General features: G+C 46.9%; 55 protein-coding genes and 2 tRNA genes (1 of these 57 running past the window's edge). 22 read left to right on the forward strand and 35 right to left on the reverse strand.

The window, feature by feature from the left end; translation table 11 throughout:
• The 6 genes from tnpB to BMX44_RS08330 form a co-directional block, all read right to left on the reverse strand.
• A partial coding sequence (tnpB, locus tag BMX44_RS08305) for an IS66 family insertion sequence element accessory protein TnpB (RefSeq protein WP_143056906.1) occupies window positions 1-226 on the reverse strand: 226 nt, incomplete at its 3' end.
• The gene (tnpA, locus tag BMX44_RS08310) at window positions 214-510 is read right to left on the reverse strand and encodes an IS66 family insertion sequence element accessory protein TnpA (protein ID WP_090631131.1); all 297 of its coding nucleotides are present in this window, start codon (window positions 508-510) and stop codon (window positions 214-216) included. The genes tnpB and tnpA, both read right to left, overlap by 13 nt.
• 608 nt (window positions 511-1,118) lie before the next feature.
• Complete coding sequence (locus BMX44_RS08315) at window positions 1,119-1,580, reverse strand: thiol-disulfide oxidoreductase DCC family protein (RefSeq protein WP_090631134.1); 462 nt, start codon at window positions 1,578-1,580, stop codon at window positions 1,119-1,121.
• Between the two features lie 21 nt (window positions 1,581-1,601).
• Window positions 1,602-2,507 carry a hypothetical protein gene (locus tag BMX44_RS08320; RefSeq protein ID WP_090631138.1) on the reverse strand — a complete coding sequence of 302 codons (906 nt, stop codon included), beginning with the start codon at window positions 2,505-2,507 and terminating at the stop codon, window positions 1,602-1,604.
• Window positions 2,482-3,000 (reverse strand): hypothetical protein, encoded by a 519-nt coding sequence (locus BMX44_RS08325; protein WP_090631141.1) that lies wholly within the window; start codon window positions 2,998-3,000, stop codon window positions 2,482-2,484. Before BMX44_RS08325 ends, BMX44_RS08320 begins: the two co-directional genes overlap by 26 nt.
• A 441-nt stretch (window positions 3,001-3,441) precedes the next feature.
• Window positions 3,442-5,085, reverse strand: coding sequence for a S10 family peptidase (locus BMX44_RS08330; protein ID WP_090631144.1), 1,644 nt, complete (start codon window positions 5,083-5,085; stop codon window positions 3,442-3,444).
• Window positions 5,086-5,327: 242 nt separating this feature from the next.
• On the opposite strand from BMX44_RS08330, the gene BMX44_RS16805 reads away from it, so the two are divergent.
• From BMX44_RS16805 to BMX44_RS08350, 5 genes are all read left to right on the forward strand, one after another.
• On the forward strand, window positions 5,328-5,477 hold the full coding sequence (locus BMX44_RS16805) for a hypothetical protein (protein WP_177167712.1): 150 nt from the start codon (window positions 5,328-5,330) through the stop codon (window positions 5,475-5,477).
• Between the two features lie 210 nt (window positions 5,478-5,687).
• Window positions 5,688-5,906, forward strand: a complete 219-nt coding sequence (locus BMX44_RS08335; protein ID WP_090631147.1) for a hypothetical protein — start codon at window positions 5,688-5,690, stop codon at window positions 5,904-5,906.
• 51 nt (window positions 5,907-5,957) lie between these two features.
• Window positions 5,958-6,365: a DUF4398 domain-containing protein gene (locus BMX44_RS08340; protein WP_090631150.1), complete on the forward strand. Its 408-nt coding sequence runs from the start codon at window positions 5,958-5,960 to the stop codon at window positions 6,363-6,365.
• 69 nt (window positions 6,366-6,434) lie between these two features.
• Window positions 6,435-7,238, forward strand: a complete 804-nt coding sequence (locus BMX44_RS08345; protein WP_177167713.1) for an OmpA family protein — start codon at window positions 6,435-6,437, stop codon at window positions 7,236-7,238.
• A 133-nt stretch (window positions 7,239-7,371) separates the two neighbouring features.
• Window positions 7,372-8,004 (forward strand): cell wall hydrolase, encoded by a 633-nt coding sequence (locus tag BMX44_RS08350; RefSeq protein ID WP_090631155.1) that lies wholly within the window; start codon window positions 7,372-7,374, stop codon window positions 8,002-8,004.
• A gap of 106 nt (window positions 8,005-8,110) precedes the next feature.
• Here BMX44_RS08350 and BMX44_RS08355 read toward each other — a convergent pair whose 3' ends face one another.
• Entirely contained in the window at window positions 8,111-10,324 is a 2,214-nt protein-coding gene (locus BMX44_RS08355) for a RelA/SpoT family protein (RefSeq protein ID WP_090631158.1), read from the reverse strand.
• A gap of 581 nt (window positions 10,325-10,905) precedes the next feature.
• On the opposite strand from BMX44_RS08355, the gene BMX44_RS08360 reads away from it, so the two are divergent.
• Window positions 10,906-11,640 (forward strand): RNA methyltransferase, encoded by a 735-nt coding sequence (locus BMX44_RS08360; RefSeq protein WP_090631452.1) that lies wholly within the window; start codon window positions 10,906-10,908, stop codon window positions 11,638-11,640.
• 51 nt (window positions 11,641-11,691) lie between these two features.
• Here the strand turns inward: BMX44_RS08360 and argB are convergent, their stop codons facing one another.
• The 8 genes from argB to rplU all read right to left on the reverse strand — a co-directional run bounded on the left by argB (window position 11,692) and on the right by rplU (window position 17,605).
• The gene (argB, locus tag BMX44_RS08365; RefSeq protein WP_090631161.1) at window positions 11,692-12,579 is read right to left on the reverse strand and encodes an acetylglutamate kinase; all 888 of its coding nucleotides are present in this window, start codon (window positions 12,577-12,579) and stop codon (window positions 11,692-11,694) included.
• A 76-nt stretch (window positions 12,580-12,655) separates the two neighbouring features.
• Complete coding sequence (locus BMX44_RS08370) at window positions 12,656-13,156, reverse strand: chemotaxis protein CheW (RefSeq protein WP_090631164.1); 501 nt, start codon at window positions 13,154-13,156, stop codon at window positions 12,656-12,658.
• Between the two features lie 8 nt (window positions 13,157-13,164).
• The gene (locus tag BMX44_RS08375) at window positions 13,165-13,530 is read right to left on the reverse strand and encodes a response regulator (protein ID WP_090631167.1); all 366 of its coding nucleotides are present in this window, start codon (window positions 13,528-13,530) and stop codon (window positions 13,165-13,167) included.
• Between the two features lie 48 nt (window positions 13,531-13,578).
• Window positions 13,579-14,691, reverse strand: coding sequence for an acetyltransferase domain-containing protein (locus tag BMX44_RS08380; protein WP_090631171.1), 1,113 nt, complete (start codon window positions 14,689-14,691; stop codon window positions 13,579-13,581).
• A gap of 38 nt (window positions 14,692-14,729) precedes the next feature.
• Window positions 14,730-15,839 (reverse strand): glutamate 5-kinase, encoded by a 1,110-nt coding sequence (gene proB, locus BMX44_RS08385; protein ID WP_090631174.1) that lies wholly within the window; start codon window positions 15,837-15,839, stop codon window positions 14,730-14,732.
• 35 nt (window positions 15,840-15,874) lie between these two features.
• A complete protein-coding gene (cgtA, locus tag BMX44_RS08390; protein ID WP_090631177.1) occupies window positions 15,875-16,903 on the reverse strand; it encodes an Obg family GTPase CgtA in 1,029 nt (342 codons plus the stop codon).
• A 109-nt stretch (window positions 16,904-17,012) separates the two neighbouring features.
• Window positions 17,013-17,270, reverse strand: a complete 258-nt coding sequence (rpmA, locus tag BMX44_RS08395; RefSeq protein ID WP_090631180.1) for a 50S ribosomal protein L27 — start codon at window positions 17,268-17,270, stop codon at window positions 17,013-17,015.
• Between the two features lie 23 nt (window positions 17,271-17,293).
• Window positions 17,294-17,605: a 50S ribosomal protein L21 gene (gene rplU / locus BMX44_RS08400; RefSeq protein ID WP_090631182.1), complete on the reverse strand. Its 312-nt coding sequence runs from the start codon at window positions 17,603-17,605 to the stop codon at window positions 17,294-17,296.
• Window positions 17,606-17,753: 148 nt separating this feature from the next.
• On the opposite strand from rplU, the gene ispB reads away from it, so the two are divergent.
• A complete protein-coding gene (gene ispB, locus BMX44_RS08405; RefSeq protein WP_090631185.1) occupies window positions 17,754-18,722 on the forward strand; it encodes an octaprenyl diphosphate synthase in 969 nt (322 codons plus the stop codon).
• Window positions 18,723-18,813: 91 nt separating this feature from the next.
• Here ispB and BMX44_RS08410 read toward each other — a convergent pair whose 3' ends face one another.
• The 9 genes from BMX44_RS08410 to BMX44_RS08450 form a co-directional block, all read right to left on the reverse strand.
• Window positions 18,814-20,694, reverse strand: coding sequence for a SurA N-terminal domain-containing protein (locus tag BMX44_RS08410; RefSeq protein WP_090631188.1), 1,881 nt, complete (start codon window positions 20,692-20,694; stop codon window positions 18,814-18,816).
• 196 nt (window positions 20,695-20,890) lie between these two features.
• Window positions 20,891-20,967, reverse strand: a tRNA-Asp gene (locus BMX44_RS08415).
• A gap of 44 nt (window positions 20,968-21,011) precedes the next feature.
• A tRNA-Val gene (locus tag BMX44_RS08420) sits at window positions 21,012-21,087 on the reverse strand.
• A 15-nt stretch (window positions 21,088-21,102) separates the two neighbouring features.
• Window positions 21,103-21,375, reverse strand: a complete 273-nt coding sequence (locus BMX44_RS08425) for an HU family DNA-binding protein (protein ID WP_090631190.1) — start codon at window positions 21,373-21,375, stop codon at window positions 21,103-21,105.
• A 243-nt stretch (window positions 21,376-21,618) separates the two neighbouring features.
• Entirely contained in the window at window positions 21,619-22,608 is a 990-nt protein-coding gene (locus BMX44_RS08430; RefSeq protein ID WP_090631193.1) for an NAD(P)H-dependent glycerol-3-phosphate dehydrogenase, read from the reverse strand.
• Window positions 22,605-22,985 carry an SH3 domain-containing protein gene (locus tag BMX44_RS08435; RefSeq protein WP_245738877.1) on the reverse strand — a complete coding sequence of 127 codons (381 nt, stop codon included), beginning with the start codon at window positions 22,983-22,985 and terminating at the stop codon, window positions 22,605-22,607. Before BMX44_RS08435 ends, BMX44_RS08430 begins: the two co-directional genes overlap by 4 nt.
• A gap of 134 nt (window positions 22,986-23,119) precedes the next feature.
• Window positions 23,120-23,575 (reverse strand): protein-export chaperone SecB, encoded by a 456-nt coding sequence (gene secB / locus BMX44_RS08440; protein WP_090631195.1) that lies wholly within the window; start codon window positions 23,573-23,575, stop codon window positions 23,120-23,122.
• A gap of 52 nt (window positions 23,576-23,627) precedes the next feature.
• Window positions 23,628-23,885, reverse strand: a complete 258-nt coding sequence (gene grxC, locus BMX44_RS08445) for a glutaredoxin 3 (RefSeq protein ID WP_090631198.1) — start codon at window positions 23,883-23,885, stop codon at window positions 23,628-23,630.
• Between the two features lie 3 nt (window positions 23,886-23,888).
• Window positions 23,889-24,326, reverse strand: coding sequence for a rhodanese-like domain-containing protein (locus BMX44_RS08450; RefSeq protein WP_090631201.1), 438 nt, complete (start codon window positions 24,324-24,326; stop codon window positions 23,889-23,891).
• A gap of 381 nt (window positions 24,327-24,707) precedes the next feature.
• On the opposite strand from BMX44_RS08450, the gene gpmA reads away from it, so the two are divergent.
• The 4 genes from gpmA (at window position 24,708) to BMX44_RS08470 (ending at window position 29,125) form a co-directional block, all read left to right on the forward strand.
• A complete protein-coding gene (gene gpmA, locus BMX44_RS08455; protein ID WP_090631204.1) occupies window positions 24,708-25,457 on the forward strand; it encodes a 2,3-diphosphoglycerate-dependent phosphoglycerate mutase in 750 nt (249 codons plus the stop codon).
• Window positions 25,458-25,548: 91 nt separating this feature from the next.
• Window positions 25,549-26,745, forward strand: a complete 1,197-nt coding sequence (locus BMX44_RS17230) for a murein hydrolase activator EnvC family protein (RefSeq protein WP_245738878.1) — start codon at window positions 25,549-25,551, stop codon at window positions 26,743-26,745.
• 187 nt (window positions 26,746-26,932) lie between these two features.
• Window positions 26,933-28,351: a S41 family peptidase gene (locus tag BMX44_RS08465; protein WP_090631207.1), complete on the forward strand. Its 1,419-nt coding sequence runs from the start codon at window positions 26,933-26,935 to the stop codon at window positions 28,349-28,351.
• A 24-nt stretch (window positions 28,352-28,375) separates the two neighbouring features.
• Window positions 28,376-29,125: a HesA/MoeB/ThiF family protein gene (locus BMX44_RS08470; protein WP_090631210.1), complete on the forward strand. Its 750-nt coding sequence runs from the start codon at window positions 28,376-28,378 to the stop codon at window positions 29,123-29,125.
• 166 nt (window positions 29,126-29,291) lie between these two features.
• On the opposite strand, the gene BMX44_RS08480 is transcribed toward BMX44_RS08470, so the two are convergent.
• Complete coding sequence (locus BMX44_RS08480; protein WP_090631216.1) at window positions 29,292-30,149, reverse strand: SAM-dependent methyltransferase; 858 nt, start codon at window positions 30,147-30,149, stop codon at window positions 29,292-29,294.
• Window position 30,150: 1 nt separating this feature from the next.
• Complete coding sequence (locus BMX44_RS08485; RefSeq protein ID WP_090631219.1) at window positions 30,151-30,969, reverse strand: glycine/sarcosine N-methyltransferase; 819 nt, start codon at window positions 30,967-30,969, stop codon at window positions 30,151-30,153.
• Between the two features lie 178 nt (window positions 30,970-31,147).
• On the opposite strand from BMX44_RS08485, the gene BMX44_RS08490 reads away from it, so the two are divergent.
• The 3 genes from BMX44_RS08490 to lspA all read left to right on the forward strand — a co-directional run bounded on the left by BMX44_RS08490 (window position 31,148) and on the right by lspA (window position 35,682).
• Window positions 31,148-32,104, forward strand: coding sequence for a bifunctional riboflavin kinase/FAD synthetase (locus BMX44_RS08490; RefSeq protein WP_090631222.1), 957 nt, complete (start codon window positions 31,148-31,150; stop codon window positions 32,102-32,104).
• A gap of 151 nt (window positions 32,105-32,255) precedes the next feature.
• A complete protein-coding gene (gene ileS / locus BMX44_RS08495) occupies window positions 32,256-35,087 on the forward strand; it encodes an isoleucine--tRNA ligase (protein ID WP_090631225.1) in 2,832 nt (943 codons plus the stop codon).
• A 76-nt stretch (window positions 35,088-35,163) separates the two neighbouring features.
• The gene (gene lspA, locus BMX44_RS08500) at window positions 35,164-35,682 is read left to right on the forward strand and encodes a signal peptidase II (protein WP_090631466.1); all 519 of its coding nucleotides are present in this window, start codon (window positions 35,164-35,166) and stop codon (window positions 35,680-35,682) included.
• A 14-nt stretch (window positions 35,683-35,696) separates the two neighbouring features.
• Here lspA and BMX44_RS08505 read toward each other — a convergent pair whose 3' ends face one another.
• On the reverse strand, window positions 35,697-35,882 hold the full coding sequence (locus tag BMX44_RS08505) for a hypothetical protein (protein WP_245738879.1): 186 nt from the start codon (window positions 35,880-35,882) through the stop codon (window positions 35,697-35,699).
• A gap of 121 nt (window positions 35,883-36,003) precedes the next feature.
• Window positions 36,004-36,399 (reverse strand): surface-adhesin E family protein, encoded by a 396-nt coding sequence (locus tag BMX44_RS08510; protein ID WP_090631228.1) that lies wholly within the window; start codon window positions 36,397-36,399, stop codon window positions 36,004-36,006.
• Between the two features lie 289 nt (window positions 36,400-36,688).
• Between BMX44_RS08510 and BMX44_RS08515 the strand changes: the two genes are divergently transcribed.
• From BMX44_RS08515 to BMX44_RS08525, 3 genes are all read left to right on the forward strand, one after another.
• Window positions 36,689-37,126 carry a secondary thiamine-phosphate synthase enzyme YjbQ gene (locus BMX44_RS08515; RefSeq protein ID WP_218143939.1) on the forward strand — a complete coding sequence of 146 codons (438 nt, stop codon included), beginning with the start codon at window positions 36,689-36,691 and terminating at the stop codon, window positions 37,124-37,126.
• A gap of 38 nt (window positions 37,127-37,164) precedes the next feature.
• Window positions 37,165-37,866 (forward strand): transaldolase family protein, encoded by a 702-nt coding sequence (locus BMX44_RS08520; protein ID WP_090631475.1) that lies wholly within the window; start codon window positions 37,165-37,167, stop codon window positions 37,864-37,866.
• A gap of 110 nt (window positions 37,867-37,976) precedes the next feature.
• A complete protein-coding gene (locus BMX44_RS08525) occupies window positions 37,977-38,387 on the forward strand; it encodes a hypothetical protein (protein ID WP_090631231.1) in 411 nt (136 codons plus the stop codon).
• 23 nt (window positions 38,388-38,410) lie between these two features.
• Here the strand turns inward: BMX44_RS08525 and BMX44_RS08530 are convergent, their stop codons facing one another.
• Both BMX44_RS08530 and BMX44_RS08535 read right to left on the reverse strand, forming a co-directional pair.
• Complete coding sequence (locus BMX44_RS08530) at window positions 38,411-42,025, reverse strand: hydantoinase B/oxoprolinase family protein (RefSeq protein WP_090631479.1); 3,615 nt, start codon at window positions 42,023-42,025, stop codon at window positions 38,411-38,413.
• Window positions 42,026-42,442: 417 nt separating this feature from the next.
• The gene (locus tag BMX44_RS08535; protein WP_090631482.1) at window positions 42,443-43,954 is read right to left on the reverse strand and encodes a bifunctional metallophosphatase/5'-nucleotidase; all 1,512 of its coding nucleotides are present in this window, start codon (window positions 43,952-43,954) and stop codon (window positions 42,443-42,445) included.
• 345 nt (window positions 43,955-44,299) lie between these two features.
• Between BMX44_RS08535 and BMX44_RS08540 the strand changes: the two genes are divergently transcribed.
• Both BMX44_RS08540 and BMX44_RS08545 read left to right on the forward strand, forming a co-directional pair.
• Entirely contained in the window at window positions 44,300-46,693 is a 2,394-nt protein-coding gene (locus BMX44_RS08540) for a penicillin acylase family protein (RefSeq protein ID WP_090631234.1), read from the forward strand.
• A 383-nt stretch (window positions 46,694-47,076) separates the two neighbouring features.
• Window positions 47,077-48,264, forward strand: a complete 1,188-nt coding sequence (locus tag BMX44_RS08545) for a type III PLP-dependent enzyme (protein ID WP_425433713.1) — start codon at window positions 47,077-47,079, stop codon at window positions 48,262-48,264.
• A gap of 149 nt (window positions 48,265-48,413) precedes the next feature.
• Here the strand turns inward: BMX44_RS08545 and BMX44_RS08550 are convergent, their stop codons facing one another.
• The gene (locus BMX44_RS08550) at window positions 48,414-48,965 is read right to left on the reverse strand and encodes a dihydrofolate reductase (protein ID WP_090631237.1); all 552 of its coding nucleotides are present in this window, start codon (window positions 48,963-48,965) and stop codon (window positions 48,414-48,416) included.
• Complete coding sequence (locus BMX44_RS08555) at window positions 48,962-49,756, reverse strand: thymidylate synthase (RefSeq protein ID WP_090631239.1); 795 nt, start codon at window positions 49,754-49,756, stop codon at window positions 48,962-48,964. The genes BMX44_RS08550 and BMX44_RS08555 overlap by 4 nt, the downstream gene beginning before the upstream one ends.
• A gap of 409 nt (window positions 49,757-50,165) precedes the next feature.
• On the opposite strand from BMX44_RS08555, the gene BMX44_RS08560 reads away from it, so the two are divergent.
• Window positions 50,166-51,626, forward strand: coding sequence for a M17 family metallopeptidase (locus BMX44_RS08560; RefSeq protein WP_090631242.1), 1,461 nt, complete (start codon window positions 50,166-50,168; stop codon window positions 51,624-51,626).
• A gap of 9 nt (window positions 51,627-51,635) precedes the next feature.
• Here the strand turns inward: BMX44_RS08560 and BMX44_RS08565 are convergent, their stop codons facing one another.
• Window positions 51,636-52,829 (reverse strand): cyclic di-GMP phosphodiesterase, encoded by a 1,194-nt coding sequence (locus BMX44_RS08565; protein ID WP_090631245.1) that lies wholly within the window; start codon window positions 52,827-52,829, stop codon window positions 51,636-51,638.
• Window positions 52,830-53,143: 314 nt separating this feature from the next.
• Here BMX44_RS08565 and acs point away from each other — a divergent pair, with 314 nt between their 5' ends.
• Window positions 53,144-55,111 (forward strand): acetate--CoA ligase, encoded by a 1,968-nt coding sequence (gene acs / locus BMX44_RS08570; RefSeq protein ID WP_090631248.1) that lies wholly within the window; start codon window positions 53,144-53,146, stop codon window positions 55,109-55,111.
• Window positions 55,112-55,150: 39 nt separating this feature from the next.
• Complete coding sequence (locus BMX44_RS08575; RefSeq protein WP_090631250.1) at window positions 55,151-56,107, forward strand: MBL fold metallo-hydrolase; 957 nt, start codon at window positions 55,151-55,153, stop codon at window positions 56,105-56,107.
• A 226-nt stretch (window positions 56,108-56,333) separates the two neighbouring features.
• Here BMX44_RS08575 and BMX44_RS16535 read toward each other — a convergent pair whose 3' ends face one another.
• On the reverse strand, window positions 56,334-56,531 hold the full coding sequence (locus BMX44_RS16535; protein WP_143056908.1) for a hypothetical protein: 198 nt from the start codon (window positions 56,529-56,531) through the stop codon (window positions 56,334-56,336).
• Window positions 56,532-56,699: 168 nt separating this feature from the next.
• Window positions 56,700-57,671, reverse strand: partial view of an alginate export family protein gene (locus tag BMX44_RS08580; RefSeq protein ID WP_245738880.1) — the 3' portion only. 813 nt of this gene lie beyond the right edge of the window; only the last 972 of its 1,785 coding nucleotides appear in the window; the start codon falls outside the window, past its right edge; it ends in the stop codon at window positions 56,700-56,702.

Below are 57,671 nucleotides of genomic sequence, written 5' to 3' on the forward strand. Positions count from 1 at the left end.
GGCCCTGATGTAAACGGCGATGACTCAGCCAGACGACCGTACCATCCCATAACAGTACCTTGATACGATTCCTGGCGCGATTACAAAAAACAAACGCAGAACCCGCACAGGGTGAATGGCCTAACGTCTGCTGTACAATCATCGATAAACCATCAATGCCCCGGCGCATATCCACCGGCTCAACGACCATCCAGATTTGTCCAACATGAGCAATCAGTCCAGACATTTCAACAATTCGCCCAGCCATTGCGGCGATACATTCGCCGGTACTTCGAGTGTATGACCGCCTGAACAACGCAGCCTCAAGTAATCTGTAACCGGCACAGCTGGTGTAATCGTCACCGGTACCATTGATCCCGGTTGACTACGCAATTGCGTTCTCCGGTAAGTACGCAGCCAGTTTCCAAAAGTCTTGCTGTTCAGGCCATGCTTGCGACAATAAGACGTCTGCGACAACCCGCTCGACTGCCACGCCCTGATATGACGTAACTGTTGTTCCTGTGTTGTCATCGCTCATCCTCCTTTGAAAATGCCCGAGGATAAACAGCATCTGATTCTAATTTATAGATGGCGGGGTCGGACGGTTACAATTGACGGATCTATTTGATCAGTGATTTTCTGAATATTCCATTGTGTTTATTCGGAGGTCACAAAGGATGATTATTATGGATTCAAAAGCCCAGCTCACTGTAGATGTGATTGCTAAAGTCTCACAAGGAAAAGTGAGTATTATTAACGCTGTCAAGCTGTTGAATGACGTGGTTTAATAAACCCGGAAAACCTGGTTAAGAGATAATAATCTTAACAGGAGGTTGAAGATGGCAATAAGAAAGCAGTATTCGAAGGAATCATTGATTAATAGATATTGGGTCAGAATTCAGGAGCAGGTGTTTCCCAAAATATATTATCGCTAATCCCATGTAATATCCGCTCCCATTCCTCAAATATGCGGCAAATTGATGCCACTTAGCATCTTATCCATTGCACATGCACGCAAGGCAAACATGGCGAGCGCAAGAAGTGTATTTGTTGTGCAAAGCTGGCCATCAATGTTTTAGGATATATTATATCAACACAAATTCTGGTAAAAATATTTTACCGGGATTTGTGTTGATAATTCATCGCAAATCCGTGTACTCCTGGGGCAGCTCGGTCAGAAAGTGCTGACTCATTTCTGCAGGTTGTGTCTCACAGTAATCATGTTGGCCGAACCAATTATAGCGATTCTGTCCGATTTTATTGTAGATATAATCGCGCAGGATTCGTGGAACTATAATAGTCAATGAAAATAACGGCCAAGGCATTTGCAGTTTCTTACTGATTTGGATAAAAGCGGTGCTTTTGATACAGGGGCGACCATTGTCAATGAACACGAAACTGTCACGGTAATTCGGCGGAAAACCGAAGTGGGCTAATAATGCCTTGCCAAGTGCCGATTGTAACGGGATAAAACGAAATACTTCATTCCGGTCACGTTTGATGATAAATCGTACGGTGTGATCACATAGATTACAGATACCATCAAACAATACCAGCGGGTGTTCGAATAATTGGGCGTTATTGGGGATTTTTACTGTCATATGAATGATTTGCCGGTATTTCTAATAAATCGGCATTACCATACGCCAGGGAATCTGATAAATAATCAGCAGTAGTATACACATCAGATACAAGCGGCCGTAGTTTTTCCAGTATGTCTGACTGACGGCATACCCCAGCACACTGAGTGTCCACCCGAAGCCATAGACAGGTGCAGGCACATAAGTGGTCACAATAAACAATAAAAGCGACCAATGCCCCAGCTTATCCATTAACGGCGTGCGGAACATGAAAAAAACTGCAATGACCAGTTCGATAATAACGACCCACCAACCAATTAACCACGCCAGGTTTTTCAGCAATGGCGGAGAATAGACTTCGATGGAACTCAAATCCTGGTCAAGGTAGGCCTGTTTCAGATTAAAAGCGGCCACGTGGTTACTGGCCAGTTGTTTCATGTCAAGGCCAAAAAAACCGAGGAATACATCAAAGCGTTCATCGGCGATGAAAGTATATTCAAAAAATGAACCGTCAAGGTAAGGGTCGCTGGAATAGAGCTTCCAAAAAACAGACATACCCATCAGCAATATAATCAGTAAACGTGCATTGCCCGATATGATCCTCAACTGGTTGGCTGGCGAGGCGGCGAATGCGCAAAACAGCATGATCGTGACATAACTCAAAAGAAATTTGTGGTTATCAACCGGATGCCAGTGATACAGTATGGAAAAACCGCTGATGCAGGCAAACGCAAACCAATAGCGGGGATCACGTAATAATTCACGGTAAAGTAATGCGGTTATGGCCAGAAACATGGTGGCAATCTTGGCGAACCAGGTGTTATAACCGTAAAACAGCAAGATGAATAAAACCAGCAACGGTATGATGTCCAAAGGTTGCATCGTGGTTAAACGATGCAGAAAAGCTTTTAAACTGATGGCCTCAGGATGGGTTGTTTGGGTAGGCATATTCGGTAAATTTGTATGTTTTAATAGTGTTGGTTTTACTGTTAAATCGGGTCTTCCATAACTCTAATACAACACCTTCGATGTTGACCGGCTCATCTGTATCTTCAATATGTGCTTTGTGAATGAAGACCAGAACCGGGCGATAATTATCTTGCTTATGTGGATCTGAAGTAAATGTTCCCGAATGAATCCAGTTAGCCTGATAAATCTGCCGCGCAAGATTTTCCAGGTTTTCCTCGGTAGGTTCAGCGCGCGCGACGGTGGCCGGTACGCCGAATGCATCTTTGAGTTGTACCGGAATGGTTTCAAGACCGACATTCAAATAAACCTTGAAGAAACGTGAATCAATCGTATCTACGGATGAAAACATTCCAAAACCGCCACCTTGCCAGGTGGACAAATCAAAGCTGTGCACACGATAAAACTGGTTGACGGCAACCAGAATAGCAATGAGTGGTGTCACCCATAGCAACACCTTATCAATTTTTTTCATAGTGCTGATAAACTAAAATTGGGAATAACCAGTTATTTGTAAAGAGGCAACTAAATACTGCATAAGAACTGTCCGGAGTGACCCATGTTTTTTGGGATGAGCCGCCAAAGAGGAAAGTAGCTAAACGGAAATGTTTTAAGTAAGATATTGGCTTATGAATTAACTGACGATTATTATTTGCGAATAATCAGGCAGCGTGTTATTCGAGAAACTGAATCGTTGATAGTGCAATCCAGATTGATTCCGTGATTTTAAAAGACTGTATCGATTATACCAATTTATATGGCAATTGTTTTGACGAAGTGGATAAACCTTTATCGGTCGAAAGGATGCGAACGGCAATACTTTCTGACTCAGAATCTCGCACAAAAGTCTCAGAACATATTTTAACTGGACCATTGCACAGTTTGATTGATCGTTTCACAATCAAAAAACTTATAACTACCGGCGATACAATCGTTGCGCATCCTTGAACATGGCTTCAAGGGAACGTTTGTGCAAATAAGGCATATGTCCACCATGGTAGACTCTGAGTTTTACATTATCAACCAGTTGTGTATCCAGCGCCATCTGATTAATTATTATTGCAGACGCGAAAAAAGGCGTTACCAGATCAAATACGCCATGCATAATCAATACCTGCATATCGGGATTCATACTCATTGCCAGCTTTAAATCCGAAACCGCTTCTGCAAAACCCTGCTGACCATGAATTCCAGAACGCCAGTTCCAGGATCTGGATACCTGCTTGTTCAGCAGCAGGTAGGGTACAGCAACCTTAAAATTTAAATTTTCACGAATATAGTGATTCATTGCAGATATCAGCGGTACATTGAGCTGATCCAGATAAAAATCCCGTCCGACATCAGACTGTACGTCCGGTCTTGGATCGAGCAGCGTAATTGATGCATCATACAAACTCAGCAACCGGCGTCTGTCAGCAAGTAATGCTTTAACAAAACGCCCGGATCGCACACGTCCGTGGTTTCGCAACAAGATATCCCGATCCAAACCCGCAAAATTGCCAGCCTGCTCAATCCAGGCCGGCCTGTTGACCCCACCTGCCAGACCGGCCAGATATTCAGTCATTGCAAAACGCTCTACATCTGCAAGAGAAGCGCGCGGATTGTCAGCCTGATAGTCGACCAGTTGTCCGTTTTGCTGATGGATGGCGGCAGCAGCAGCATAGCTTGGCAGCAGAGACACCCATGGCCAGAGACTGCGATCATTGCCCAGCAGAAAACCGAAATCCATTACTGGCGAAATCAGTATCACTCCGCTTGGCGCAATGCCGAATCCGGATTGCAGTTGCCTGGACAGGCGCGCAACCCTGAAACCACCATAACTCTCACCTACCAGATAAACAGGAGATAACCAGCGACTTTCCTCTGTCAGGTAGGTGCGTATAAACCGCGACAGTATATCTGAGTCTTCTTCAACTCCCCAGACTCGCTGACGTGAATGCGATTGGCCGGAAGAACCTGATTCTGTAGAACGTTTAGCAGAATTACGCCCATTGCTGCCAGCCTGTTTAGCCCTTCGGCTGTATCCTGTTCCAATAGGATCGACGAAAACAAGGTCTGTAAATGTCAGCCAGCTTTCCGGATTATCCGCTATGCGTGCTGGAGGGGGCGCAATCACACCGCCCTTGTCGAAAACAACGCGCTTGGGGCCCAGCGCACCTAGATGCAGATAAGCGGAAGCGGCACCCGGACCACCATTAAATACAAATGTTAATGGCCGTTCTTTTCCGTTCAGTTTTTCCTGCTTGTACGCCACATAAAAAATTTTTCCAGCTGGCCGGGACTGACGGTCATAAATTGTGAGTGAAGTTGCAGTGGCTGAATAAACAATTTCTGATGTTTCTGTTTTCAGGATATGCGAGGTCACTGAACGGATTGAATCATCAAATGCACGCGCTTTATCCTTGGATTCCGCCTGCGCCGAATCGTTTACAGTCGCATGCACTGTGACTGTTGCCAGAACAAAACAACCCCAGGCAATAGCTTTTTTCCCCATACACCACAACCGGTTAAGATACAACTCAGGCCCTTTTCTTTTCACATTGTCGCTTTTGTATGTCATGGCATCTTTCCGCGGTCATTTCCAAATGAAATGATAAATAAAGCCAATTGTATGAATTCCTACTTTAAAGCTTTCTATTACCCGCATTAAAACACGAATAAAACTTGTTTTGTCTGTGTTTTTGTTATATGAATGATCCGGTGTTGTGATTTCAGTCTTCAACAGATCACAGCTGACAGTCACTTTGGTTAGTCAATGATTATTTATATTACAATGAATTAAACACTTTTTGCGGAGAACATATGAAAGTTGAGGTTACAGTTGAATTAGATGTCAACCTGTCGAAGGCCAGTATTGCGGATGTAAAGAAAATACTGGATGAAATGATCAATGCCAAAAAAATCGACGCACTGGAATCGGTCCACATAAAAGACATCAAATTAGGCAAATGACCCGCCATAGTGCCAGAGCCAGCGATAATACCGGCTACAATGTTCTTTACAAATTCATGCAACCTGTTATAGGTTAATATAAAACGTAAGGATTGCTTGCTATGTAGCCAGAACATTAACAATCGTGGGCAATAGGAAACATATACCTGTTTTCAAACGATATTTAATCAGCTTTAACATGCAACTTTTGCTCATAAAGGAGAAAGCCCAATGAGTAATAAATTCGAACTAATGCTGATACTGATGACTCTCTGTACTACCACCGGCTGTGCTGTGCTGGTAGGTGCCGGCGCAGCCGGAGGCGCATACGAATATCAAAACAAGCGACAACTGGATGAACTGGAGAGGGAATTCAGCGACGGCATAATCAGCCGCGAGGAATACCTGAAACGCAAGAAACAAATCAATGAAGGATCAGTCATTTACTGAATCAATTTGCTGAGAAACCTTTTTTTGTTAATCATCTGAGGAGAAGCTGTGATGAAAATATTTCGCAATAATCAGAACGCAAATGACAACGGATCAAAACAATTTTCAGGCATGACAAGCTATATTCCGACAATCATGGTATGTCTCGTGCTAGCGGCCTGTGGTAGCACGCCTGTCAGCGAGAGCCGTTATGCCAGCGTGCAAAAACAAATTAAAGAAGCCGAAGATCTTCATGCTGGGAAAGTAGCAGGAGCAGAACTTTATGAAGCGCAAAAAAAGTTTGAAGATGCACGAAAAGCGGACAATGATGGTAAACGCAAAAAAGCACTTCGATTACTCAAAGAATCTGAGTTGCACGCTGAGTTAGCAGAAACAAAAGTATTTCGTTCACGTGCACAAGAAATGCTTGATGAAATTTACACGGGATTAAGAACGTTGGAAAAAGAAATGAATGAATAGCCATTGCGTCCCAGGTAATGCATTTTCAATGAAATGGTCTTGAAAAGCCAAAGACAGCGGGAGGATATTATGAATTTCAAGTTCGGTTTATTAACTTTACCCTTATCTGTATTTTTGATCTCATGCGCCAGCAATCCGCCAAGCCAATCTTTGATTGATGCTGAAAACAGATATAAATCAGCATTGATGATTGAAGGCATTCAGAATTCCGATGCGCAGCGTATGGGGAATGCAAAGGAGGCACTTGAAAAGGCAAGAAAACTACAGGATGAAAACGAATCACATACCTTAATTGACCATTATGCATTCGTTTCAATCAAAAATACTGAAATTGCCGAAGAACGGCATCGCTTGAAACAAATTGAACAGGAAACCGAACAGGCGAAAGAAAAACGCCAGCAACTCATGCTCGAGAATAAAACAAGCGAACTCAAAGACGCCAAAATCGAAGCACTGAAACTTGCTTCCCAGCTTCAAGCCCTAAAAGCAGAGCAAACTGAGCGCGGCATTATCATGACACTGGAAAACATCCTTTTTGAATTCAACAGTGCTGAACTTCAACCCGGTGGCGAAATGACTGTCACACGTATCGCCGATTACCTCAACAATTACCCGAATCGATTTGTGTTGATTGAAGGTTTTACTGACAGCGTTGGCAGCAATGAATACAATCAGAAACTGTCAAGGCAGCGTGCCGAATCGGTACAGCGTTCATTGGTAAGGCACGGTGTTAGCCCTCGCCGTATCAGCGTTGCCGGTCTCGGTGAAGCCTATCCTGTCGCGCCTAACACGACAGAATCCGGCAGACAACAAAACAGAAGAGTCGAAATCATTATAGCCAATGAAGACGGCAAACCGATTTTAAAACGCTGAACAATCGGCAACCGGAAAATCTCCAACGCCGCCAACAATCATTGACAGGCGGCACCAGAGATGCAGCAAAATCTTCTTGGCCGAATATCAAAAGACTGTCTGTGTTTCTGCTTGATACGTAAAAACATCAAATATGCCACACGAGTGCTTGGGTGTTTTGGTCGCAGTGTTTTTGGGGTTAAATCCGGCATTAGCCGCCGGTGATCGACCAGACACAATGGAAACTGCAGAGATCGCAGAAAGAGCCGAAAACAAGGCAGAAATTCTGGAACAGAAAGCTGCAACGGATGATCAGGCATCATCCCCTGCAACGCACAGAACTATTGCGAAACATGAAGCACAGGCAGTCGACCCGGATGGTGAAGAACCGCTGGATGACGCGATTACATGCCTTTCACGCACCATTTATTGGGAAGCCAGGGGGCAGCAGGCAACAGAAATGGAAGCGATAGCAAGCGTTGTTATGAATAGACTGAATCAAGGTGATTTTCCCGACACAATCTGCAAAGTTGTCAAGCAAGGTAACGAACAGGGATTGTGTCAGTTTTCATGGTGGTGCGATGGACGTCCCGATGAAGCCGACGAAGAAACCTATACAATTGCGAAGGAGATAGCTCGCAAAGCATTGAATCAGCAGTTAACAGATCATACGCACGGTGCAACATTTTTCCATCATCGGGATATTAAGCCAGAGTGGTCTATGGAATTTATCAAAACCTCCGAAATCGGAGAACATGTTTTTTACAAATCTGACAATACAAAATAGCCGATAAGGCAGTTGTTTGCTCACCAAAAAAGCATGGTAAAAGCCGTACCGCTTTGCGTTGTATTAATTGTAGAACAATTCATTTCGCCCTGCGCAAGCCGGGCTTTCACTGGTTTTTCCGTCGTGCCACTGTCACACCAGCAAGTTCCTGCACCAAAATCAGCACCCGGCTTAATTGTTTTATTTCCTTGACTTCGAGGGTTAGCTGAATGTTTGTCATTCCACGGCTGGTCTGGGTATTCATAGCGGTTGCGTTTACACTCTCTCGCGATAGAATTTCAGAAATATCGCGCAATAGCCATTGTCTATCATGCGCTCTGACTTCTACATCTACTGAAAAGGCCCTGTCATTGACAGCCCCCCAAACCGCATCAACCTTGCGGTCTGAATTTTTTTGCAATAACTGTGGCATATTCAGGCAATTCTGGCGATGTATGGAAATACCGCGTCCGTGTCGGGTTACAAATCCAACAATGGGATCGGGCGGGACGGGTTTACAGCATTTTGCCAATAACGTTAGCAACCCGCCGACACCATTGATGTAAATATCATTGCTTGCATGCTGCGACACCGAATGTTTCGTTGTTTTTTTTTCTACCCACGAATCTGATTGCGTCGTGGCGGTCAAATTTCGATCAGTCAGAGCCGCTTCAAGTAGGCGCTGACTGATTTCTCCCCTGGCGACAGCCACGAAAAAATCGTTCTGACGTGAAAAATCGAACTGAGCAGCAAGCTTGTCCAGGCTCATTGCTGTTGCACCGTAACGCTGCAGCAGTTTTTCCACCATTGAGCGCCCCTGCGCCAGAGTTGTTTTGAACGACTGATGATTGAACCATTGCCTGACTTTGTTTCGCGCACGCGTGCTTTTGAGATAACCCAGCGCATCATTCAACCAGTCGCGGCTGGGTCCACCCGATTTGGCTGGGAGAATTTCCACTTTCTGCGCGTTTTTCAACTGATAATTCAATGCCACCATGGTTCCATCGACTTTCGCACCACGGCACCGGTGTCCCAGATCGGTATGCACATGATAAGCAAAGTCCAGTGGTGTTGCACCCTTTGGCAAAGCGATTACATTACCCTGCGGAGTCAGTACATAAACTGAATCCTCGAATAACGCGGTCTTAAAATGTTCGGCCAATTCATCACCGCCTGAAACATCGTCTTTCCATTCAAGAATCTGCCTCAACCAGGCGATTTTTTCTTCATAGCGCGCGTCACGGGTTGATCCTTCCTTGTAACGCCAGTGTGCGGCAACACCCAGTTCTGAATAGCGGTGCATTTCGTGCGTACGGATCTGAATTTCCACCACTTTGCTCTCCAGGCCGGTGACAGCGGTATGCAGTGAACGGTATCCATTGCTCTTGGGTCTGGCAATGTAATCATCAAATTCTTTCGGAATGGGTGTCCACAGGCTGTGCACGATGCCCAATGCCGCATAGCAATCTGAAACATCCTCTACCAGAACACGCACCGCGCGTGCGTCGTAAATCTGGTTAAAATCCAGATTTTTGCGTTTCATTTTTTTATGAATACTGTAAATATGCTTGGGGCGACCGTTCACTACGGCACGGATACCGGCCTGCAACAACGCATTTTTCAGTTCCGCGACAAGTGACGAAATATACTGTTCTCGGCTGACGCGCGTTTCTTCAAGCAAACGGGCAATTTTTTTATATTGCGCCGGGTCGAGTATACGAAACGATAAATCCTCCAGTTCCCATTTGATTTGCCATAGACCAAGCCGGTTGGCCAGAGGTGCAAAAATATCCATTGTTTTCAGTGCAATATCCATACGGCCGGAAATGTCGGTTGAAACAACATAGCGCATGGTTTGTGCGCGGCTGGCTAACATAATAATGACTACACGGATATCTTCTGCCATCGCCAGCAACATTTTACGTAGCGCTTCGACCTGCGAAATCTGTTTGGCTGCATCACCCTTGACACCCAAAGTCTTGATATGGCCGATACGCCCCATTCGCGCAACACCTTCCACCAGGTGCCCGACCGTTGGATTAAAACCGTCTTTCAGTTGAATGACGCATTCATCCAGATAATCCGGCAGCGCATGCAATATCCCTGCGATCAAAGTATCCGTATCGACTTTCAACGCGACCAATATCGATGCCGTTCCTAACATATGCGGCATTACCGGTTCACCCGATGAAAGGCATTGCCCGTCATAGTATTGCGAAACAAAATCCAGTGCAGTCTTTATCATCGCCTGTTCATCGGATGAGAACTGTGCCGCAATCGATTCAAACCAGGAAGTGGTTTCAATCTCACTGACAGTGGAGATATGTGTTGAAGTAATCATTTCTATCGAATCGCGTGGTTAACGTGTTTATTAGTATCAGCAGACAGTATTGACATGTCAGATGTTCACTGATTTTGATCGTCTATATGTGCAGCCATCAAAAGGATAATGATCACTGCGAATGACAATGGTGTCGACAGTGTTGAAAACCAATTGGAAATTAATAATTCAAAATACACAAGTATTCCGAGACCATGTCGATTTTATAAGGCCACCTGATTTTAAAACTTTGTTTTTAACCCGGTCAGTGTCATAAGTAGCTGTAAACTTTCAGAACCAAGGCACCAGGCACTGTGCAGAACATTCCAATGGATCCAGTCACAAGCACCTACACCGAAACAATTGGTCCAGAAGAAACCTCGGCAACAGTCAAGGATGCAGCAGTCAGCGTAACTCTGAAATCCATATCGGCGTGTTCAATTTGTATCTCCGGTCCATTATAGCCAACTTGCCAGCCGACTTGTCACATGACTGAAAACACAAAGATCCCTTCCTGACATAGGGTAATTGTCTGACCAACGGTGCTGCAAAACGGATTTTGCTTGAACAATGCGCGGTCATTCCTTATCATCGGCAGCAAAATGAACGCATCTCCTCTAGACAATATCCGTATCGTGCTCAGCCATACAAGCCATGCTGGCAATATCGGCGCGGCGGCACGCGCAATGAAAACTATGGGTCTGCGCTCGCTGTATCTGGTTAACCCTGTGTCTTTTCCTGATAAAGAGGCCGACATCCGTGCGGTCAGCGCCCGCGATTTACTCGGTCAGGCCAGAGTCTGCAGCACTATCGACAAAGCGTTGGAAGATACAGTATTTGCGGCAGCATTAACGTCACGGTCACGCGAACTCGAGCATGAAACCTACGATGCGCGCGTCGGTGCGGAAATTTTGTTGGAAAATGCCAGGTACCATCCGGTAGCGCTCGTATTCGGGGCGGAAACATCGGGACTGACAGCTGTCGAAGTCAGTAAGTGTCCTGTGAAGATTGTTATCCCCACCAATCCGGATTACCCTTCACTCAATCTGGCCAGTGCAGTGCAAGTCATGGCGTATGAACTGCGCATGGCGCTGATGCAGGCCAAACCCGCCAAACCGAAGCAGACGGAACCGGTCACACTGAACGAAATCGAGTTATTCTACCATCACCTCGAACAGGTCATGATCCGAGTTGATTTTCTGAATCCGCAACAACCCAAGAAACTAATGCAACGCCTTCGCCGGTTGTACGCGCGATCCCGGCTGGAAAGAGAGGAACTCAATATACTGCGCGGGATTCTAAAAGCTGTTGAAAAGCACTTATCCAGCAAACCGTAACATCGCTGCAATTGTGATTCCGTGCCTGTATCTACTGTTGCGAGTAACCGGTCACAAATCTCGGATTAGGGTGCCGACACCCTGATCTGTCAGAATCTCGAGCAGGAGTGCGTGTTCTACGCGGCCGTCGATAATATGACATGATTTGACGCCTTTTTTGACCGCATCCAAAGCGGAACCAATTTTCGGCAGCATGCCGCCGGAAATGGTACCGTCGGCAAACAATTCGTCGACACGCTGTGCAGACAGCCCTGTCAGCAGTTGACCGTTTTTATCAAGGACGCCTGGCGTGTTAGTCAACAATATCAGTTTCTCGGCGCGCAGAATCTCAGCCAGCTTACCCGCCACGAGATCGGCATTGATGTTATACGATTCGCCGTTCTCGCCGACACCGATCGGAGCAATCACCGGAATAAAATCCTGACTGTCGAGCAAGGTAATCAGTGAAGGATCAACGGACTCAATTTCACCGACTTGGCCAATGCTGATCCACTCTCCAATTTTATCGCGGTCTTTTACGAGCATCTTTTTGGCACGAATAAAAGCACCGTCCTTCCCTGTCAAACCAACTGCTTTACCGCCATGGCGATTAATCAGATTGACGATATCCTTATTGACCGACCCACCCAGCACCATTTCCACCACATCCATGGTTTCCGCATCGGTAACCCGCATGCCCTGAATAAATTCTCCCTGCTTGCCCACGCGCTTGAGCATAAGATCGATTTGCGGACCGCCGCCGTGAATGATCACTGGATTCATGCCAACCAATTTCAGCAGCACGACATCGCGCGCAAAACCCTGCTTGAGGTTTTCTTCAACCATTGCATTGCCGCCGTATTTGATGACAATGGTTTTGCCGTGAAAACGCTGGATATACGGCAGTGCCTCTGCCAGTATTTTGGCCTTGTCTCTGGCGCTGGATTGTGAAATTGACATGCTTGACCTACCGATACATTGAATTAAAGTTAGCGATACACACACATTATTCGCGTTGTCCAGTCATTGGAAACACTTAGCGATCAATCTGCAGGAAGCGTTTTTCTCGAATAAGCGATCCCAGATCAAGTGCATACCACTGCCTGTCTTCCCTGTCCCGGTAAATATGCGTGACACCATTTCGCAGCTCTCCATCGCCAGCATGTTCCAGCTGGAATTCTGACAAATTACGAATGCCCAGCAGATTAGGCACCACAAATCCACAATTGATTTTTTGACTGGTTGCAATCAGTAAAATACGCGATTTCAAACCTAATGGCTCCGATTCACCGCTCAGATACGTACCCAGATCGGTGACGCCGTAAAGATTCCCGTGTGCATTGATTAAACCAAGGAACCAAAGCTGTGTATACGGCACAGAAACAACTTCAGGCACCTGAATCACCTCACCAATCTCTCTCATATGCACAAGATAGCGCGCCTCGCCGATTAACAAACCAAGCACCATTGCAGACAATTCGGCCGCATCAGTATTCGTCACATTTTTTCCACCGTGTTGATTATCTTTTACTGTCATTCAATCACCTAGCTCAGCCTGGATATTTTCTGCAACAGTTCCGATGCCACAACCGGTTTGGCGATATAATCTCTGGCACCCTGACGCAATCCCCAGATTTTATCGATTTCCTGTCCCTTTGTGCTGCAAATGATGACTGGAATATGTTGCAGCATCTGGTCTTTTATAAACATCCGTGTTGCTTGAAAACCGTTGATTCCGGGCATTACCACATCCATCAGCACAAGATCGGGATGCTCTGCTTTAGCTTTGACAATCGCCTGCTCGCCATCTTCCGCCATAATCACCTGATAACCTTGCCTGGTTAAAATGCCGGAGAGCAGATGTCGCTCCGTGGGAGAATCGTCGACGATCAGTATCTTGTTAATTGTCATGATGTTGATTTAAAAACACGATCACTCATCAGCAGTCTAAACCCGGAATCACATATAGCGCAATATACTTCTTGGGTTTTTCCATTTGATCTGGCGATAAGCTTTGCAAACTGGATAAAGCATTAGCAGAGCCAAAACCGTCATCAGATAGGTCGTTTCAAGACCACCACGATCAAAAACTAACCTGAGCAGCGCCAGAATAGCAAAATGTGCCAGGTAAAAAAACAGCGCTGTCTGTCCGAACACCTGAACAATACCGTTCTGGCGTGTGCCAAAAATGGGTTCGAACCATATTAAAATAGCCAGTATGATAGCCATCAGCCCCAGTTCCAGCAAGGTATAGGACAGGCTGGGCGGGTATTTGCTGACATGCAACCATTGTACGATGGAACCGCCTTCAAGCCACATAAACATGTTGCCATAACCGTCTAGTCCCCGGATTGCAAAAAATATCACTAAAGCACCCAGACCATATACCAGCAGCAAGCGTTTGACGGGTAATTGATCCAGCGGCTTCGACACCAGCCATACACCAAATGCCCAACCCAGCATCATCATGGCAAGCCAGGGTACGACGGGGTATAGAACAGAGTAGGCATCGGTAAAATCTGGCGCAAAAGTCAGTGCCAGCCAAAGCGGGACATCGCCGCCAGGTTCCCAAAGCATTCCCAGCAGCCATTCGCTGCCAGCCAGAATAACCATCGCCACAAATCCAACAATCCAGGCACGTATCCGGCTAATCCACACCATTAAAATCATGCTGATACCGATTGCATACAAAACCTGCAGCACAGGCTTTCCTGAAGCCAGCGACAAAACGAAAATATCGAGTAGCGCTATGAAAGCGCCGCGTATCAATAATTCACGGTCAATTTTAGCCTGCGACATTCTTTGCTGCAGGCGCTGCGCATGGCTGACAGCTACGGAAGTCCCTGTCAGAAAGACAAAAGTGGGCGCACAGATATGTGTAATCCAGCGAACCAGAAACTGATCGGTTGTCAAACTGTCCCCGCTTTCATACAGCAATACCGAATCAGTAAACAGCCGACCTTCGTTAAAAAAACTCGACGCATGATCCAACGCCATCAATATCATAACAAGACCGCGCATCCAGTCAATCGCAACGATCCGGTTCTGACTTTTATCCAATGATTTGATCATGACTTGCGTGTTTCAGACAATGTCTGAGATTATTTCAATTAAAGCAATGCCAGATTATTGCGATGAATCAGTTCAGCTTCATCCACATACCCCAGTATGGTTTCGATATGTGTACTGGCTTTGCCCATAATTTTCCGTGTTTCCACCGCATTATAATTAATCAATCCACGGGCCACTTCTCTGCCTTCAGGAGTTAGACATGCAACCGCTTCACCACGCTCAAAGTCGCCGGCAATATCTGTCACGCCGATTGGCAACAAGCTCTTTCCATCAATCACCAGTGCATTGACCGCACCGTGATCCAGTGTGACGGTACCACGTACCTGTAAATAATCGGCGAGCCACTGTTTTCTTGCCGCCAGTACCGGGATTGTCGCTTTCAGGCGGGTACCGATAGCCTCGCCATGTGCCATGCGTACCAGCACATCTTGTTCGTGTCCAGATGCAATAATTGTATGTGCCCCACTGCGCGCTGCACGCTTGGCCGCCATGACTTTGGTCAACATACCACCGCTGCCTATGCTGCTGCCTACACCACCGGCCATTTTCAAAAGTGCGGGATCGGTCACGCTTACTTCAGACAGCATTCTCGCATCATGATTTCTACGCGGATCACTGGTATACAAGCCAGCCTGGTCGGTCAGTATTACCAGGGTATCAGCCTCAATCAGATTAGTTACCAACGCTGCCAGTGTATCGTTATCGCCAAAACGGATTTCATCGGTGACTATTGTATCGTTTTCATTGATAACAGGAATAATATCCAGTTTCAGCAATGTCGTCAGTGTAGAGCGTGCATTCAGATAACGTTCACGATTTGACAGGTCGCCGTGCGTAAGCAAAATTTGCGCCGTCTTCAGTTCGTATTGATCAAAACAGGCTGCATACGCCTCAGCAAGCCCCATCTGACCGACGGCAGCCGCTGCCTGCAGCTCATATAATGCTGTTGGTCGCGCGTTCCAGCCTAAACGCTGCATGCCTTCGGCTATCGCGCCCGAAGAGACCAGCACGATTTCCTTACCCATATGTTTAAGCCGCGCAATCTGCTTAGCCCACCCCCTTAAAGCGGCTTGATCAAGTCCCTTTCCCTGGTTGGTTACCAGACTGCTGCCAACTTTGGTTACGATACGCCGTGCTGTATTCAACATGATCAGAATGTGTACGAATCCACCATGGCTGCCCGCTAGTCACTAACCGATGACTGTTGCTGTTCAAGATAATCCATGAGAGCGTAAGTCATTTGCCGGCATCCCTCTCCGGTCAGCGCTGACAACATAAAATATCGGCCTGTCCAGTTCAACTTTTGAACAAACGCCTTGCAGGCAGGATGACGCTGTTTTTCTGGCAACATATCGATTTTGTTCAGAATCAGCCAGCGCGGCTTGGCAAGCAATGCAGCATCATATTTATGTAATTCTTCGATCAGCGCATGTGCCTCATGTACACTATTCACAGTTTCATCCAATGGCGCCATATCGACTACGTGTAGCAACAGGCGGGTTCGTGACAAATGCCTCAGAAAACGATGCCCCAGACCTGCGCCCTCCGCTGCACCCTCAATCAAACCGGGTATATCAGCCATGACAAAGCTGCGGTTATGATCAATCCGTACTACGCCGAGATTGGGCTTCAGGGTGGTAAAGGGATAATCCGCCACCTTGGGACGCGCTGCCGACACGGCGCGAATCAATGTCGATTTGCCAGCATTCGGCATGCCCAGCAACCCCACATCAGCCAGAACTTTGAGTTCTAACTTTAATTCACATTCCTGTCCGGCTTCACCATATGTAAACTGGCGTGGCGTCCGGTTGGTGCTGGACTTAAAGTGCAGATTTCCCAGACCGCCCGCGCCGCCCTTGGCCAGCAGCACCTTTTGTTGATGCTGGGTAAGATCAGCAACCACTTCGTTAGTATGGATATTCTTAACAACTGTGCCTACAGGCATACGCAACACGATATCATCCGCACCTTTTCCGTAACAGTCTGAACCGCGTCCGTTCTGTCCGTTTTTTGCGCGATACACACGTGCAAATCGGTAATCAATCAAAGTATTGATATTGCGATCCGCCATGGCATAAACACTGCCGCCACTACCGCCATCTCCACCGTCGGGCCCACCCTTGGGAATAAATTTTTCCCGGCGGAAACTGGCTACGCCGTCCCCGCCCTTGCCGGCATGCACTTGTATCGTGGCTTCGTCTATAAATTTCATAAAACTGTTACTGCACCATCTAAAAGGCGGCCTGAAAAGTTACAAATAAAAAAAGCCCTATCACAAAGACAGGGCTTTAACAAAAATAATAATTCTAGTTTTTATTGACTTATACTGGAATGATGTCAACAACCTTGCGCTTCATTGCACCTCTGACACCAAAACTGACTTTTCCGTTTACTTTAGCGAATAAGGTATGATCCTTGCCCAAACCCACATTTACACCCGGATGAAATTTCGTGCCACGTTGTCTGACAATAATGGAACCGGCAGAGATCAATTCGCCACCAAATCGTTTTACACCCAGTCGTTTCGATTCAGAATCGCGCCCGTTTCTTGAACTGCCGCCCGCTTTCTTATGTGCCATTGTAAATTACTCCTGAATGAACTTTATCCTGTGATACCAGTAATCTGTATCTCCGTATAATTCTGCCGATGCCCTTGATGTTTTTGATAATGTTTGCGGCGACGCATTTTAAAAATACGAATTTTGTCATGCCTGCCCTGCCCCAGTACTGTTGCGTTCACTTTTGCTCCTTCTACCAGAGGCTTTCCCATTGAAACATTATCGCCATCGGCGATCATTAGTACCTGATCTATGACAAGCTCGCTACCTTCCTCAGCATCAAGCCGTTCAACTTTCAGTTTCTCTCCGACTTTGATACGATACTGCTTGCCACCGGTTTTTATAACCGCATACATAATATTAACTCCACGCGTCACTATATACAGAACACGAGATTATACCTAATTCACCCGCTTTTGTGGAGTAAATTTATATTGATTACACCTTTGAACTTGACACACAAGTATCTCATTTCTAACATAGCGTTTTCTTCAAGGTAACAACGTGTCAATAGAACATATCAGGAGCTTTATTGCCCAGGACATGGGCAAGGTGGATAATGTCATTCGGCAAAAACTACACTCTCATGTCGCACTCATACGTCAGGTCAGCGAATATATTATCAACAGTGGCGGCAAACGTCTGCGTCCAGCTTTAGTTATTTTATCCGCCGGTTCTTTTGGCTATACCGGAAATTTTCACTACAACCTGGCTGCGGTTGTCGAATTCATTCATACCGCAACATTATTGCACGATGATGTTGTCGACGAATCTGAAATGCGCCGTAACAAGGAAACCGCCAATGCGCTGTTTGGCAATGCTGCCAGCGTACTGGTAGGCGACTTTCTTTATTCACGTTCTTTTCAAATGATGGTCGAGGTCAACAATATGCATGTAATGCAGGTATTGGCTGATGCAACCAACACAATCGCCGAAGGCGAGGTTTTGCAGTTGTTGAATTGCCGCGATCCGAATGTAAATGAGGAAAACTATCTGCAGGTCATCCGTTTCAAGACAGCAAAACTGTTTGAAGCGGCCAGTCGGCTGGGTGCGATTCTGGGCAATGCCACACCGGAACAGGAAGAAGCCATGGCTGTTTATGGAATGCACTTGGGAACCGCATTTCAACTCATTGACGACGTGCTGGATTATTCAGGGGATAATCAGGATACGGGAAAAAACCTGGGCGATGATTTGTCTGAAGGAAAACCAACACTGCCGCTCATTTACGCAATGCGAGCTGGTACTCCAGAACAGGCGAGTCTGATTCGCGCAGCAATTGAGGCCGGCGGGACTGACGGTTTCGAGCACGTACTGGATGTAATCCGGCAAACTGCCGCGCTGGATTATGCCCGAAAGCGCGCATTGTCTGAAATCGAAACGGCCATCGAGGCCATTACCGGATTACCTGAATCTGACTATAAGGAATGCCTCATGCAGCTGGCCAGTTTTGCCGTTTCGCGAAATCACTGAGGCCAATGATTCACTGATTTCTATCTTTATAAAAACAGCTGATTCCTACCCATCGTGGTAAGAAAGTCAGCTGTGCTTGACGGTCTGTAAATCAGTAGCTGTCGCGTTTAATGGTAATGTCGTATCGTTGTCTGATTCCATCCAGATACGCCGACATCTCTTCCTGGGTTTTCATTTGCTGCAACTGGCTGCCAAAGTCTGTTCTTTTCTCTTTATCGATTGTTTCAGGCTCAATCACTTGACTGATACGTATCAGACTGTATCCACCCTGCATATTCTCAACGCCTGTATAAACCGGCAAATTATCGATATTCGCTTTAAATATTGCTCGCAACATCTCTTGGCTCAAACCGTCCGGCTGCATGTAAGACACCTGCTTTGGCTCACCCCAGTCTACGGTATCCTCCGCTCCAGTCTGTAAGTCTGCCAGCAATTCTCGACCTTCCTTAACAGCTTTTTCTTCCGCGAGCTGCCGTTTGAGTCGTTCAACAATCTCATCCCGAACAACCGATAAAGACTGCGCAGTTGCCTGACGATGCTCCAGTACACGCGCCGACACGAGCGTATCGGGCATTACTTCGATCGCCTCGGTATTGCGTTTATCTACTATAGCTTCATCAGAAAAAATGGCATTCATCATCGATTGATCCGCTAGCACTGACGGTTCATCTGAATTCCTATTAATCCAGTCGGACTCCTGTATGGTCAATTCAAACTTTTCAGCTGCAGGCAAAAGGCTGTCGCTTTGCTCGTAGACAGTATTACTAAATTCCTCTGCAGCTTCACCAAAAATGTTGCTGGCCATCTGCAATTTCAACCTTTCTTCAATCTGTTCTCTCACATCAGCCAATTCAGCTGTTTTTGCCTCCTTGATTTCAGTCAACAGAATAATGTGGAAACCAAAATCGGTCTCGACAAGACCACGCACCTCATTCGGCTGCATCTGAAAAATTTCATCTTCAAACTCTTTTACCATAACACCACGCCCGAAAAAACCAAGATCACCACCTAGACTGGACGATCCGGGATCATCGGAATGCTCTTCCGCGAGCTTGGCAAACTGCTCTGGATCCTGCAGCACCAGCTCAAGAATATCTTCTGCCTTTTCACGCGCCTCTCGCTTTTCTTCCTCCTCTGCGGTTGCTGCAACGGCAATCAGAATGTGACTGGCACGCCGCTCCTCCGGCTGACCGAATTCCTCACGATGCTCTTCATAGTACGCTTGAACCGCCTCGTCACTTACAGGCTCATTTTCTGCCAGCGACTCAAGCGATAAAACCAGATATTCAACGCGGACACGTTCGGGCAGAAAAAATTCTGATTGATGCGTATCATAGTAGGCATTTATTTCTTCTTCCGCCGGTTCAATCCGGGATATATAATCTTCCGGTTTAATCTGTGCCTGACTGACTACACGCTCAACTTCGCTCAAATAGGTAACCCGGTTAGTGACTGTATCCGAAACAAAGCCATATTCGCTATAGCCATCGAGCAGTTGTCTTAACAGCAATTCCTGTCGCACACGCGACTCAAATGTCACCGGACTCAAACCTTCATTTCGCAAAAAGCTTTCATATTGTTTTTTTGAAAACTTGTTGTCCATATGAAACTCGGGAATCTGGCCGATTTCACTCATCAATTGAGAATCAAGTACTGTAAAACCGTTACTGACGGCCTCACGGAACAACAGGCGCTGCTGAATCAAACGTTCAAGAACAGAATCCCTGACCTCGTAACTGTCCAGCATCGCGCTGTCAAAATTTCCACCAAACATGGCGCGCAATCTGGCCTGATGATCCCGCAGCGCCTGTTCAAATTCTCGGCGCTGTATTTCCTCTCCGTCAACAATCGCAACATAGCCTTCCTGACCGTCGCTGCGGTATGATTGAACACCCCAGAACATGAATGGCAATACAGCCAACAAAAGCACTATCTGAACAATTCGCTTTTTACGATTAACAAAATCAAACACAGCTATGAAAATCCGTTAGTTACGTGACAAAAAAAGGAAGCCAGCTAAAAAAATCATTATCCCAAGCAAAAATTGCAAAAGAGATGCGTTCTTTTATTATTGACATCGTCTATTGCTAAGCGACAAAACTAAAACGCCTCATTCAAACCGACGGTTAAATGAGGCGAGAATAACATTCTTTATGACAGACAGATATTGGCGGAGTGGACGGGACTCGAACCCGCGACCCCCGGCGTGACAGGCCGGTATTCTAACCAACTGAACTACCACTCCTACTAATACTACAGATACAGATATAAACACTAACACTATTTAACTGGTGGGTGCTGACGGGATCGAACCGCCGACATTCGCCTTGTAAGGGCGACGCTCTACCAGCTGAGCTAAGCACCCCGTCTGTAAAGGCCGCTAGTTTACTGCATCTTTAAGTGCTTTACCAGCACTAAATTTAGGAACCTTTGCAGCTTTGATTTTAATGGCTGCTCCAGTACGAGGGTTACGCCCGGTACGGGCGGCGCGTTTGCCCACCTTAAAAGTCCCAAATCCGACTAAAGTAACGGTGTCATTCTTTTTTAGTGCAGATGTTATTGCAGATAACGCACCATCCAATGCACTACCAGCCGTAGCTTTTGGAATATCAGCAGATTTTGCTATTGCTTCTATGAGTTCGGATTTGTTCATATAATTCCCCTATTAGGTTTGTTGGTCATTAATTCACAAGCAACTACTGCACAAACGCACTTATATCAAGCCATCTGCGCAAGGTCAAGAGATTACATCACACTTCAAAAAAATAAATTACCAGTTCTAAAGGCATTGTACCCAAAACGAACATCCTGTTTACTCGGTGTTTTCGAGTAAACAGATAGATAATTTTTTATCCGCAATATGCAATATGCAATTTCTGATATTTAATAGACATCATCAATAAATCTCAGCCTTGGGCTCACGATTCAACAACATGTCCACAGCAGCTCTAGCCGGCATACCCTCATGCAAAATATTGCAAACGGCTTCTGTAATTGGCATATCAACGTTGAACTTACGGCCTAATTGCAATACGGCACTTGCCGTATGCACCCCCTCCGCAACATGACCCAACTCACTTAAAATTTCTGAAAGAGACTTTCCCGCGGCCAGGAGCAGGCCAACACGACGGTTTCGCGACAAATCTCCCGTACAAGTCAGCAGCAAATCGCCTACACCTGCAAGTCCCATGAAAGTTTCCATTTTCCCACCCAACGCAAGCCCCAGACGTGTAATCTCCATCAACCCGCGTGTAATGAGTGCCGCACGCGCATTATGACCATACCCCATACCATCGGATATACCGACAGCTATGGTAATGACATTCTTGATAGCGCCACCTGTTTCCACACCGATTACATCCTGGCTGGTATAAATACGCAAGTTTTTGCTATGCAGCTGATTGGCCATTTCACGGGAAAATTTTTCATCCTCAGAAGCCAGCGTCAGAGCAGTCGGCAGCCCTTTCGCAACCTCTACGGCAAAACTTGGTCCCGAAATCACACCGCATGGCAGGTGGTCCGGCAATATATCTGCAACGATCTGATGAGGTAACTTGGCAGTTCCCGATTCGAATCCTTTGCAACCCCAGATAACAGGTGTTTTTTTGCATGTTTTCACCAAATCGTGAAGCGTCTCACCAAAGCCGGACACGGGAACAACAATTAAAATAAGTTCAGTATTCTCAAGCGCTTCGGCCAGTGATGCTGTCAGGTACAAATTATCCGGCAAGGGGAAATCCGGGAAGAAACTTAAATTGATACGTCTGGACAGCAATTCAGACAGATGATTCGAATCTTTCGTCCAGAGTGTTACCTGGTGACGTACTGACAAATTGATAGCTAGTGCTGTACCCCATGCACCTGCACCCAAAATAGCAAGTTTCATGATCCCCAGACCTGATCAGCTCTGACAAAGCCACTTTGCCCATCCTGATGACGCACTCTTACCCAGCCCGGTGTATTCGAATCCAGCCACTCCAAAACCACATTTTCCTGTGCCTGATAAACCATCTCCGCTCCTTCCTCGGCCTTGTGGTATATGTTTGCGACAGGCACCGTCACGATAACAAACCGCTGTTTACTCAATGCCTTTTTCTCAACCCAGGCCAAACTGCCGCTGCTGTCTCGCACTTTTACCCAGCCCTCGACATTCACTATTGCCTCTATCGGCAAGTTTGCGCCAGCAATATATAATTTGCCTGACTTCACAGACGGCGCATCATACATAACAGTCGCATTTTCTGCGATTGAATAAAAGTCCATGTCTGCTTTCACCAGAGCTGGTGCCAGGCATAACAGGCTCACCAAAAAAATATTTACGCATCCCGCGTAAATACCCGAGCGTAAAATATATGGAATGTGTCGTAGACGACACATTTTTGTCAGCCGGAACATCATTATTGCTTCGTTTCTGCAGACTCTGAGCCGGCACGCTGCTGGCTCTGATTATAAACCGCTTCAAAATTGACAGGATTGAGTATCACCGGTGGAAATCCTGCACGTGTCACAACATCAGAGACCGCTTCTCGAACGTAGGGAAACAAAATATTTGGACATCCGATACCCAGAACCGGCCCAATCTCATTTTCTGGCACATTGCTTATTCTGAAAATACCAGCTTGCTGCACTTCGACCAGAAACATAACCTGATCTTTCACTTTTGCTGTCACTGTAACCATCACCAGAACTTCGTAAAGCCCTTCTTTAACCACATTGTTTTGTGTATTGAGTTGCAGATTCACTTGTGGCGCCTCGCGCTCGAGAAAAATACCCGGTGCATTAGGGATTTCAAGCGACAGATCTTTTACATAAATTTTTTCGATATTGAATGCTGGTTGTTGTTGCTCGCTCATTTTATTATTTTAACCCTGAAATTTTAATTTATATTTACTTCCAAGTCTGGACTTAAGATGCCAGCAAAGGCACCAGTTCTCCGAGATGATCCAGTCGCGCAAGATCATCATATCCTCCGACATGTTTTTCTCCGATATAAATTTGCGGGACTGTTCTGCGTCCCGTTTTATTCATCATTTCACTGCGTTGCTCAGGGTCAAGATCAATCCGTATCTCCTTAATTTTTTCCACACCTTTGGAACGCAATAATTTTTCTGCCATTTTGCAATAAGGACAGAACCCGGTTGTATACATGATTACCTTGCTCATTGTTTATCTCTTGACTATCGGCAGGCTCGCGCGTTTCCAGGCATCGATTCCACCCATCAAATTATGCACTTTCCCAAATCCGTTTTTATACAATATATTACTCGCATGACTTGATCGTATACCACTTTTATAAATAACGACAATAGGTTTCTCCTTATGTTTCGTCAATTCAACCCATCGTTCTTCAATCTTCTCAGTCGGTATGTGCTTTGAGTTGGGCAAATGGCCCGCAGCAAATTCGCTGTCATCCCTCACATCAAGCACAATAGCATCTTCATAATTAATCAACTCTATCGCCTTACGCGTATCTATTTCTTTGGCGCCGCGTTTTGTAAATGCAGGCCATATCAGCAATGCAGCACTGACGATCGCAGCAATCACAAAAAAAATGTTCTCTATCCTAAGCAAAAAGTAATCCTGAAAAATTGATGATTCTTCCATAAAATGTTTAATCCTGTGTTTTATAATGTTTTCACGAAATTGATTCTATCAGAAACCACATCAAATCGCTTTGCTCAAAAGCATTCGTAGTTTACCTGCATGCCAGCTATTTATTTACCTGCGACGTTAATTTTTTACCAGACTTTCCGATGTATTAGTCTAATGCCACTGCACTTAACGCAATTGATTGAGCAAACAATAAAACCAGAAATTTCATTACTTCACACGTTGGTATGTTGTATGAATCATGAAACATTTAATAGCAGGTCAATTAATTCACTTCAAAAATCAGATAGATGCTGCGCAACACCTCAAAATCAAGTAAAATACGCTTCTGCACAGATCAAAAGAAAGAACGCAACACACAATCCCAAATAATACATGAAAAAAATCGTCCTTCTTCGTCATGGAGAAAGTATCTGGAATAAAGAAAATCGGTTTACAGGCTGGACAGATGTTGATTTAACACCCAAAGGTATCGAAGAAGCCCGGAATGCCGGCAGGCTTTTGAGTGAAGCTGGCTTTAATTTCGATATTGCATACACATCAGTACTTAAACGCGCCATTCGCACATTATGGCTAACGCTTGACGTCATGGATTTGATGTGGCTTCCTATTCATAATACCTGGCGCCTCAATGAACGACATTATGGCGCACTGCAAGGCTTGAACAAAGCAGAAACCGCCACCGAATTCGGTGATGAGCAGGTATTGATCTGGCGCCGCAGCTATGACATTAGGCCGCCCGAACTGTCAATTGACGATGAACGTTACCCTGGAACAGATATACGGTATAAAAACCTTGATCGCTCTGAACTGCCTCGAACAGAATGTCTCAAAGATACAGTAGCAAGGTTTCTTCCGTACTGGAAAAATATTATCGCACCCCAGGTTCAATCCGGAAAAAATATTATAATTACGGCACACGGCAACTCTCTTCGTGCTCTGGTTAAATATCTGGACAATATTACAGATCAGGATATACTTAATTGCAATATTCCAACTGGTATTCCGTTAATTTACGAACTGGATGACGAACTTATTCCGTTGCGCAGTTATTACCTAGGGGACCAGACACTGATACAGGATGCCATGCAACAAGTTGCCAATCAAGGAAGATCTGCAGGATAACCCGTCAGCTCATTACACAGTCTGTGGCAACCAGTCTGCGAGTACATGTTCACGAACTGCTTATCTATTACTTAATAGTATTTTCCCGGACGTGAAGCCAACACAATTCACAACCATTCAATTGGTAATCCTGTTAATTCTATCCAGCATACCGCTGCTGTATCACTCCACCGCTAGCGCTTCAGACAAGCAAAAGCAGCTGGACAAATTACGCAGCCGTATACAGGCGTTACAAACCGAACTGACTGTTCAGGAAAAAAACAAACAGGATGCTGCAGAAGCGCTGCGCGACACCGAACGTGCTATCAGCAACATTAAAAGAAAGCTGTATCAGCTAAACAAAGATAAAAACAAAATTGATGAAGCGTTAGAAAATATTCATGCACAGCATGAGCAACTTACCCTAGCAAGGGAAGCGGAACAAGCGCAATTGAGCGCTTTGCTGTTTCAACAATATCTGGGAAACGAACGACATTACCTGCGTACACTGTTCAATTCACAGGACCCCAACCAGATGGCGCGTGATATGTATTACTATAAGCAACTTTCCAATGCGCGTTCAGAGCATATCGACAGCCTTCTCAATGATCTAAATCAACTGCAGGTGCTTGCGCAATCTGCCAGTGAAAAACAAGCTCAGTTGTCTGCAATTGAAGCTGAATATGCAAGCCAAAACCTGATTCTCGAGGAAAAACAGGCAACACATAAGACTACGCTTTCACGTTTATCCCAAGAAATCAAACAACAACATAACGAAATTGACAAGCTTACCCGCGACGAGCAACGTATTGAAAAGCTGGTTGATGAAATCAACCAGCTTTTCAAACAGGAAAATCAGAAAAATGCCTTGAATAATACCCGTCTACCAGATTCCAGGCACCGGAATAGCGCTTTCAAATCACTCAAAGGTAAGCTCAATCTGCCTGTTCGAGGGAAACTTGTTAACCGTTTTGGTGGTCAACGTTCAGGTAGGCATGTCAGATGGAAAGGATTGTTTATCCGTTCACCAGAAGGTAGCGACGTCAAGGTTATTGCAACAGGACAGATTGTATTTGCCGACTGGTTACGCGGTTTTGGTAATCTTATCATTGTTGACCATTCACATGATTACATGAGTTTATATGGCAATAATGAAGTGCTTTTGAAACAAGTTGGCGACATTGTCCAGGGTGGCGACACTATCGCCACCGTAGGTAACAGCGGCGGCAATCTGGACTCAGGACTATACTTTGAAATGCGTCACAAAGGAAAAGCGTTTGATCCGTTGACATGGATAAAAATAGAATGAATGATATAAAAATACACAAAATAAGCTTTGCAAATGGTATGGAATGAGATACCAAGCCGTTATATAAGTCATATTTTGACTTGTTTTTATTGTATGATCATTTGCATAAAACAGTTTAAATTTATCATTCAGTTTTCGACCAAGTATAATTTAATCACTTAGAATTCATAAGTGCGGAGACAGCATCATGAGTAACATAGTTAAAAAAGCAGGTTTGGTTTTTGTTGGCGCAATCACGGGCGTGATGCTCAGTTTGAATTTTTCTGCTATCGCCAAAAGAGATTCAACGGAAATCATGCATCCGCTGCCAATCGAAGAACTACGCACTTTTGCACAGGTATTCGGACGCATTAAGAGTGATTACGTAGAATCAGTGGAAGACAAGCGCCTGATTACAGAAGCCATCAACGGTATGCTGGTTGGTCTTGATCCGCATTCTTCGTATCTGGACAAGGATGAATACAAGGAATTACAAATTGGTACCCATGGTGAATTTGGCGGATTGGGTATTCAAGTCACCATGGAAGATGGATTGGTCAAAGTCATTTCCCCAATAGAGGACACGCCTGCATTCCGGGCCGGCATTCAAACGGGTGACTTGATTGTCAAGCTGGATGATACGGCAGTCAAAGGAATGACTCTCACCGAGGCAATCAAACTGATGCGCGGCAAACCGAAAACCGCGATTAAAATTACCATTGTCCGGGAAGGCGAAAAAGAGCCGCTGGTATTTAACCTGGTTCGTGACATCATCAAGATCCAAAGTGTCAAGTCAAAACTACTCGAGCCAGGCTATGCATATATCCGTATCACACAGTTTCAGGAATATACTGGAGAAAGTCTGGCGAAAGCGATTAAAACACTGTTTTCAGAAAGTACCGAACCCATGCAGGGACTTATTCTCGATTTACGTAATGACCCTGGAGGCCTGTTAAATGGTGCAGTAGCCGTATCCGCTGCCTTTCTTCCTGAAAATGCACTGGTTGTTTACACGGAAGGTCGTACAGCAGATGCAAAAATGCGATTACACGCCAACCCTGAATATTATCTCCGCGGTCATGGCAGGGATTATCTGCAGGATTTACCCGGAGAAATCAAGACTGTACCAATGATCACTTTAGTCAATGGCGGATCTGCATCAGCCTCAGAAATTGTGGCGGGGGCACTGCAGGATCATAAACGATCCATCGTTATGGGATCACAAACATTCGGCAAAGGCTCTGTGCAAACAGTATTACCGTTGGGGAATGACACCGCAATCAAACTAACGACTGCACTCTACTATACGCCGAACGGTCATTCTATCCAGGCAACCGGGATTACCCCGGATATACTGGATGAATCAGCGGATGATGATCAACGCCTTCGCGAAGCGGACTTAAGCAGACATATTGCCAATGGTCAAAAAGGCGAGAAAAAGTCAACAGTTGAGAAAGTAACAGAAGAATCAGCAAACAAGCCCAAAAAAGAAGAAAGCAAAAGCAAGAAAACCAGTGGCCCGATTGAATTCGGATCCGAGGATGATCTTCTGCTTATTCAAGCCATGAATTACTTTAAAGGCATAACCACATCGCCTGAAAAAAAATCCGATAGTGCAGGCGGTTAGCAGTTATCCGGAGCAGCTTACGTTTTGAACGATCGCCAGTTGCTCCGGTATAGCCGGCATATTCTGCTACCCGAAATTGATATTTCAGGTCAGGAAGCATTACTTAAAGCGCACGTACTGATTATTGGAGCCGGTGGCTTAGGGTCGCCCGCAGCACTTTATCTTGCTGCCAGCGGTATTGGCAAATTGACAATTTGTGATGGTGATATTGTAGATTTAACCAATCTTCAACGCCAGATTGCACATCCATCATCCGCAGTGGGTCTTCTTAAAGCGCATTCAGCCCGAACCACCTTGTCTGGTCTTAACCCGGATATAAATATTGTTGCCTGTTCTGAGTACGCAAAGGAAGCGCATTTGCAACAGCTTGTTGCCGAATCCGATGCAGTCATTGACGCGAGTGATAATTTTGAAACGCGTCATAACATTAATAAAGCCTGCGTTGAAAATCAAAAGCCTCTGATTTCAGGAGCGGCGGTTCGTTTTGAAGCACAGGTCTGCGTTTTTGACTTGCGCTCAGAGCATAGCCCCTGTTATCACTGCCTCTATCCGCTTGATGGAGAAACCGAGGATATGCCGTGCGCAATCATGGGTGTCTTCTCCCCCCTGGTTGGTATTATAGGCAGTATTCAGGCAGCTGAAACGATCAAGACACTGCTGAAGATTGGCGAGACCCTGAATGGCAGGTTACAGTTACTGAACGGCCTCACCATGAACTGGCGCACAATCAAACTCAAGAAAGACCCATATTGCAGCATATGTCAGCATAAATGAAGACGAAAGCGCTTCAGCCTTTTCACTTATGGAATATAACCTGCCGGTTTTTCCAAGGTTTCATGGCTAAAGCCTGGATGCCCGGGGCGGAATCTTCAACAGACACAGGACTGAAAAAAACAGTTGTTTTTCTCAGTCTAGCGTTTTTTGCAATCGAAATTCTTGCTTATGGCTTACGCAGCAAAAAAATGCCCCAGGCCAGATAGCCGTTCTTACCGCCATCAATCCAATAATTCAACCCGGTCTTCATGCGTTCAATATAAGCCGGATCGATTTTTCCCGTTAGTTCTCCGGTATGTTTCTCTGTTTCATCAAGCACTCGTTGGTAGTGATTGATCAACTGCTGAGTCAGATCATCAAATCTGATTACATCAAAACCCAACCGAGCGGCAACCTGCCGATAATATCCAGGCGAACCCAATGAAGAAAGATGGATGCGGTCAAGTATCGGTTGCAAAACACCAGCAGGACAATCGTCAGCCTGCATTGGGTCGGTAAAAACAAAATGACCACCCGGTTTCAATACCCGGTAGGCCTCTGTCAATACCTGCTCTCGCTGTGCACTGTGCAAAATCGCGTCCTGTGACCAGACAACATCAAAACCGGTTGAGTCATCAGCGCTTGTAAATGGCAATGACTCAAAACTGCCATCTATTACCTGGATTTTCTCGGACAGGTGTGCGGCTGCATTTAACTCGCGCGCGCGCTGATTTTCAACTTCGCTTAAATTCACCGCCTTTACCTGCACGCCGTAAGTTTTTGCCAAATAACGAGCAGCGCCACAATAGCCAGAACCCAGATCAAGCAAGACAGAATCTGTTTTTAACTCAGGTAGATATTTGGCCATGGTCTGTACTGTTCGATGACTTGCCACGTTGATTGGCTCATCATTACTTTCATACAGACCGATGTGAATATCTTCTCCTCCCCATATAGTGCTATAAAAATGATCAGCATCTTCACTGTTATAATATTCACGCGCAGTTTCAACAGCGGCCGATTGAGTTTTATTTGAATTCGTCATACTATTCGTCTACTGTGTGATAGGCTTTCTCAGCGATATGGATAAAAAAATCCGGCTCGCTTTCTCGATAGGTTTCCTGAAAATCCCCAAACGTTTCAATATGCTGAAAGCCGACTTCCTGCATCAACCGTGTTGTATAATCTTTTCTGAGCGGAAACATATTCAGGAAATATTGATCGCCATCGGAAAAACTGTATTCAAAGCGGGCCAATCCCTTATCAACGTGCACCGGTTTTACCGAAACATCCGTACCACAATAATAAAAAGTATGTGTACTGTTAAAACCGAAGTCAATTAAGGCATCATAGTTACGCTGATCCAGTATCAACACACCATCGTGTCGCAGTGCGGCATAAAACTCAGCCAGTGCCTTACGGCGGTCATTTTCATTAAACAAATGGGTAAACGAGTTACCAAGACAGATAATCGCATCAAATTTCTGATGTACGTCACGGTTCAGCCAGCGCCAGTCGGCCTGCACGGTACGCAAAATATGACCGCGCGACCGTGCATTGGCAAACGCCTTTGACAGCATCTCAGCACTGCCATCAGCGCTGACTACTTCAAATCCGGCTTCCAGCAGACGGACCGAATGGAATCCGGTTCCAGTCGCCACATCCAATACTTGCCGGCAACCTCTTTCTTTAAGTTTATCGATAAAAAACGAGCCTTCAGATTGAATTCTCGCATTCCAGTCAATCAGTGAATCCCATTTTTGTACAAAAGCATGCACATATTCCGCACGATATTGATCCGTTTCACGGACCGATACCGGGTCGGAACCATAATCCTGTTTTGTCTGAATCGATGTAGTATTCATTTCGCTCTCCGTGGGTATAAGTGTACTAAAACTGCCGTAATGGTGTTCACCAAACAGCAACACATAACACCGGAAAAATTCCAGAGTCAATCGTTGTCTTTCGATCACAATCTGGCGCAAACCTAGACCAGTCTGGCAAAACCAAGCTAAAATTATTATTTTTAAGGTTATTACTTACATGCAAATCTGGCGAAGCAATCCTTCACCAAATCATAAGACACCGCTTGCACTGACAATCGGCAACTTTGACGGCGTTCATTTAGGTCACCAAGCCATTTTGTCCTGTTTGAAAGACACCGCCGACAAACTTGGGATTGCTGCTTGCGTCATGACCTTTGAGCCGCATCCGCGCGAATTTTTCGCGCCAGATCAAGCACCTACTCGCCTAACCAGCTTCAGGGAAAAACTGCAACAGCTGGCCAGATCGAAGATAGACTATGTACGAGTATACCGCTTCAACTATGATTTCGCAAAAATAAGCCCTGAAGCCTTTGTGGATAGAATACTAATCCAGGAACTCTCTGTTCGCTGGTTACTGGTTGGCGACGACTTTCGTTTTGGTGCGCGCCGGGCCGGCGATTTTGCTATGTTGAAGGCAATGTCCGGACAATACGGCTTCGAAGTGGAAGAAATGCCGGGCGTTTTAATTGATGGGCAGCGCGTGTCAAGCAGCCACATAAGAAAACTGTTAAATGCCGGTGATCTGCACACGGCCCGCCGCTTTCTGGGCAGACCCTTTAGTATCAGTGGTCGTGTCATTGACGGCGACAAGCTTGGAAAAAAACTCGGCTTCCCAACCGCCAACATTCACATCAGGCACAATCGTCCGCCCATTTCAGGTATTTTTGTCGTCAAAGTATACGGCGTCATCCAATCGGCACCATCTGTTGCGTTGCCGGGCGTTGCCAGTCTCGGCGTTCGGCCGACTGTCCATCAAAACGGCAAACCGGTGCTGGAAGTTCACTTGCTTAATTTTGATCAGTCGATTTACGGCTATCATTTGCGGGTCGATTTCCTGCATAAACTGCGCGATGAAGAAAAATACCACGATTTAACTCAGCTTGTGCAACAAATCAGCAAAGACATCGAACAGGCAAAACTTTTTTTCAATCAAATGACGGATTCCGTGGTTTAGCCAGTTAAGTCACGAATTAAACCATAATCACGTATAATTCATCACAATTACAACACAATGTCATAGAATAGCAACACTCAATACCGATTCGTATATGATTGCACAGTGCAGCCTATCGATTTCGACGTGAAACGATTTTTGAATTTTTTTCATGACTGATTATAAAAAAACGCTAAATTTACTCGATACGACTTTTCCCATGCGCGGCAATCTCGCCAAACGGGAACCGGCCATGCTCGAGTCCTGGCAACAAAAAAAACTATATCAAAAAATCCGTGCGGCAAGTAAAGGAAGACCGAAATTCACTTTGCACGATGGACCGCCGTATGCAAACGGGGACATCCATATCGGGCACGCCGTCAACAAAATTCTCAAAGATATCATTATAAAAAGCAAAACACTGGCCGGTTTTGATGCGCCCTATATACCGGGATGGGACTGCCACGGTTTACCCATCGAACATCAGATAGAAAAAAAACACGGCAAACAGCTGTCCGCCAATAAAGTACGCGAACTTTGTCGCGCATTTGCTGCAGAACAGGTCGCGCGTCAGCAAGCGGATTTTATTCGGTTGGGTGTTTTGGGTGACTGGGATCAGGCTTACCTGACCATGAATTACCAAACAGAGGCGGACATTATTCGCACACTGGGGAAAATCTATCAAAACGGTTATCTGTATCAGGGACAAAAGCCTGTCAACTGGTGTATTGATTGCGGCTCCGCCCTCGCCGAAGCAGAAGTTGAATATGAAGACAAAACTTCTCCGGCAATTGACGTTGGCTTTGATGTCATAGCAACAGGCGAGGACGATTCGGGAACGCAATTACGAACAGCCTTTAACCTCGATACCGGCGCTTTGCCAGATGGCAGAATCATGGCAATCATATGGACGACCACACCCTGGACACTGCCAGCCAACCAAGCTGTCTGTGTTCATCCAGACTTTGACTATGATCTGGTCGAGACACATCGGGGCATGCTCATACTGGCAACAGAGCTGAAACAAATATGCTTGGAACGCTATGATTTGGAAGGTAAAACAGTAGGTCAGTGCAAAGGCCAGGCGCTCGAACATCTGCCATTGCAACACCCGTTCGAAAACCGACGTGTCAAAATCATTTGCGGCAAACACGTAACATTGGAAGCCGGTACTGGTCTGGTACATACCGCACCCGCTCACGGTCTGGATGATTATTTTGTCGGCCAACAATATGGCCTTCCCAACGAGAGTCCGGTTGACGGCGATGGCAAATTTATTATGGATAAACCGCTGGTTGGCGGCTTATTTGTCTGGAAAGCTAACGACATCGTCATTGACACGCTGCAGAACAGCCACCACCTGTTCTCTTTGAAAAAAATAGAACACAGTTATCCGCACTGCTGGCGACATAAAACACCCATTATTTTTCGCTCGACACCGCAGTGGTTCATTGGTATGAATCTGGCACGAAATTCAGATACAAATTCCGATACCACCTACCAGGGAAAAACTTTACGTGATCTTGCCATGCAAGCAGTTGACAATACGCGGTTTTATCCTGCATGGGGACGGGCACGACTGGAGGCCATGATCAAGAACCGCCCAGACTGGTGCGTCTCCCGGCAACGTAACTGGGGTGTTCCGATGGCATTATTCGTCCACAAAAACACCCACTCACCGCATCCACGCACCATGGAACTGCTCGAACAGGTCGCGCAAAAAGTCGAAAAGCAAGGTGTTGAGGCCTGGTTTTCGCTGAATGAAGCCGAATTACTCGGTGAGGACACACAACATTATATTAAGCTGGCCGATACGCTTGATGTATGGTTCGATTCAGGAACAACGCATGATACTGTAGTCAAACCCAGTCCCCAGCTCGACCATCCGGCAGACTTATACCTGGAAGGTTCCGACCAGCATCGTGGCTGGTTTCAATCGTCCCTGCTGACCGGCTGCGCCATTGACGGCCACGCACCCTACCGCGCACTGCTTACACATGGTTTTGTCGTCGACGGTAACGGACACAAGATGAGCAAATCCAAAGGTAACGTGATCGCACCGCAAAAAATCATGGATACCTATGGCGCCGACATATTACGCCTGTGGGTTGCCTCCACCGATTACTCCGGCGAGCTTTCGATTTCCGAAGAAATCCTCAAACGTGTCGTTGAAAGTTACCGTCGCATTCGAAATACCCTGCGATTTCTGCTGGCAAACCTGACAGACTTTGACGCTCGAAATGACATGCTGGCAATTGAAGACTGGCTGGAAATCGATCGGTACATGCTGGCATACAGCGACACTTTCCAGGAGGAACTCGTACAAATCTATAACCGCTACGAGTTCCACCAGGTGGTGCACAAGCTGCATAATTTCTGCTCTGAAGATCTCGGCGGCTTTTATCTTGATATCCTGAAAGACAGGCTTTACACCGCTGCTGCCAACAGCCCGCCACGGCGCGCTGCACAAAGTGCGCTCTATCATATTACTCACAGCCTGATCCGCCTGTTTGCGCCCATTCTCAGCTTTACAGCCGATGAAGCCTGGGAGCACCTGACCGGGCAGTCAGATGACAGTGTGCTGCTGCATACCTGGCATCATTTTCCAAAGCAAGCGGATGCGCAACAACTATGCGACCGCTGGAGCAGAATTCGGGTGTTGCGCGCCCAGGTATTAAAAAAGCTTGAGGATGCCAGAGCACAGGGAAAGATCGGATCATCACTGGCGGCAGCTGTAAATATCCGCGCAGGTAATGATGACTTTACACTGTTACAATCACTTGAAAATGATTTACGATTTGTACTGATTACCTCAGAATCCAGTGTAGAAGCGGCAGAAACTACTCAAACAATTGAAGTCACGGTTACGCCGAGCAGCCATTTGAAATGTGAACGCTGCTGGCATTATCGCAGCGATGTTGGTCAGCATTCCGAACATCCCACGCTGTGCGGGCGCTGCATATCCAATCTCGATGGAACAGGTGAAGACAGACGATATGCCTGAGGTAAACCGCAGCCCATGCTCTTCAGCCTGAATGGCTTCTCATGTTTTGAACGCATATACGAACAAATCTGCTGACATGAAATTATACTACTCACTGAGCATCGCCCTGATTGTTTTAACACTGGATCTGGTCACCAAATACTGGATACAAACGTCAATGGTCTATGGCCAGCAAATTCCTGTGACAGATTTTTTCAATCTGGTGCTGACCTACAACACCGGCGCAGCCTTCAGTATCCTGAGCGAAGCTTCCGGATGGCAGCGCTGGTTTTTAAGCGCGATCGCCGCGGGTGCTTCTATTGTTATTATTTATATGCTGAACAAATACAAAACCGAGCAACTGTTTTGTTTATCGCTTAGCCTGATACTTGGCGGTGCTATCGGTAATTTATGGGATCGCATTACGCTTGGATACGTTGTCGATTTTCTTGATTTCTACATCGGCGAGTATCATTGGCCTGCATTCAACATTGCTGACTCGGCAATTTTTATAGGCGCGGCACTGCTCATCATTGACAGCTTTTATAATAAAGAAAACACGCCAGAAGAAGTAAACGGCAAATCCGATGGAAAAGAAAAAACCGAAAAACTCTGACAATGTGTCAGCAGCTATTCCTTGTCCTTATCAGATCGTTTGCCCTCTTTGGTAATGGGGCTTTGCACCGTATAGCCCTTTTCCTTCATTTTATAGCCGCCGTAGGCTCCCGCACCCGCTGCCACAGCCATCCAGCAACCCGATAATAGCGGCACCAGAATAACCAGCATGATTGCGTTTAGATTGCACTTTCGTGTCAAAATCAACCTCATTGAGTGATACAAAAACAGACCAGTATACCCGGCCGCTGCCACCCTGTTTTTAAAGTGGTACTTTTAATAAAAACGAGAGCGTTTCCAGTAACGCTGCGCCAAAGCCCGCTCATCGACTACAAACCGCAGTAGAGATCCGCTTAAAAAAAGAAGTCTCGGAATAATCAAACCACTCCTTCAATTCATCATGGTGTGCACCGATAGTGCTGCCCTGGGCCATAACACCTGGATAAAGCAGCATTGTGTAGGAGCGCGCCCGGTCACTTTCACAGTCAAACTCGTAAAATGTCTTCAGTGACTGATAACCTCCTTTTTGCCTTTCATCATAGCTGGACAGAATCCACACTTTTTTGTAGTGGTCGCCACTCTGCCGGACTGTGGTCGGATCAAAAAAATGCTTGGCCTGTTTGTCTGGGTCTGTATGGACAAGCGCCCATTTCGCAACTACAGGTGCGCAAAAAATTAATAAACCGACCAGCAATGTGGTAAAAAAAATTTTTTTCATTATTGCGTTAATATTTTTATACTTGAAAGCAAGACTTGCCTATTCTAGGATAAAAAGCCGTCTCAGTGAACATACTGGCTGGCAAAATCCTGGCAACAAACCGACAGGTCATCCGCACACTTTGGAAAACAAAAAAAATAGACTTTTAAAATCAAAATGATTGCAGCAGTCAGTATTCGTTTACAATAATGATTCTCGAAAACAAACCAACAAAGGTCAAAGGAAGGCTTGTTCACTAACAATGTCGAAACGCGTAATTTTATAGGACTACAGAAACAGGACGACACACGTGAGAATATTTCCTGCATATATCGAGCTTCAGACCGGGCAAGGAATTTCTTTGCACGATCTGATGCCGGAACTACGACAGTCGGTCACGCAATCCGGTATACAAAACGGGTTTATTACCGTCACTTCACAGCACACTACCACGGCCATTGCCATTAATGAGAACGAAGCTCGTCTGATCGAAGATATTAAAAGTTTTCTGACACGTCTCATCCCGCCTGGTGACCGTTATCTGCATAACGATATTGCGCTGCGCGACTGTCCGCCAGACGAACCTGAGAATGCACATTCGCACCTGGCCGCCATGCTGTTGGGCAGCTCTGAAGTGATTACCCTGGCAAATGGCGGACTGGTGCTGGGGCAGTATCAATCGGTGATGTTATACGAGCTCGACGGTCCGCGCATGCGAAAGGTCAGCGTTCAGATTTATGGAGAGTAACCACTTTCAGAAAACGGTGATTGTTCAAATTACTGGTTATGTTTGAATTATATCTCGACACCGCAGACATCGATCAGATCGCTTGTCATAGCAAGTACCTGCCATTACGCGGAATTACCACCAATCCATCGATTCTGGCAAATACAAACACAGGTTTGCAGGAATTGCTGCCGAAAGTGAGGGAAGTTATTGGAGAAAAAGCGCGAATTCATGTACAGGTCGTCAGCGCAAACGCCGATGCCATGCTCAATGAAGCAGTGAACCTGCACAAACTGCCCTACGATATTGTCGTCAAGGTCCCTGCAACTGAGACAGGCATTGCTGCGATCAGAATGATGAAAAGGCAACAGGTTCCCGTGTTGGCTACAGCCATCTACAGCGTACAGCAGGGATTTCTGGCCGCACTTTGCGGCGCCGATTATTTGGCACCTTACGTCAGCCGTATTGATTCCATCGTTACAAGCGGTGATGACAACATAGACGGCATCGGAGGTGTTGGTGTTGTGGCCGATCTGCAAGCACTGATCGACCAACATCAACTGCCAGTCAGGCTACTGCCCGCCAGTTTTAAAAATATGAGGCAAGTACTGGGCGTGCTGAATGCCGGTGTATCCGCGATCACCATTCCACCTGAAATCGCTGTCAAAATGCTTTCACATCCCGCTCTACAACCCGCTGTGGACCGATTCAATCTGGATTGGCAGACCGTTTTTGGCCAGACATTGCCTTTTGAAAGCTAATTGCGCCATCACGCCTGCACTTGGTACTTATACCTGCAAAAGAGATTAGAGAATCTACTCAGAATGTCGATAACACAAAAATTATTTTTTTTTCAGGCAAATCCCTAAAAATGACTTTTGTGATTAAACTCTTAATTCGGACAATTGCCATCCTACTTGCTGGCGATGCTGGCATAGTTTGCATCTCAGTTATTGTAAATTATTTCGAAAACTCAATATTTATAACAGATGATCTAAGATTTATCATAATGTTATCGGTATTGAGTGCATTTTTCTGGTATTCAGCTGGGTTAATAGGGAAATACGGTTCAGAAGCTGCTTTTAAAATTCTTATGGCCGCAAGTATTGTTGTTGGCATCATCGCTTTGGATGAGATATGGATTCCCTATTTTCTACAAATTAAACAGCCGTCATTTGACGACATTCTTCGCTCGCTTTTTCCGATTGCAATGTTCTTTTTTGCCAGAAAAGAGCTATCAAAATTATCAGTCAGTACAACTGATGACAAACAACAACTGTAGGAATTTACAAAAACATGATCAAATCATAAACTGCCAAATCCTCCGCCCCCCGGCGTCTCGATCACTACCGTATCCCCTGCTTCAAGCTGCACACTGGCTGTGGAGCCAAGTTCTTCGACCACACCATTACTACGCTCCACACAATTGCACCCCAATTTGCCCGGCTCGCCGCCTTTCAACCCGAATGGCGCAATACGTCGGTGATTGGACAGAATGGCGGCATGCATGGGTTTGTTGAAACGGACACGCCGAATGACGCCGTCACCACCTTTTTGCTTTCCATTACCGCCCGAGTATTTACGTATTAAAAAGCTTTCCACTGTGACGGGATAGCGGGACTCAAGTACCTCGGGATCGGTCAATCGCGAGTTGGTCATATGCGTGTGCACGGCGCTCTGGCCGTCGAAATCAGGTCCTGCACCAGCACCACCGCAAATAGTTTCGTAATACTGGTATTGATCGTTTCCGAAGGTGAAGTTGTTCATCGTACCCTGCGCGGCTGCCATAATGCCAAGCGCACCGTACAGCGCATCGGTCACACATTGACTGGTTTCTACGTTACCGGCGACTACGGCCGCAGGATATTGTGGATTGAGCATACACCCTTCGGGGGCGATGATTTCAATCGGCTTCAGGCAGCCTGCATTGAGCGGAATCTCATCATTCACCAGCGTACGAAACACGTATAGAACAGCCGCGCGACACACCGGCAGCGGTGCGTTGAAATTGTTGGGTCGTTGCGCGGAAGTGCCGTTAAAATCGACCACAGCTTTACGCGACCGCTTATCGATGCGAATAGCCACACAAATGACGGAACCATCATCCATTTCATAAACAAATTCGCCATCAACAAGCACATCCAGCACTCGGCGTACGATTTCTTCGGCATTGTCTTGCACATGCTGCATGTACGTTGCAACCACTTCGAGACCGAAATGTTCAACCATGCGTTTGAGTTCAAGCACCCCCTTCTCGTTGGCGGCGATCTGCGCGCCGAGGTCTGCAATATTCTGCACGGGATTACGTGCCGGATACGGTCCGGCTGTAAGTAGCCTATGAATCTCATTTTGTAACAGCTCGTGATCACGCACGATTTGAATGTTATCAAACAAAATGCCCTCTTCTTCAACCGTCTTACTGTCCGATGGCATTGAGCCCGGCGTGATGCCACCCAAATCGGCGTGATGACCGCGCGAAGCGACGAAGAAGATCACCTGGCTACGCCGCTTATCAAATACCGGGCTAACGACTGTGACATCCGGCAAATGTGTGCCGCCGTTATATGGCGCATTGATCGCGAACACATCGCCATGTCGCATGGTCGGGTGACCGGCAATAACCGCCTTGACACTCTCGCCCATGCTCCCCAGATGCACCGGCATATGTGGCGCATTGGCGACCAGATTACCGAAACGGTCGAATACGGCGCACGAAAAATCGAGCCGTTCCTTGATATTGACCGACGAAGCCGTATTCGCCAGCGTTGCGCCCATTTGCTCGGCGATAGACATAAACAGGTTGTTGAAAATTTCTAGCATCACTGGATCAGCTTTTGTGCCAATACTTTCACGCTGAGGACGCGGTTCATGGCGTGTAAGTAACAGTTCGCCTTGAATCTGGCGCCGCGCCTGCCAGCCCGGTTCGATGACGACAGTTGCATTGGCATCGCTGATAATCGCCGGGCCTTGAATAAGGTCATCGGCCTGTAGCCGGCAGCTGGCATATACCGGCGTAGCATGTTGCAGACCGCCACTGATCGTGGTAACCATCTTAATCGGTTGCAGTTTTGAGCGCGAACCAGTTTCTTTATCGGTACGATTTACTCGAATTTCAGTTGTATCACCGGTCTTGCCGGTTGCTTCCACGGATACCGTCGCTATCACCAGACTACACTGGGGTTGAACAAAACCGAAGTGACGCTGGTGCAGTTCAGCAAAATCCGTCTGCAGTTGCGCAAGCGGCGCGCACTTGACAGTCAACACCGTATCGGCGCCCTGATAACGCAAACCGATATTTTTGATCAGCGAAATGTTAACGGTCGCGATGCCCTGGCTGGCGACTTCGTGCCGCGCTGACTGTGCAAGCTTGTCCAGTGTTTGGCTGATCATTTGCAGCGTATGCGCATCAAGCGGCTTCTCCACCGTTTCGGTATGAATGGCGGTAATATCGGCAAGTCCCATGCCATAAGCCGACATTACGCCTGCCAGCGGGTGCAGGATAATGGACTTTATTCCCAGTGCATCGGCGACCTGGCAGACATGCTGCCCCGCCGCGCCACCAAAGCCGTTGAGCGCATAGCAGGAAATGTCGCGACCTTTTTCCACGGATATTTTCTTGATCGCGTTAGCCATATTTTCCACGGCAATCTTTAGAAAACCTTCCGCCACCTGTTCGGGCGTGTAATCTCTGCCGCTTACCGTCGCTACTTCACGAGCCAGTTGGGCGAACTTCTTCCTGACAATATCATCATCCAGCGATACATCGGCATCCGGTCCGAAAATTTTCGGGAAAAAATCCGGCTGGATTTTACCAAGCATAACGTTGCAGTCGGTCACCGTCAGCGGTCCGCCGCGACGGTAACACGCAGGCCCCGGATTGGCACCAGCGCTGTCTGGCCCGACGCGAAAGCGACTGCCGTCATATTGTAGAATTGATCCGCCCCCCGCCGCCACGGTATGAATTGCCATCATCGGTGCACGAATACGCACTCCGGCCACCTGTCCGTCGTAAATCCGTTCAAAACTGCCATCATAATGGCTTACATCCGTCGATGTGCCGCCCATGTCAAATCCAATCACTCTGCTGAAACCCGCCGTTGCCGCAGTACGTGCCATGCCGACTACACCACCCGCAGGGCCGGACAAAATGCTGTCCCTGCCCTGAAACCGACCGGCCTGCGTCAGTCCGCCGCTCGATTGCATGAACATCAATTGCGTATTACCCAGCGTCGCCTCAATTCTGTCGACATATCGACGCAGTATCGGCGATAAATACGCATCCATCACCGCCGTATCGCCGCGCGACACCAGCTTGATCAGCGGGCTGACCTGATGGCTGACGGAAATCTGGGTAAAACCGGTTTTCTCGGCAATCCGTGCTGCAGCCAGTTCATGCGTATGAAAACGATAACCGTGCATGAATACAATCGCCACTGCGCGGATACCTTGCTGAAAAACGCGAAGCAATTCAGCAGCCAGCGCCGTTTCGTCGAGTTTTTTGATGACTTGACCATCTGAATCGATCCGCTCATGTGCTTCGATGACCGTTTCATAGAGCATTTCCGGCAGTTCAATATTCAGATCAAACAGCCGCGGACGGTTCTGGTAGCCGATACGCAAAGCATCGGCAAAACCTTTGGTAATTACCAGTGCGACACGTTCGCCCTTGCGCTCGAGCAGTGCATTGGTCGCGACCGTCGTGCCCATTTTGACATGATCGATATCATGTGCCGGAATGGGTTTACCGGATTTGATTTTCATCAGCCGACGAATACCTTCCAGCGACGCATCGGGATAGTGCTCCGGGTTTTCAGACAAAAGCTTGCAAGTTGTCAGATCACCTTCTGGGGACAACGCCACAATGTCGGTGAACGTACCACCGCGGTCGATCCAGAATTTCCAATTTGCGGGCTTTGTCATGCTGTGCTGAAAATGTTCCATCAGATATTAAACAAATGTTTCTTGTTACATTGGTAGTGACAGATAAATGTTCTTCGTTTATCCATCCTGAAAACTGTGCTTGCCTTTGCTGCAGATAGTGATGTATTGACCAGAACCCTTGCAAACCACAATTTCGTATGGCGCCGAATTACCGATCAGTTCAATCATTCCTTTGAACTATATAAGGTTTGCGTCTTGATTTGTGAACTCAGATTTTCTGATACGCGTTTTAGCCCCAATACAATTATGACCGTTTTAGTGTTTGTATGTATCGGCCCTATCGCTTCATACAGCAGTTCTTCCGGCAAAACTGTCGTGGAGCACATAATGCTTCTGATTAATACATATCCTATTAGGTAACAATGCCTATTATTTCAATCCTGCATAATGGCTAAATTATTGGTTTGAATCAGCCAGCGCTTCAATCAACAACTGGCGCATGTCATACGCCAGCCCTTTTCCTGATTGAATGATGGTGAGATCGGGGTTGCCCGGCTTCAAATATTCCAGCCCTCGCTCCCTGCCGGATGCCAGAAAGTCGTTAATCGCCACGCGATAGGTTTTTGCCGCATCGACCGGTTTACCGTTGACCAGCCAGACACCGTTCTGTCGTTGTGCGTTGGCGTATTGCAGAAATCCGCCCGAGTTTTTGTTTGCCAGTCCCTGATCAAGTGTCTTGATTAACAGGCTGCCTTTGATCGTCGCCAATTGCACTTGACCGCCAAATGGCAGGATACGAATGACGTCGTATACGGTGATTTTTCCCGGCGGCAAATTATCATCAATGCGGATGGCACCGCTGTTATACAGCGACAGTTCGGCATCAGAATATGCCCCCAGCATGCCGACGGCTACCAACTGCGTCAGGTTGGTTTGCGAACTGCGCACGCTGAATTCAAGACCATTGAGTGGTTCTGTCGTTTTGGCAATTACTTTTTCCGGTTCAAAGCCCTGCTGGCGGAAGGCATCAAACGCAATATCCACCCATTGGTCGACGGCTGCTTTTACCGCGGGGTCTTCGTCGAACCGTTCATCGATCGGCACAAACACCGGTTTAACTTCAGTCTGCCGGGTTTTCGGATCGAAATGCAGATCGATGACGTACACCGAGCGTACATTGGCGTCGCCTTTCAATATGGGCGCGAAACGCCTGCCGCGCCAGCGCTGGTAATTGATATGCTCGTGCCCGCCAAGTACAAGGCCGATCTGCGGGTTCTGCTGCACCAACGCAACATCGTCGGCTATTGACTGATGCGTCAGTGCAATAATGAAATCAGCCTGCCCGGTCAGTTGCGTAACCTGCTGATCAGCCACCTTTAGCGGATTGTCATAGCGCACATAATCCGCTTGATTCGCTGACAACGTCAACCCGAACAGTCCGATTCTGAAAATTTCGTCACTTTTTGGATCGTTTACAGGCACAACCAGATTCTGTAGAACGCCATCATATGATTGGCCACTTGCATCGAGCACATTGCTCGACACCCAGGTAAATCTCGCTTCTTGCATGCGTTGCCGAAACTGGCTTTCTTTCAAATCGAATTCATGATTGCCAAATGTGGCGTAGTCCAGTCCGAAACGGTTCAACACATCGACCATTTGCCGTCCTGCCAAACGGTCATTCTGATATTCGGCTGTACCGATCGCGGACGGACTGAACAGATCGCCCCCCAGTGTGGTGATGGTATTCGGATTCCGTGCCAGCAGCTGCTGACGCAGCTTTGCCACGCGCGCAATGCCGCCTTCCCTACCGCCGCTGACCGGCGTGATTTCGTAAATATCGTTGAAATGCAGAATGGTGACATGGATTCTGTCATCTGCTGCGGTTGAACGGTCGGATACTGTGGTGCAGGCAGAAATAAAAATGATAACGCACACCGACAAAACAACTGATGTCAGCTTCTTCACGACGGGCTCCTGTGATTTTTCTGTTATACGGCTTAAAAGTGTAGCATGCCGTTCAATAATAATGCCTGACATTATCGGAAAACTGACATTGTGATCGTTCAACAACAGTTTTCTTCAAATATTGGCAAATAACTCGATTCGCGAAACATAGTTCGAACAGCTGAATGGATCTGTTCAAATTATTTTTATCACCACTACTATGGATTAATTTTGCCTTTCATTGTATTCCTGCTGCTTTATAATTCAGCCAGTCTTATTCGGGTAATTATGTAATTCACGGTAACTTTTCGGCTGAATAGCATCTAATTTATACGTGGGTATTCAAACAAATCAAAATTACAGACAATGAAAAAAGCCTTACAATTTTTCCGCTTTGCCGCAGCAGCACTTGCAGGCTGCAGTCTGTTATTAATACTCACCGTATGGCTGCTGATTTACGGCAGCCTGCCATCTTATGAAGGCAAGAAACACTTTTCTGAGCTTTCAGAAACGGTAATCATTGAACGAGACGCGCTTGGCAGCGTGACGATTACCGGACATAACAGGTACGACATTGCCATGGCGCTTGGCTATGTACATGCACAGGAACGCTTCTTTGAAATGGATCTGATGCGGCGTCAGGCCGCCGGCGAACTGGCTGATATTTTCGGTAAAGCCGCGTTACCGCTGGATCTGGAGATCCGTCAATACCGTATGCGCGCACGTGCACGAAAATTTCTGGAACAACTGTCGCCGGATCAACTGGTATTGCTTGAAGCTTATCGCGTGGGTGTCAATAATGGGCTTAACGCTCTGACCGTGCGTCCTTATCCATACCTACTGACACGCACACAACCTGTACAGTGGACCGAAGAAGACAGCCTGCTGGTTATTTTCTCCATGTTTGTCACTCTGAACGATCCAAACAACAGACGAGAACTTGCTTTATCAACCATGCATGCGGAACTGCCTGGCACGCTGTACCGGTTTCTAACCGCGAGCGGCGGAGCATGGGATACGCCGTTAACGGGAAATCCCCTTGAGTGGCCGCCTATACCTTCCGCAGACGATTTCGACCTCAGAACAATAAGCACGCCATTACAGGCGAACGTGATTGAATTCGATGAAGCGATACCTGGCAGCAATAATTTTGCTGTTGCCGGAAATCTGGCCGCCAAGACCGACGGCGCGGCTCTGGTCGCCAACGATATGCATTTGACACTGCGCGTGCCGAATCTATGGTTCCGAACGCGGCTGCTCTCGGTTGAAAAAAGCGCGCGCAAACCACACAACCATGCCGATGTAATCGGTATCACCCTGCCTGGTGTACCCGCGGTCGTAATCGGCTCTAACCGCCATATTGCCTGGAGCTTTACCAACAGTTACGGTGATTTTATCGATTGGGTACGCATCACACTCGACCCTGAAGACAAATCGCGTTACTACGGCGCCACAGGCTGGCAACCCGTGATGAGTTATCGAGAAATCATTCATGTCCGCGACGCGCCGGCAAAAGAAATCATGGTTCACGAAACCGAATGGGGACCGATCGTCGCACGTGACCATGACGGCGTTCCACTGGCGATGGCCTGGACGGCGCTTCAACCGGGTGGCATTAATCTCGATCTGGTCAATTTGGAAAACGCACGTACGGTTGATGATGCTGCACAAATCGCCCAACAAACCGGCATGCCGCCACAGAATTTCATTGTCGGAGACAAGCACGGCAATATTCTCTGGACGATAGCCGGACGTATACCAAAACGAACCGGAGACTTTGACCCCCGGTTGCCTACTGATTGGTCGAATCCGGAGACAGGTTGGCAGGGATGGCTGAAGCCCGCCGACTATCCGCTGATTCGCAATCCGGAATCAGGCCGCTTATGGACGGCCAATACACGTACTGTTGATATCGAACAGCTGGCCATTCTTGGCGACGGGGGCTATGATCTTGGTGCGCGCTCCAGGCAAATACGCGACAGCATTTTTGCACGCGGCCATTTTTCTGCCGATGACTTACTCTCGATTCAGCTCGATTACCGCGCACTACTCTATGTGCGCTGGCATGCATTATTGATGGAAACGCTCAATCATAGCGAAAATACCGGACTGGATGCGCAGGTAGAAGATATTTTGAGGAACTGGGACGGACATGCATCCGTTGACTCAGTTGCTTACAGGATTATTCGCGATTTCCGCCAGGAAGCCATTAAAACCCTGTTGAGTGCCTTTACGGCGGAGATCAGGCAGCGCCACCCGGCGTTTCAACTACCTCGCCTGAGCCAGATTGAACATGCCTTCTGGCAGCTTATTGAGAAACAACCTCCGCATCTGTTGCCCAATGCCTACGATAATTGGGACGAGTTTCTTCTGTCATGCCTGCAGCGCGTTATTTTCCGCTTGCAGCAGGGAGCAGACGATATTACCGCCCGCACATGGGGCGAAGAAAACATGGCGAAGATCAAACATCCATTGAGTCCACACATGCCTGAATGGATCGCAAAATTGCTCGACATGCCCAATGATCCTTTACCCGGCGACATGCACATGCCGCGGATACAGACACCGAGTTTTGGCGCGTCGCAGCGGTCGGTCGTCGCACCGGGGAAAGAAGAAGTCGGGTATTTTGACATGCCTGGCGGTCAGAGCGGACACCTTCTTTCACCTTACTACGGTAGCGGGCATACCAACTGGGTAACGGAAAAACCGACACCTTTCATGCCGGGCAAAGCAGAAAAAACCCTCACCCTGACGCCCTGACGCCCTGACGCTTAAGTTGTTTAAACCTATGAATCCGGATTTCCGGCTGATCAGTAAACAACAGAATATTGTGAAATTGATACAGTGAATGAAGGCTTTATTCCAATATCCTGAGCAGTTCAGGCATGCATCCATTCCTGGTTAATCGGCGTCAATTGTGGGCAAATTCGTACAATTTCCAACTGATGATGAACTTTGAATAAAATGAACTGTCAAGCGATCATTAAAAAAAGCTTGATTTCAAAAAAATGCGGATTATAATGCGGCACTTTTCAGTAACGACAAGAGGAAAATCATGATTTCAAAACATAGCACTTTTATCTCTATCGAACTTACAACCATACTCATCCCTGTTACGTAGCTTTCTTAAAAGGAATATACTCATGCTCATACCGATCTCTACCGCTGCATTTCAGCAGCAGGCCCAACCTGAAGTACTGTTCGACACCCATCCTGAAACCAGCCTGGATTTCAACCATGTACGAGAAAGACTGTCACAGGGTTACGACAAGCCATTTTTGCTGGTCGATCTGAATATTGTTCGACAGAAAGCCCGACGATTTCAAGCTGCCATGCCGCGCGTACGACCGCATTATGCAGTCAAGGCAAATCCTGACCGGCGCGTCTTGCAAGCACTCATTGAAGAGGGCGCGGGATTTGAAATCGCTTCAATAGCCGAGCTCGACTTATTACTTGAGCTGGGCGTGCCTGCAGCTGAAATTTTTTACAGTAATCCAATGAAATCCCGAGCATATCTGAACTATGCAGCCAGCAAGGGAGTTGAATGGTATGTAATTGACAGTATTGAGGAATTACAGAAAATAAATAGCGTCAAGGTCGACGCCAAACTGTATCTGCGCATCGACACACCCAATATCGGCAGCGACTGGCCGCTCGCCGGAAAATTTGGAACGCACCTGGCCGACGTCGCGCACATCATACACGAAGCTGCCCGACTGAAAGCCGATCTTGCCGGTATCACATTTCACGTAGGCTCACAATGCCGCAATCCTCAAAACTGGCGCGTTGGTATCGAGAGGGCTATCAGTGTATTTGATGAAATGCGCAAAGCAGGCCTTGATCCTCGCTTACTGAATATTGGCGGCGGCTATCCGGTCCGCCATTTGAAACCGATTCCTTCCATTGAAATCATTGCCTCTGTCGTCAATGAAGCAATTGCCGAATTACCCGAACACATTCAAATCATCGCCGAACCCGGCCGCTACCTGGTTTCTGATTCAGCCTACTTTGTTTGTCAGGTTGTGGGCACCGCAACTCGCAGCGAAAAGCGCTGGATGTATTGGGACGCGGGCATGTTCGGCGGAATGATTGAAATCACCGAAGGTCTTAATTATGAAATACTGAGCGACCGTTCCGGAAACTGTGTTCCATGGTCTGTTGCAGGACCCACGTGCGACTCGGTGGATATCCTGATGCGTGATGTCATGTTGCCTGCCGACATCCAGGAAGGAGACCTGATCTATATTCCCAACACCGGAGCATATACAACGGCCTATGCGAGTAATTTCAACGGTTTCCCATTGCCCGACGTGCATGTGGTAAACAGCTAAATGTGTACATAATCAGCCCTGTGTCACTGATTTAGTGATGTTTTTTTCAGCGGCTTCTGGAAACACATCTTGTAACGCAGCCGATCAATATTCCGGTGAAGTAACAGAAATCACAAACCTGCTATTTTCGCCGGATTCACCGTAATCAACTACACCGGAGACCGTGTCGGCTTTGCCGGTTTGCGTTCCAGAATCACGAAATGATATTCAAGTGGCAACTCACTGGATGCTTTTTCGGACGAGAATTGCCGTTCCCGCGACAATTCATGCCACTCATTGCGATCAAAATCAGGGAAGTAAGTATCGCCATCATAGTCACGCCAGATCTCGGTAAGATACATGCGCTGCGATAATGCAATAGTCTGCCGGTAAAGTTCTGCACCGCCGATCACAAAACATTCGCAATCATCCGCTGTTTTACCGCTTGAGCTGACAGTGTTTATTGCTTCATTCAGTGAATGCACAACTATAGTACCATCCGCATGAAAATCTGTCTGTTTTGTCACGACAATATTAATCCGACCGGGTAACGGCCGGCCAATGGATTCAAAGGTCTTTCGGCCCATAATGATGGCATGTCCCATCGTCAATGACTTGAAATGTTTCAGATCTTCCGGCAAATACCAGGGCAGCGCATTGCCTCTTCCAATAACCCGGTTTTTCGACACGGCTGCCAGAATAGATAAACGGGGAGCCTTCATATCGCAACGGGCGCCTTGATTGGCGGATGAGGATGGTAATTCTTCAGCGCAAAATCTTCATATTTGAAATCAAATAGATTATTTACTGACGGATTCAATTGCATCTGGGGCAATGACCTCGGTTTGCGGGTCAATTGTTCATGCGTTTGTTCGAGATGATTAAGATATAGATGGGCATCACCGAGTGTATGCACAAATTCGCCTGCCTGTAGTTCACACACCTGGGCGATCATCATAGTCAACAAGGCATAAGACGCTATATTAAACGGCACACCCAGAAATACATCCGCGCTTCTTTGATAAAGCTGGCATGACAGTCTTCCATTCACCACATAAAACTGAAACATGGCATGACATGGTGGCAAGTGCATTTTATCGAGATCGCCTGCATTCCAGGCAGAGACAATCATACGCCGGGAATCGGGAGTATGCCTGATTTGACTGATGACCTGCTGGATCTGATCGACAGTTTTTCCATCCGGCCCCGCCCATGCACGCCACTGACGACCATAAATCGGCCCCAAATCGCCATTTTCATCAGCCCATTCATCCCAAATGGAAACGCCATTCGCATTCAAATAGCGAATATTGGTATCACCATTTAAAAACCACAATAATTCATGAATAATCGATTTTAAATGGCATTGCTTGGTGGTTACCAGCGGAAAACCGTCATTCAAATCAAAACGCATCTGATAACCGAACACTGAGAGTGTGCCAGTACCAGTACGGTCTGTTTTTTTATGGCCATGCGCCAGGATATGCTGCATCAATTGAAGATATTGCTGCATACGCTTACAAGGAAATCGAAAAGTTATCAGCCATCGCTATAATATATTTAAACAGGTAAATTACAGACATAATATATTAAGCATACTATAATACCACTTCCGGCCTAGCACCGCCGGCCACACGGCCGGAGCATAAAGATTAAGAAACATCCGCAACCTGATATTAATCATACGTGTTTAGAACGATTTGCCAAACTGCTGCAAACCCAGATAAAGGAATACATTACAAACGGCTTGAATGTTACATTGATCATCACCGCACATTGTTTATCAACACCCGTAACCCGAAATTACCACATGCACTGTACCGGCAGGTACGGACGTTCAGACGCATAAACAGTATGTAAATCACTCCATAAGGCGGCCCATCGTATCATGCACCAATTCATTTACAACAGGAAAGCAATCAATGCTGGCAACACTTATCCAGAGCTCTTCTTCATTTGATCCGAACACCACAACAGCATCCCATTTACTGGTCATCCTGCCGAAGCTGGAAAGGCTTCCGAAGAAATATGCCATTCCAGGCGCAGATACGCTCAATCAATTACTGGAACGCCGCCAGATAAAGCTGAGCAAAATCAGCGAGACTCCGGTCAGCGCAAACCTGGAAACCGGCGCACTCTGTTCCTGGGTCATGATTGATGCCGGAAAACCGGTATTTGAACAGCAGACAGCCGTACGCAAGGCCATTCATCAACTGCTTAACGAGAACCCCGAAGAGCTGCATCTTGCCATTTACGGTAACAACAGCCAGCTGCGTTATTTTGCCGATATCGCGCTGTATACAGCCTGGGTGAATGGTGCTGCATTACCCGTACGCAAGCAGAAACCCGAAAGAACGTCACTCACTCATATTTATCTGCATGGCTATAAAGATACCGACAATTTCAACCTGCAGCGTGCCCTCGCTGAGGGGAATCTGCTGGCACGCGGGCTGACTGTTCTGCCTCCCAATGAATTGACGCCAAAAACTTATTGCGAACAAATCAAAAAGCTGGCAGAGAACGAAGGATGGGTGTATGAAGCCTATACATTCAGCACGCTCAAAGAAATGGGCGCCGGCGCTTTTTCGGCGGTCGCACAGGGCAGTGACACCGAAGATGCAGCGGTAGTCCACTTACATTTTTCGGGCAGCAATAAAAGCAGCCAGAAACGTATTGCTCTGGTTGGAAAAGGGATTTGTTACGATACCGGCGGTCACAATTTGAAACCGCCACGCCATATGCTGGGCATGCACGAGGACATGAATGGTTCTGCTGTCGCTCTCGGCATTCTGCTGGCTGCGACACGCGTTGACATGCCTTTCGATATTGACTGCTGGCTGGCTATTGCGCAAAACCATATCAGCCCGCGCGCATACAAACAGAATGATGTCATCACCGCATTGAACGGTCAGACAATCGAAATCATCCATACCGATGCTGAAGGAAGGATGGTTCTTGCTGACACACTGACGCTGGCCGCGAAACAAAAACCCGAAATCATCATCGATTTTGCAACATTGACCGGCAGTATGCATACCGCACTTGGGTCGCGTTATAGCGGTGTATTCAGCAACCGCGAAAATCTTTTGCAGAAAGCATTGTCGGCGGGCAACAAAAGTGGCGAGCGCGTTTGCAGTTTTCCGCTGGACGCTGATTATGATGACGAACTGGAAAGCGATATCGCGGATGTCAAGCAATGTACGCTGGGCGGCGAATATGATCATATCCTTGCAGCACGTTTTCTCAGCCGATTCATTAACGACACACCCTGGATTCATATGGATTTATCAGCCAGCAACCACAAAGACGGACTTGGCGCCGTGGGCAGTGATGTAACCGGTTTCGGCGTGAACTGGGCGATCGAATTGCTCAAACAACTGTAACGACGGCAGCTAGATTTTTTCCAGATCGAGCTTCCACTGTTGCAAATTTTCGACGCTCACAATACTGTCCGTCGATTTTGACAGGTCGATGATCTCCACGGGGATATGCGCATTATGACGAATCGAAAAAAACACTTTGACCAGCGGTGTAACGAGGTTTTTTTCAGATTGCTCGATGACTACTCCCAGCCTGTCGGATTTCAGCTTTATTAACGAACCGTTAGGGTAAATACCGATTGTTTTAACAAACGCACGAAACACCTTCTCATCAAAATGGCCATCCCTCCAGGCGGCCATTTTTTTAATGGCTTCTGCTGGCTCCCATCCCGTTTTATAGCAACGCTCAGACGTTATCGCATCGTATACATCGCAAACAGCACCCATACGTGCATACAGTGTCAGATTGTCTGCTGACAGCCTGTCCGGGTAACCCTGCCCGTCCATGCGTTCATGATGGTGCAGGCATACATCCAGCGCAGGCTCGTTCACCTGATAAACTGTTTTAAGTATTTCCCACCCACGACGAGGGTGGTCCTTGACAACGTCAAATTCCTTATCTGTCAGCCTGCCAGGTTTGTTAAGAACAGCAATGGGCACGGCCATTTTACCGATATCGTGCAATAATCCGGCCACTCCAATCTGATTAAGCTCTTCGCCCCGTATTCCCAGCTGTCTACCCAGCGCGACCATCAGCACGCATACGGCAACCGAATGCAAGTAAGTATATTCATCCGCAGTTTTCAACCTGATCAGACTGAGCATTGCGTTGCTGTTGCGCTGCATCGACTGATTGATTTCATCAACCAGAACTACTGCCTCGTCCACTTGAACCGCCTTACCCATGCGCACCTCGCTGAACATCGCAGTCACTGCTTCTTTGGTTCTTGCGTGAATGTTACGGGCAGCTTGCATTTCTTCTTCAAGCGATACCTTTTCTATCTTCTTGATAACCGGCGCAGCACCAGGGGAAGAATTATCTGTTGGTTCAGCAGGTGTCGCTTCGGGCAACGGCGTTACAATATCCAATCCTTTAGCCGTATCGACCCAGAGTTCCCTGACGCCACAATTGACCAGCTTTTCCAGGTCCTTCTGCTCCGACAACATAAACGATTGCTTCCAGAAAGGATGCTCCATCCATTTCCCGCATATCTTATGGACATACATTCCCAACCTTACATCTGTCACATGAATTTTCTTCAGCATAAGTTACACAGTGTACATATAAAGAATAGAGATGTAATGTGCCAAAATAAACTCAATCCAAAAAGAAGCAACTTGTTTGCTCATCACAGGGGTCAAACATTCAGGTACTCACGATAGACCATGACAACGATACAAACCCGGCGAGCCATGCTCACATAATTTATGTATGTCAGTGGTACAATTCTCTTAGTGCTTTTCATAAAGCCAGTAGGCTGGCTGCACATATTTTATTAATATTTTGATATTTTAATAATCAGAAATAACCAGATAATCTGACTTAAATCCGAGACAATACACATTACCGGAGTTTTCCCATGGCAACTATTGAATCCGTTCTGAATGAATCGCGCATTTTTCCACCGAGCCCTGAATTCGTCCAATTAGCGAATGTATCTGGACCCGAAACATTTCAAAAATTGTGCAACGAGGCAGAAACGGATTTCCAGGCTTTCTGGGCGCAACAAGCCAGAAAACATCTTCTTTGGCACAAACCATTTACGCAAATTCTGGATGACAGCAATCCACCTTTTTACAAATGGTTCTCAGATGGTGAAGTAAATGTTTCGTACAACTGCCTGGATCGTCATTTGAGTACACAACCCGATAAAACCGCGATTATTTTTGAGTCAGACGAGGGTGAAGTCATTCGCACAACATATCGTGAGCTTCATCAGCAAGTCTGCAAGCTGGCGAACGCTCTAAAAGCACATAATATCTCCAAAGGAGACCGTGTTGTGATATACATGCCGATGCGCATCGAGGCTGTCGTAGCCATGCAGGCCTGTGCTCGTATCGGCGTGATTCATTCAGTGGTATTTGGCGGATTCTCATCCAAGAGCCTGCATGAACGCATCGTTGATGCCGGCGCCAAAGCGGTTATCACTGCAGATGAACAAGTTCGCGGCGGCAAGCATCACGCGCTCAAGGTTACCGTTGATGAAGCATTGAATAAGGGTAATACCGGGTCAGTCAAAACTGTTATCGTGTATCGACGCTCGGGCTGTAAAGTACCGTTTGACCCGTCACGCGATGTCTGGTGGCATGAAATCATGCAGCATACAGACACTGACTGTGAACCGGAATGGGTAAATGCCGAACACCCTTTATTTACACTGTATACCTCAGGCTCAACAGGCAAGCCTAAAGGCGTACAGCATTCCAGTGCTGGTTATCTGCTTGGTACCATGGTCAGTATGGAATGGGTATTTGATTACAAGCCATCGGATATTTTCTGGTGTACCGCAGATGTCGGCTGGATTACCGGCCATAGCTATGTGACCTACGGTCCGCTTGCCATGGGTGCAACGCAGATCATCTTTGAAGGCATACCGACCTACCCGCATCCCGGCAGATTCTGGGAAATGATTGACAGACATCAAGTCACTACATTTTATACCGCACCAACTGCAATACGTTCATTAATCAAGTTGGGCGGTGATCTACCCGAGCAATACCAGTTGAACTCGCTACGATTGCTTGGCTCCGTTGGCGAACCCATTAACCCCGAAGCGTGGATGTGGTTTTATGAGAAAGTCGGTCGTTCAAGTTGCCCTATTGTCGATACCTGGTGGCAAACAGAAACCGGAAGTCATATGATCGCGCCGCTACCCGGAGCATTACCGCTCAAGCCAGGCTCCTGCACTTTACCGCTGCCCGGAATTTTTGCAGCAATAGTTGACGAGAGCGGACAGGAGGTTGAACTTGGCAAAGGTGGTTTTCTGGTTATCAAGAAACCTTTTCCGTCACAGATTCGTACGCTGTGGAAAGACCCGGATCGTTTCAAGAAAGCTTACTTTCCACAAGACATTGCCGGCGGGCAATATTACTTAGCCGGCGACTCCGCCCACCGCGATAGCGAAGGCTACTTCTGGATCATGGGGCGGGTCGACGATGTACTCAACGTTTCCGGCCACCGTCTAGGCACTATGGAAATCGAATCAGCACTGGTCGCCAACCCTCTGGTTGCTGAAGCAGCAGTCGTCGGAAAACCGCACGAAGTCAAGGGAGAAGCCATTATCGCTTTCGTCGTGTTAAAAGGTGATTCTCCTGAGGAAAAAGACAAAGTCCGGATTGTCGCTGAATTGCGTGAGTGGGTTGCGAATGAAATTGGGCCGATCGCAAAGCCTGAAGAAATTCGCTTTGGTGAAAATCTGCCAAAAACCAGATCCGGCAAAATCATGCGCCGCCTTTTACGCACTCTGGCCAAAGACGAGGAAATAACCCAGGATGTTTCAACCCTGGAAAACCCTGCAATTCTTGAACAATTACGACGGGCGCATTAATTCCGGCCACAACACTCGCACAGTCTAGACATAACCAAAATGACCTTATCACTCGTAACCGATTATACTCATGGTATCAGCGCTATTGACGCGCAGTTTCACCGACCCGGACGCGCTGCCATTCACCTGATCGTTGAAAACGGCAAAATGGCGCTCATCGATACTGGCACAACATCTTCCGTCTCTGGCGTTATCAGTGTTCTCAAAGAAAAAAATCTGTCTGTTGAAGATGTTGACTATATCATTCTCACCCATATCCACCTCGATCACGCAGGCGGTGCCAGCGAATGCATGCGATGCTTTCCAAATGCTCAACTGGTTGTGCATCCTCGCGGCGCACGGCATATGGCCGACCCGGAAAAACTTGTCACCGGTGCTATAGCAGTCTATGGAGAGACGGAATTCAGGCGCGTATATGGTGAAATCCACCCTATCGACAAACGGCGAATAGTCGAAGCGCCTGATGAAAGCCGCATCGAACTGAATGGACGACCTCTACTGTTTATCGACACACCCGGTCATGCGCGTCATCATAACTGTATTTTTGATGAACACAGTAACGCATTCTTCACGGGAGATACATTCGGCGTGTCTTACCGTGAACTTGACGTCAACGGCATGGAGTTTGTCTTTCCAACCACCACACCAGTCCAGTTTGACCCTGCTGCCGCACATGCATCGCTGGATAGAATTATGCGATATAAACCGGAATACGCATTTCTCACGCATTATAGCCGCATTAGTCATTTGCACCAGCATGCCGAAAACATGCATAGTTTGATTGACGCCCATGTGGAAGTAGCCCGTAATGCACAATCGGGTCTTGGCAGTAACGATAGATTCACCACTATTTCCTGTGCATTGCAATCATTACTGTTACAGCGAATTCGTGAACATGGCTGCCGATTGTCTGAAAACGATATCACAGCCTTGATCAATTCCGACATCAAATTAAATACACAAGGCCTTGAATACTGGCTCGACCATACGCAATAACAATCATGCGTGCATATACACAAACTGGTTTATCGTTTATTCGGTCACCGCTGAACCTTTGACAGGCCAGGAAACCATCGTAGCACGTAGTTACCGGACGTCTTGTCCTGAAAGCGGCTGAAAAATAACCGACTAAGAGATTGATTTCAAGGATGATCCGATTGATGCGAAAACAAAGGCAGAATTGTTAGATAGTGGGCAACAAAAGCTTTATGTTGCAATAAATTTAATGATAATCATAATCATTTGCATAGAATGCAGATATTGAGTATACTGGCTTCGCGTTCGTAGAATGCCCTTTATTTGGTAGCGTATCAAACGTTTCACCGCACCAGCCAGCGCATGCCTGCATGCGTAGCCGGATGGCAGGAACATCTAGCGTTATGCTGAACCCCGGTGCATTATTGCGCTTACATCCTTTCATCGACCTTCCTTCCTTACCAGGTCCTCAATGATGTACCGGGGCTTTTTTTTGAAACATCTGTTCACCATATATGCAAACCCTGCTCACTCCAAACTAATCATAATTCAACTCGAAGTCTATTGAATACATGCTTCATAAAGGCTTGCACGGTTCTCAGCAAGCAACAGATTAAAATTTGAAGGTCACTTGTGTATATCCATAGTTGGTATCCCTGCTGCCCGGTCCATCTGGCACTTTATCAAAATAATTACCTTTGAATAAATGCGTGTAACCGATATCAAAACTCATCCGCTTCCAGTAACTGAATTTAGGGTTCCACCTCAAGTTGAGATCAAACAGATTCCCTATGAAACTGCCCGCCTGACCGGTTGTATCCTGCAAGCCGGTACCGACAAATGCGCCTTTCTTTTCTGCAAGCCAGAATGCGCGGTGCGACATCATGAAGCTGACGGTCGGTGTCGGCGACAGTGTCATACGTATTCCGGCGGGCGAAAAGATATTTGACGGAAAAAATACGCCCAGAATACCGGTCGGACCATACTCGACACGGCGTTTTGCAAACAGGAAATCGAAGTTTTTATTTGGATCGGGGTCACCCGATGCATAGTCAACCAGGTAAATCAGTCTCAGCGGCATTGAGGTATTAAAGCTATACCCTATTTCACCGTGATGCCGGTGCGCAAAATAGTGGGCTTCATTGACTTCTCCGAATTGATACATCGATTCAATTTCATAGTCAAAATAACCTGGTGTCGGTTGGGAGAAAAGCCGGAATCCGGGTGTGGAAATATTGCGCTTTCTGAGCTTGTTCCCTTCGTTCAATTGAAAGAAATACATGTCTACATTGGCCCAGGCAATATCGCGATTGGTAATTTGCGCGCCGGAAAAAAAGGTGACCGGAGAGAAATCATCCAGCTCTGTTGCCTTTCGGTTGACGGGTGATGTTCCGAACATTCTGAGTCCCCAACCCTTGATCTCCGAACCCACAGTTAATTGCACACCGTCGAATGTCGGCGTCAGAGTACCGAAACGGTGCCCGGCGATCAGGCGTCCTTCACCGAAATCCATCACCATGCGTCCGACCTCAAGTTTTCCCGGCAGACCGGTTCTGAAAAAATTTTCGGTTTTCATGTCGATATG

Origin of the sequence: Nitrosomonas marina (genome assembly GCF_900110145.1) — a bacterium.
GTDB lineage: Bacteria > Pseudomonadota > Gammaproteobacteria > Burkholderiales > Nitrosomonadaceae > Nitrosomonas > Nitrosomonas marina.

Excerpts from the sequence above, each read along its gene's own strand:
- tnpA (WP_090631131.1), bottom strand. The coding sequence starts at position 510 with ATGACAACACAGGAACAACAGTTACGTCATATCAGGGCGTGGCAGTCG.
- BMX44_RS08315 (WP_090631134.1), bottom strand. The coding sequence starts at position 1,580 with ATGACAGTAAAAATCCCCAATAACGCCCAATTATTCGAACACCCGCTG.
- BMX44_RS08320 (WP_090631138.1), bottom strand. The coding sequence starts at position 2,507 with ATGCCTACCCAAACAACCCATCCTGAGGCCATCAGTTTAAAAGCTTTT.
- BMX44_RS08325 (WP_090631141.1), bottom strand. The coding sequence starts at position 3,000 with ATGAAAAAAATTGATAAGGTGTTGCTATGGGTGACACCACTCATTGCT.
- BMX44_RS08330 (WP_090631144.1), bottom strand. The coding sequence starts at position 5,085 with ATGACATACAAAAGCGACAATGTGAAAAGAAAAGGGCCTGAGTTGTAT.
- BMX44_RS16805 (WP_177167712.1), top strand. The coding sequence starts at position 5,328 with ATGAAAGTTGAGGTTACAGTTGAATTAGATGTCAACCTGTCGAAGGCC.
- BMX44_RS08335 (WP_090631147.1), top strand. The coding sequence starts at position 5,688 with ATGAGTAATAAATTCGAACTAATGCTGATACTGATGACTCTCTGTACT.
- BMX44_RS08340 (WP_090631150.1), top strand. The coding sequence starts at position 5,958 with ATGAAAATATTTCGCAATAATCAGAACGCAAATGACAACGGATCAAAA.
- BMX44_RS08345 (WP_177167713.1), top strand. The coding sequence starts at position 6,435 with ATGAATTTCAAGTTCGGTTTATTAACTTTACCCTTATCTGTATTTTTG.
- BMX44_RS08350 (WP_090631155.1), top strand. The coding sequence starts at position 7,372 with ATGCCACACGAGTGCTTGGGTGTTTTGGTCGCAGTGTTTTTGGGGTTA.
- BMX44_RS08355 (WP_090631158.1), bottom strand. The coding sequence starts at position 10,324 with ATGATTACTTCAACACATATCTCCACTGTCAGTGAGATTGAAACCACT.
- BMX44_RS08360 (WP_090631452.1), top strand. The coding sequence starts at position 10,906 with ATGAACGCATCTCCTCTAGACAATATCCGTATCGTGCTCAGCCATACA.
- argB (WP_090631161.1), bottom strand. The coding sequence starts at position 12,579 with ATGTCAATTTCACAATCCAGCGCCAGAGACAAGGCCAAAATACTGGCA.
- BMX44_RS08370 (WP_090631164.1), bottom strand. The coding sequence starts at position 13,156 with ATGACAGTAAAAGATAATCAACACGGTGGAAAAAATGTGACGAATACT.
- BMX44_RS08375 (WP_090631167.1), bottom strand. The coding sequence starts at position 13,530 with ATGACAATTAACAAGATACTGATCGTCGACGATTCTCCCACGGAGCGA.
- BMX44_RS08380 (WP_090631171.1), bottom strand. The coding sequence starts at position 14,691 with ATGATCAAATCATTGGATAAAAGTCAGAACCGGATCGTTGCGATTGAC.
- proB (WP_090631174.1), bottom strand. The coding sequence starts at position 15,839 with ATGTTGAATACAGCACGGCGTATCGTAACCAAAGTTGGCAGCAGTCTG.
- cgtA (WP_090631177.1), bottom strand. The coding sequence starts at position 16,903 with ATGAAATTTATAGACGAAGCCACGATACAAGTGCATGCCGGCAAGGGC.
- rpmA (WP_090631180.1), bottom strand. The coding sequence starts at position 17,270 with ATGGCACATAAGAAAGCGGGCGGCAGTTCAAGAAACGGGCGCGATTCT.
- rplU (WP_090631182.1), bottom strand. The coding sequence starts at position 17,605 with ATGTATGCGGTTATAAAAACCGGTGGCAAGCAGTATCGTATCAAAGTC.
- BMX44_RS08425 (WP_090631190.1), bottom strand. The coding sequence starts at position 21,375 with ATGAACAAATCCGAACTCATAGAAGCAATAGCAAAATCTGCTGATATT.
- BMX44_RS08430 (WP_090631193.1), bottom strand. The coding sequence starts at position 22,608 with ATGAAACTTGCTATTTTGGGTGCAGGTGCATGGGGTACAGCACTAGCT.
- BMX44_RS08435 (WP_245738877.1), bottom strand. The coding sequence starts at position 22,985 with ATGGACTTTTATTCAATCGCAGAAAATGCGACTGTTATGTATGATGCG.
- secB (WP_090631195.1), bottom strand. The coding sequence starts at position 23,575 with ATGAGCGAGCAACAACAACCAGCATTCAATATCGAAAAAATTTATGTA.
- grxC (WP_090631198.1), bottom strand. The coding sequence starts at position 23,885 with ATGAGCAAGGTAATCATGTATACAACCGGGTTCTGTCCTTATTGCAAA.
- BMX44_RS08450 (WP_090631201.1), bottom strand. The coding sequence starts at position 24,326 with ATGGAAGAATCATCAATTTTTCAGGATTACTTTTTGCTTAGGATAGAG.
- gpmA (WP_090631204.1), top strand. The coding sequence starts at position 24,708 with ATGAAAAAAATCGTCCTTCTTCGTCATGGAGAAAGTATCTGGAATAAA.
- BMX44_RS08465 (WP_090631207.1), top strand. The coding sequence starts at position 26,933 with ATGAGTAACATAGTTAAAAAAGCAGGTTTGGTTTTTGTTGGCGCAATC.
- BMX44_RS08480 (WP_090631216.1), bottom strand. The coding sequence starts at position 30,149 with ATGACGAATTCAAATAAAACTCAATCGGCCGCTGTTGAAACTGCGCGT.
- BMX44_RS08485 (WP_090631219.1), bottom strand. The coding sequence starts at position 30,969 with ATGAATACTACATCGATTCAGACAAAACAGGATTATGGTTCCGACCCG.
- BMX44_RS08490 (WP_090631222.1), top strand. The coding sequence starts at position 31,148 with ATGCAAATCTGGCGAAGCAATCCTTCACCAAATCATAAGACACCGCTT.
- ileS (WP_090631225.1), top strand. The coding sequence starts at position 32,256 with ATGACTGATTATAAAAAAACGCTAAATTTACTCGATACGACTTTTCCC.
- lspA (WP_090631466.1), top strand. The coding sequence starts at position 35,164 with ATGAAATTATACTACTCACTGAGCATCGCCCTGATTGTTTTAACACTG.
- BMX44_RS08510 (WP_090631228.1), bottom strand. The coding sequence starts at position 36,399 with ATGAAAAAAATTTTTTTTACCACATTGCTGGTCGGTTTATTAATTTTT.
- BMX44_RS08520 (WP_090631475.1), top strand. The coding sequence starts at position 37,165 with ATGTTTGAATTATATCTCGACACCGCAGACATCGATCAGATCGCTTGT.
- BMX44_RS08525 (WP_090631231.1), top strand. The coding sequence starts at position 37,977 with ATGACTTTTGTGATTAAACTCTTAATTCGGACAATTGCCATCCTACTT.
- BMX44_RS08530 (WP_090631479.1), bottom strand. The coding sequence starts at position 42,025 with ATGACAAAGCCCGCAAATTGGAAATTCTGGATCGACCGCGGTGGTACG.
- BMX44_RS08540 (WP_090631234.1), top strand. The coding sequence starts at position 44,300 with ATGAAAAAAGCCTTACAATTTTTCCGCTTTGCCGCAGCAGCACTTGCA.
- BMX44_RS08545 (WP_425433713.1), top strand. The coding sequence starts at position 47,077 with ATGCTCATACCGATCTCTACCGCTGCATTTCAGCAGCAGGCCCAACCT.
- BMX44_RS08550 (WP_090631237.1), bottom strand. The coding sequence starts at position 48,965 with ATGAAGGCTCCCCGTTTATCTATTCTGGCAGCCGTGTCGAAAAACCGG.
- BMX44_RS08555 (WP_090631239.1), bottom strand. The coding sequence starts at position 49,756 with ATGCAGCAATATCTTCAATTGATGCAGCATATCCTGGCGCATGGCCAT.
- BMX44_RS08560 (WP_090631242.1), top strand. The coding sequence starts at position 50,166 with ATGCTGGCAACACTTATCCAGAGCTCTTCTTCATTTGATCCGAACACC.
- BMX44_RS08565 (WP_090631245.1), bottom strand. The coding sequence starts at position 52,829 with ATGCTGAAGAAAATTCATGTGACAGATGTAAGGTTGGGAATGTATGTC.
- acs (WP_090631248.1), top strand. The coding sequence starts at position 53,144 with ATGGCAACTATTGAATCCGTTCTGAATGAATCGCGCATTTTTCCACCG.
- BMX44_RS08575 (WP_090631250.1), top strand. The coding sequence starts at position 55,151 with ATGACCTTATCACTCGTAACCGATTATACTCATGGTATCAGCGCTATT.
- BMX44_RS16535 (WP_143056908.1), bottom strand. The coding sequence starts at position 56,531 with ATGAAAGGATGTAAGCGCAATAATGCACCGGGGTTCAGCATAACGCTA.